Annotated in this window: 44 protein-coding genes (1 of these 44 running past the window's edge); 29 read left to right on the top strand and 15 right to left on the bottom strand. The window is 61.9% G+C overall.

Annotated elements, in window-relative coordinates:
- The first annotated feature begins 153 nt into the window (after positions 1 to 153).
- On the top strand, positions 154 to 2694 hold the full coding sequence (locus ACZ9HU_RS01235; RefSeq protein WP_476101383.1) for a TonB-dependent receptor plug domain-containing protein: 2541 nt from the start codon (positions 154 to 156) through the stop codon (positions 2692 to 2694).
- A 115-nt stretch (positions 2695 to 2809) separates the two neighbouring features.
- The gene (locus ACZ9HU_RS01230; protein ID WP_476101380.1) at positions 2810 to 4762 is read left to right on the top strand and encodes a tetratricopeptide repeat-containing sulfotransferase family protein; all 1953 of its coding nucleotides are present in this window, start codon (positions 2810 to 2812) and stop codon (positions 4760 to 4762) included.
- 255 nt (positions 4763 to 5017) lie between these two features.
- Here the strand turns inward: ACZ9HU_RS01230 and ACZ9HU_RS01225 are convergent, their stop codons facing one another.
- The 3 genes from ACZ9HU_RS01225 to ACZ9HU_RS01215 form a co-directional block, all read right to left on the bottom strand.
- The gene (locus ACZ9HU_RS01225) at positions 5018 to 6082 is read right to left on the bottom strand and encodes a ribonucleotide-diphosphate reductase subunit beta (RefSeq protein ID WP_476101378.1); all 1065 of its coding nucleotides are present in this window, start codon (positions 6080 to 6082) and stop codon (positions 5018 to 5020) included.
- Positions 6083 to 6543: 461 nt separating this feature from the next.
- Positions 6544 to 6933, bottom strand: coding sequence for a PepSY domain-containing protein (locus ACZ9HU_RS01220; RefSeq protein ID WP_476101376.1), 390 nt, complete (start codon positions 6931 to 6933; stop codon positions 6544 to 6546).
- 359 nt (positions 6934 to 7292) lie between these two features.
- A complete protein-coding gene (locus ACZ9HU_RS01215) occupies positions 7293 to 9290 on the bottom strand; it encodes a ribonucleoside-diphosphate reductase subunit alpha (protein ID WP_476101779.1) in 1998 nt (665 codons plus the stop codon).
- A gap of 419 nt (positions 9291 to 9709) precedes the next feature.
- Here ACZ9HU_RS01215 and ACZ9HU_RS01210 point away from each other — a divergent pair, with 419 nt between their 5' ends.
- From ACZ9HU_RS01210 to ACZ9HU_RS01200, 3 genes are all read left to right on the top strand, one after another.
- On the top strand, positions 9710 to 9958 hold the full coding sequence (locus ACZ9HU_RS01210) for a GlsB/YeaQ/YmgE family stress response membrane protein (protein ID WP_476101374.1): 249 nt from the start codon (positions 9710 to 9712) through the stop codon (positions 9956 to 9958).
- Between the two features lie 155 nt (positions 9959 to 10113).
- Positions 10114 to 12369 carry a TonB-dependent receptor gene (locus ACZ9HU_RS01205; RefSeq protein ID WP_476101371.1) on the top strand — a complete coding sequence of 752 codons (2256 nt, stop codon included), beginning with the start codon at positions 10114 to 10116 and terminating at the stop codon, positions 12367 to 12369.
- Complete coding sequence (locus tag ACZ9HU_RS01200) at positions 12369 to 13751, top strand: alkaline phosphatase family protein (RefSeq protein WP_476101369.1); 1383 nt, start codon at positions 12369 to 12371, stop codon at positions 13749 to 13751. Before ACZ9HU_RS01205 ends, ACZ9HU_RS01200 begins: the two co-directional genes overlap by 1 nt.
- On the opposite strand, the gene ACZ9HU_RS01195 is transcribed toward ACZ9HU_RS01200, so the two are convergent.
- Positions 13748 to 15091, bottom strand: a complete 1344-nt coding sequence (locus tag ACZ9HU_RS01195) for an aminotransferase class V-fold PLP-dependent enzyme (protein ID WP_476101367.1) — start codon at positions 15089 to 15091, stop codon at positions 13748 to 13750. The genes ACZ9HU_RS01200 and ACZ9HU_RS01195 overlap by 4 nt on opposite strands.
- Positions 15092 to 15405: 314 nt before the next feature.
- Here ACZ9HU_RS01195 and ACZ9HU_RS01190 point away from each other — a divergent pair, with 314 nt between their 5' ends.
- From ACZ9HU_RS01190 to ACZ9HU_RS01175, 4 genes are read left to right on the top strand one after another with little or no spacing between them, the layout of a single operon-like run.
- Entirely contained in the window at positions 15406 to 16584 is a 1179-nt protein-coding gene (locus tag ACZ9HU_RS01190) for a TolC family protein (protein ID WP_476101365.1), read from the top strand.
- Positions 16585 to 16588: 4 nt separating this feature from the next.
- Positions 16589 to 17737: an efflux RND transporter periplasmic adaptor subunit gene (locus ACZ9HU_RS01185; protein ID WP_476101363.1), complete on the top strand. Its 1149-nt coding sequence runs from the start codon at positions 16589 to 16591 to the stop codon at positions 17735 to 17737.
- Positions 17734 to 20868 (top strand): efflux RND transporter permease subunit, encoded by a 3135-nt coding sequence (locus ACZ9HU_RS01180; RefSeq protein WP_476101361.1) that lies wholly within the window; start codon positions 17734 to 17736, stop codon positions 20866 to 20868. Before ACZ9HU_RS01185 ends, ACZ9HU_RS01180 begins: the two co-directional genes overlap by 4 nt.
- Positions 20869 to 20881: 13 nt before the next feature.
- Positions 20882 to 21220, top strand: coding sequence for a P-II family nitrogen regulator (locus ACZ9HU_RS01175; RefSeq protein WP_476101359.1), 339 nt, complete (start codon positions 20882 to 20884; stop codon positions 21218 to 21220).
- A 52-nt stretch (positions 21221 to 21272) separates the two neighbouring features.
- Here the strand turns inward: ACZ9HU_RS01175 and ACZ9HU_RS01170 are convergent, their stop codons facing one another.
- Entirely contained in the window at positions 21273 to 22184 is a 912-nt protein-coding gene (locus ACZ9HU_RS01170) for an MlaA family lipoprotein (RefSeq protein ID WP_476101357.1), read from the bottom strand.
- Between the two features lie 209 nt (positions 22185 to 22393).
- A complete protein-coding gene (locus tag ACZ9HU_RS01165) occupies positions 22394 to 23278 on the bottom strand; it encodes a LysR family transcriptional regulator (RefSeq protein WP_476101355.1) in 885 nt (294 codons plus the stop codon).
- Positions 23279 to 23423: 145 nt separating this feature from the next.
- Here ACZ9HU_RS01165 and ACZ9HU_RS01160 point away from each other — a divergent pair, with 145 nt between their 5' ends.
- Genes ACZ9HU_RS01160 through ACZ9HU_RS01145 form a run of 4 tightly spaced genes read left to right on the top strand, consistent with a single transcriptional unit; the run spans position 23424 to position 27893 of the window.
- Entirely contained in the window at positions 23424 to 25319 is a 1896-nt protein-coding gene (locus ACZ9HU_RS01160) for an FUSC family protein (RefSeq protein WP_476101352.1), read from the top strand.
- Entirely contained in the window at positions 25316 to 25549 is a 234-nt protein-coding gene (locus ACZ9HU_RS01155) for a DUF1656 domain-containing protein (protein WP_476101350.1), read from the top strand. Before ACZ9HU_RS01160 ends, ACZ9HU_RS01155 begins: the two co-directional genes overlap by 4 nt.
- Positions 25546 to 26517 (top strand): HlyD family secretion protein, encoded by a 972-nt coding sequence (locus ACZ9HU_RS01150; RefSeq protein ID WP_476101348.1) that lies wholly within the window; start codon positions 25546 to 25548, stop codon positions 26515 to 26517. The genes ACZ9HU_RS01155 and ACZ9HU_RS01150 overlap by 4 nt, the downstream gene beginning before the upstream one ends.
- Positions 26514 to 27893, top strand: coding sequence for an efflux transporter outer membrane subunit (locus ACZ9HU_RS01145; RefSeq protein WP_476101346.1), 1380 nt, complete (start codon positions 26514 to 26516; stop codon positions 27891 to 27893). The genes ACZ9HU_RS01150 and ACZ9HU_RS01145 overlap by 4 nt, the downstream gene beginning before the upstream one ends.
- Positions 27894 to 28058: 165 nt before the next feature.
- On the opposite strand, the gene ACZ9HU_RS01140 is transcribed toward ACZ9HU_RS01145, so the two are convergent.
- Both ACZ9HU_RS01140 and ACZ9HU_RS01135 read right to left on the bottom strand, forming a co-directional pair.
- Positions 28059 to 28538, bottom strand: coding sequence for a hypothetical protein (locus ACZ9HU_RS01140; protein WP_476101344.1), 480 nt, complete (start codon positions 28536 to 28538; stop codon positions 28059 to 28061).
- Positions 28539 to 28693: 155 nt separating this feature from the next.
- Positions 28694 to 29221 carry a DNA-deoxyinosine glycosylase gene (locus ACZ9HU_RS01135; RefSeq protein ID WP_476101342.1) on the bottom strand — a complete coding sequence of 176 codons (528 nt, stop codon included), beginning with the start codon at positions 29219 to 29221 and terminating at the stop codon, positions 28694 to 28696.
- Positions 29222 to 29350: 129 nt separating this feature from the next.
- Between ACZ9HU_RS01135 and ACZ9HU_RS01130 the strand changes: the two genes are divergently transcribed.
- From ACZ9HU_RS01130 to ACZ9HU_RS01110, 5 genes are read left to right on the top strand one after another with little or no spacing between them, the layout of a single operon-like run.
- Entirely contained in the window at positions 29351 to 30556 is a 1206-nt protein-coding gene (locus tag ACZ9HU_RS01130; protein ID WP_476101340.1) for an efflux RND transporter periplasmic adaptor subunit, read from the top strand.
- Positions 30553 to 33687, top strand: a complete 3135-nt coding sequence (locus tag ACZ9HU_RS01125) for an efflux RND transporter permease subunit (protein WP_476101337.1) — start codon at positions 30553 to 30555, stop codon at positions 33685 to 33687. Before ACZ9HU_RS01130 ends, ACZ9HU_RS01125 begins: the two co-directional genes overlap by 4 nt.
- Positions 33684 to 36887: an efflux RND transporter permease subunit gene (locus ACZ9HU_RS01120; protein ID WP_476101334.1), complete on the top strand. Its 3204-nt coding sequence runs from the start codon at positions 33684 to 33686 to the stop codon at positions 36885 to 36887. Before ACZ9HU_RS01125 ends, ACZ9HU_RS01120 begins: the two co-directional genes overlap by 4 nt.
- A gap of 1 nt (position 36888) precedes the next feature.
- Positions 36889 to 38337 (top strand): efflux transporter outer membrane subunit, encoded by a 1449-nt coding sequence (locus tag ACZ9HU_RS01115; RefSeq protein WP_476101331.1) that lies wholly within the window; start codon positions 36889 to 36891, stop codon positions 38335 to 38337.
- Positions 38338 to 38357: 20 nt separating this feature from the next.
- A complete protein-coding gene (locus ACZ9HU_RS01110; RefSeq protein WP_476101329.1) occupies positions 38358 to 39344 on the top strand; it encodes a polysaccharide deacetylase family protein in 987 nt (328 codons plus the stop codon).
- Between the two features lie 52 nt (positions 39345 to 39396).
- On the opposite strand, the gene ACZ9HU_RS01105 is transcribed toward ACZ9HU_RS01110, so the two are convergent.
- The 4 genes from ACZ9HU_RS01105 to ACZ9HU_RS01090 are packed head-to-tail and all read right to left on the bottom strand — an operon-like array spanning position 39397 to position 44940.
- On the bottom strand, positions 39397 to 39696 hold the full coding sequence (locus tag ACZ9HU_RS01105) for a polyhydroxyalkanoic acid system family protein (protein WP_476101327.1): 300 nt from the start codon (positions 39694 to 39696) through the stop codon (positions 39397 to 39399).
- A 1-nt stretch (position 39697) separates the two neighbouring features.
- Positions 39698 to 41488, bottom strand: a complete 1791-nt coding sequence (locus tag ACZ9HU_RS01100) for an acyl-CoA dehydrogenase C-terminal domain-containing protein (protein ID WP_476101324.1) — start codon at positions 41486 to 41488, stop codon at positions 39698 to 39700.
- Positions 41489 to 41512: 24 nt separating this feature from the next.
- A complete protein-coding gene (locus ACZ9HU_RS01095) occupies positions 41513 to 43819 on the bottom strand; it encodes a 3-hydroxyacyl-CoA dehydrogenase/enoyl-CoA hydratase family protein (protein WP_476101322.1) in 2307 nt (768 codons plus the stop codon).
- Positions 43819 to 44940 carry a thiolase family protein gene (locus ACZ9HU_RS01090; RefSeq protein WP_476101319.1) on the bottom strand — a complete coding sequence of 374 codons (1122 nt, stop codon included), beginning with the start codon at positions 44938 to 44940 and terminating at the stop codon, positions 43819 to 43821. Before ACZ9HU_RS01090 ends, ACZ9HU_RS01095 begins: the two co-directional genes overlap by 1 nt.
- A 207-nt stretch (positions 44941 to 45147) precedes the next feature.
- Here ACZ9HU_RS01090 and ACZ9HU_RS01085 point away from each other — a divergent pair, with 207 nt between their 5' ends.
- From ACZ9HU_RS01085 to ACZ9HU_RS01060, 6 genes are all read left to right on the top strand, one after another.
- The gene (locus ACZ9HU_RS01085; protein ID WP_476101315.1) at positions 45148 to 45552 is read left to right on the top strand and encodes a DUF2147 domain-containing protein; all 405 of its coding nucleotides are present in this window, start codon (positions 45148 to 45150) and stop codon (positions 45550 to 45552) included.
- A gap of 92 nt (positions 45553 to 45644) precedes the next feature.
- Positions 45645 to 46901: an OmpP1/FadL family transporter gene (locus ACZ9HU_RS01080; protein WP_476101312.1), complete on the top strand. Its 1257-nt coding sequence runs from the start codon at positions 45645 to 45647 to the stop codon at positions 46899 to 46901.
- Between the two features lie 48 nt (positions 46902 to 46949).
- Positions 46950 to 48605: a long-chain-fatty-acid--CoA ligase gene (locus ACZ9HU_RS01075; protein ID WP_476101310.1), complete on the top strand. Its 1656-nt coding sequence runs from the start codon at positions 46950 to 46952 to the stop codon at positions 48603 to 48605.
- A gap of 66 nt (positions 48606 to 48671) precedes the next feature.
- Complete coding sequence (locus ACZ9HU_RS01070; protein ID WP_476101307.1) at positions 48672 to 49109, top strand: MerR family transcriptional regulator; 438 nt, start codon at positions 48672 to 48674, stop codon at positions 49107 to 49109.
- Positions 49110 to 49190: 81 nt separating this feature from the next.
- Positions 49191 to 49967, top strand: coding sequence for an SDR family NAD(P)-dependent oxidoreductase (locus ACZ9HU_RS01065; protein WP_476101304.1), 777 nt, complete (start codon positions 49191 to 49193; stop codon positions 49965 to 49967).
- Positions 49967 to 50173 carry a hypothetical protein gene (locus ACZ9HU_RS01060; RefSeq protein WP_476101300.1) on the top strand — a complete coding sequence of 69 codons (207 nt, stop codon included), beginning with the start codon at positions 49967 to 49969 and terminating at the stop codon, positions 50171 to 50173. Before ACZ9HU_RS01065 ends, ACZ9HU_RS01060 begins: the two co-directional genes overlap by 1 nt.
- Before the next feature lie 25 nt (positions 50174 to 50198).
- Here ACZ9HU_RS01060 and ACZ9HU_RS01055 read toward each other — a convergent pair whose 3' ends face one another.
- The gene (locus tag ACZ9HU_RS01055) at positions 50199 to 50858 is read right to left on the bottom strand and encodes a glutathione S-transferase family protein (protein WP_476101297.1); all 660 of its coding nucleotides are present in this window, start codon (positions 50856 to 50858) and stop codon (positions 50199 to 50201) included.
- A 234-nt stretch (positions 50859 to 51092) separates the two neighbouring features.
- On the opposite strand from ACZ9HU_RS01055, the gene ACZ9HU_RS01050 reads away from it, so the two are divergent.
- Genes ACZ9HU_RS01050 through ACZ9HU_RS01040 form a run of 3 tightly spaced genes read left to right on the top strand, consistent with a single transcriptional unit; the run spans position 51093 to position 54218 of the window.
- On the top strand, positions 51093 to 51947 hold the full coding sequence (locus ACZ9HU_RS01050) for a beta-etherase (protein WP_476101294.1): 855 nt from the start codon (positions 51093 to 51095) through the stop codon (positions 51945 to 51947).
- On the top strand, positions 51944 to 52774 hold the full coding sequence (locus tag ACZ9HU_RS01045; RefSeq protein WP_476101291.1) for a glutathione S-transferase family protein: 831 nt from the start codon (positions 51944 to 51946) through the stop codon (positions 52772 to 52774). The genes ACZ9HU_RS01050 and ACZ9HU_RS01045 overlap by 4 nt, the downstream gene beginning before the upstream one ends.
- Positions 52775 to 52790: 16 nt before the next feature.
- A complete protein-coding gene (locus ACZ9HU_RS01040) occupies positions 52791 to 54218 on the top strand; it encodes an aldehyde dehydrogenase family protein (protein WP_476101287.1) in 1428 nt (475 codons plus the stop codon).
- Positions 54219 to 54255: 37 nt separating this feature from the next.
- Here the strand turns inward: ACZ9HU_RS01040 and ACZ9HU_RS01035 are convergent, their stop codons facing one another.
- On the bottom strand, positions 54256 to 55077 hold the full coding sequence (locus tag ACZ9HU_RS01035; protein WP_476101284.1) for a helix-turn-helix transcriptional regulator: 822 nt from the start codon (positions 55075 to 55077) through the stop codon (positions 54256 to 54258).
- A 184-nt stretch (positions 55078 to 55261) separates the two neighbouring features.
- Between ACZ9HU_RS01035 and ACZ9HU_RS01030 the strand changes: the two genes are divergently transcribed.
- Together ACZ9HU_RS01030 and ACZ9HU_RS01025 are read left to right on the top strand one after the other, a co-directional pair.
- On the top strand, positions 55262 to 56140 hold the full coding sequence (locus tag ACZ9HU_RS01030; protein WP_476101282.1) for a beta-keto acid cleavage family enzyme: 879 nt from the start codon (positions 55262 to 55264) through the stop codon (positions 56138 to 56140).
- A gap of 26 nt (positions 56141 to 56166) precedes the next feature.
- Positions 56167 to 57120: an SDR family oxidoreductase gene (locus ACZ9HU_RS01025; protein ID WP_476101280.1), complete on the top strand. Its 954-nt coding sequence runs from the start codon at positions 56167 to 56169 to the stop codon at positions 57118 to 57120.
- A gap of 33 nt (positions 57121 to 57153) precedes the next feature.
- Here the strand turns inward: ACZ9HU_RS01025 and ACZ9HU_RS01020 are convergent, their stop codons facing one another.
- A protein-coding gene (locus ACZ9HU_RS01020) for a bile acid:sodium symporter family protein (RefSeq protein WP_476101278.1) crosses the window boundary here: on the bottom strand, positions 57154 to 57671 show its 3' portion. The gene runs 442 nt beyond the window's last position; only the last 518 of its 960 coding nucleotides appear in the window; its start codon lies beyond the right edge, outside the window; the stop codon is at positions 57154 to 57156.

Below are 57671 nucleotides of genomic sequence, written 5' to 3'. Positions count from 1 at the left end.
TATACGTCGGATGTAGTATATGCCCTGCGCCGCCCTCGGTCGTAGCCAAAGCTCAACGGGACGCCGCCCCCACGTCAATCAAAGGCCCCCGTGAACCCCAGAACAACAATTGTTCAGGGGCAGGGTACAGGTTAAACCATGAGGGATCTTTCCATGAAGAAACTGCTGTTCACCACTACGGCGCTTGCCCTCTTTGCGCCGATGGCTGTGCAAGCTGCTGAGGCCGATCAGGCCGAACCTTCGAGCGAAATTATCGTTACCGGCACGCGCCAAACCGGCATGCGCGCCGCCGACAGCGCCGCCCCCATCCAGTTGATCGGCACGCAGGCATTCCAGAGCGTTGGCCAGCAGGACCTGACGCAGGTTCTGGCCCAAACGCTTCCCTCGCTCAACTTTCAGGGCTTTGGTGGTGACACGGCCAACCTGACGCTGTCGGCGGCCCTGCGCGGGATCAACCCCAATGACACGCTGGTGCTGATCAACGGCAAGCGTCGTCACACCACGGCTAACCTCGCCGTTCTGGGCGGCAGCCCCTATTCGGGCAGCGCCACCACCGACCTTTCCTTCATCCCCACCAACGCCATCAGCCGCATTGAAGTCCTTCAGGACGGCGCCGCTGCTCAGTACGGTTCGGACGCGATCGCGGGCGTGGTCAACATCATGCTCAAGAACAACGATCATGGCGGCAGCTTCACCGCAACCGGTGGCAGCAACTATGAAAACGGTGGTTCGACGGCTGCAACGGCGCTCAACCTCGGCTTCAAGCTGGGTGAAAAGGGCTTCATCAACGTCACCGGTGAATACAAGTTCCACGACTATACGTCGCACGGCAAGTATGACCGCCGCTTCTACTATGCCAATGGCCAGCTCAAGCCCGGCCAGAGCAGCGTTGTCACCAACGGTCTTGCCGGTGCGCCCAACACGCCCAACGTCAACACGATCAATGGCGACGCGCGCTTCACGATCTATAACCTGTCGTTCAACGCCGGTTATGACGTGGGTTCGGATGCTCAGGTCTATGCCTTTGGTTCGTATGGCAACCGTAACGCCAAGGCTTACGAAAACTATCGTTCGCCCAGCCGCGTTTCGGGCGTGACCAGCACCGGCACGACCGTTTATCCGCTGCCTAACGGTTTCCAGCCGCAGGAAAATATCCGCGAGGAAGACTTCTCGCTGACCGCCGGGATCAAGGGCAAGGCGGCCGAGTGGAACTATGACCTCTCGCTGACCTATGGCAAGGACGCGGTTGCGCTCTACACCATCAATTCGGCCAACCCGACCCTGTTTGCGATGCAGCAGTCGGCCAGCGCCACGCCGCTCACCGGCCTTCAGCGCAACTTCTATGACGGCCAGCTGTCGAACAGCGAATGGGTCGGCAACATCGACATCAGCCGCGATTTCGATCTGGGCATGTCCAAGCCGTTGACGCTGGCCTTTGGTGGTGAATATCGCCAGGGCAACTATTCGATCGCGCAGGGCGAATATGCCTCTTACATCTATGGCGGCGGCCAGTCCTATCCGGGCTTTGCACCGACCGACGCCGGTTCGTGGGGCCGTCAGTCCTATGCTGGTTATGTTGACGTTGCCTTCGATCCGATCGAGCGTCTGCATGTCGATGTTGCCGGTCGTTACGAACACTATTCCGACTTTGGTTCGGCATGGTCGGGCAAGTTCAACGCCCGCTATGACTTCAACGACAAGATCGGTATCCGCGGCACGGTTTCGAACGGTTTCCGCGCTCCGACGCTGGCCGAAGCCTATTATTCGTCGGTCAACGTTGGCCCCGGCTCAACCTTTGGTCAGCTTCCGCCGAACTCGGCTGCGGCTCAGACCCTTGGCTTCTCGAAGCTGAAGGCTGAAAAGTCGACCAACTTCTCGCTCGGCTTTGTTGCTCACCCGCTGCCCAAGTTGCAGATCACGGTTGACGCCTATCAGATCAAGATCAAGGACCGCATCGTTCCCTCGGGCTCGATCTATGGTACGCTGGGCAGCACCACTGTCTCGCAAGCGGTTGTCGATGCGCTTATCTCGCGCGGCGTGTCGCTGGCCGAAGCGACCTCCTATTCGGGCATGAACATCTTCACCAACGGCGTTGACACCCGCACCCGCGGCGTCGAAGCCACCGCCAGCTATGCCAGCGATTTCGGTGAAATGGGCAAGGTCGACTGGTCGCTTGGCGTCAACTATAACAAGACCGACGTCACCCGCATCAGCAGCCTGCCCGCCTCGGTTTACAATGCCGGCGCCGGCCAGACCGACCTGCTGACCCCCAACGCCGTGGATGCGTTGACGACGGCCACGCCGCGCGTCAAGCTGATCGCTGGCGCTTTGTGGAACATCGGCAAGTTCTCGATCAACCTGCGTGAAACGATGTATGGCACCACCAGCCAGCACATCAGCACCGGCGGTTCGGGCCTGTGCACCGCGACCACCGGCGAATCGTGCCAGTTGATCAAGATCGGCACCACCTTCATCACCGACCTGAACGTTGGTTATAAGGTTACGCCCAAGATCCGCTTTGACGTGGGTGCGAACAACCTGTTCGACAAACAGGCTCCGACCATGCCGACGATCAACAAGGGTACGACCGGCGAGCGTCCGCTTTCGGGCAACGTGTACTACTCGCCGGTGTCCTTCACCCCGTGGGGCATCAATGGCGGCTATTACTACGCCCGCGCCACGTTCAACTTCTAATCTGATCTGATACCTGGCAACCCGGCCTGCCGCTCTCATCGAGCGCAGGTCGGGTTCTGCTTTTTTGGACCGCCCTTCCTTTGAAAAGTTGAGCAGGCGTCCTATGCTGCATACCATGAACGACCCTTTTGCTCAGGCCGCCGCTGCGCTGGCCGAAAATCCGGCTCTTGCAGAAAGATTGGCGCGTGGCCTGATGGCGCGAGCCCCCGGCGACCCCCGCCCCCGGCTTATTCTGGCCTCTGCCCTGCGCCGGTTGGGGCGCGCCGATCAGGCTTTGCCGATCCTGAAAGCTCTGGCACAAAATTTTCCCAAGGCCGCCCGTACCCGCTTTGAATTGGGCATGAGCCTTTGCGCGACGGGGCGCGGCCGCGATGGCGATCAGCAATTGGACGAAGCGGTGCGCCTTGATCCAGCCCTTGCCGAGGCATGGCGCGCCATCGAGGACCGCGCCTTTACCGCGGGCGATGATCTGCGCGAACGCCGTGCGAAAGCCGCACTGGCCCGGATCGAGGCTGGGCATCCCGACCTTGGCCGAGCCGCCGAACTGATCGTGCTGGAACGATTTGCCGAGGCGGAAAAGATCCTCCGCCCCTTCTGTCTGGCCTATCCCAATCATGTCGAAGGCCTGCGCCTGATGGCCAGTTGCAAGGTTGCCGCGCGCGCCTTTGCCGAGGCGGTCACGCTGCTGCGCCATGCGGTCGGGATTGATCCGGCATCGCCTCGCCTGCGCTTCGATCTGGCCCATGCGCTGTTCGCCGGGCGCGAGGCGGAACCGGCCATGGCCGAACTCTCGCCCCTGCTGGAAAAAGATCCGGCTAATCCGGCCTATCGCAATCTTCAGGCGGCCTGCCTTGGCCTGTTGGGCGATGATCAGGGCGCAGAGGCGATCAATGCCGAACTGGCCGCCGCATTTCCCGACAATCCGCGCGTGGCGGTCAACCATGGCCATGCCGCGCGCACGGCGGGCGGGCGCGACCGCGCCATTGCCGCCTATCGCCGCGCCATTGCATTAAGCCCCCAATCGGGCGAGGCATGGTGGGGTCTGGCCAATCTCAAGGTTGGCGTCTTGACCGAGGCGGATGAGGCCGAAATGCGGCGCCTGCTGGCTACGGACCTGCCCGATGACGGGCGGATGCGCATTGAATATGCCTTGGCGCGGCGGTTGGAGGATTCGGGCAATTTCGACGAATCTTTCGAACATTACGCCAAGGGGGCAGCTCTGGCCCGGCAACGCTTCATCTATGGCATGCGCGATTATCCAACGGAATTGGCGCAGGTGGAAAGCCTGTTCACGCAGGAATTTCTGAGCCAGCGCGCCGATTGGGGCGCCGACAGCGACGCGCCGATTTTCATCCTCGGCCTGCCGCGCTCGGGCTCCACACTGGTCGAACAGATTTTGGCCAGCCATCCCGAAATCGAAGGCACCATGGAATTGCCCTATATCGGGGCGCTGGCCGCACGGATCGCGACGCAGGGCGACGATGTCATCGCCAAGGCCGACGCGGCGCAGGTGCGCGCGTGGGGCGAGGAATATCTGGAGCGCGCCGCCGTCCACCGCCGGTTGGGCCGTGCGCATTTCATCGACAAGATGCCCAACAATTTCCGGCATATCGGCCTCATCCGCCTGATCCTGCCCCATGCGCGGATTGTCGATGTGCGCCGCGCGCCGATGGCCTCCTGCTTCTCCGGCTTCAAACAACTCTTTGCCGAGGGGCAGGAGTTTTCCTATGATTTAAACGAATTGGGGCGGTATTATCGCCACTATCTCGCGCTGATCCGTCATTTCGCGGTCGCGGCACCGGGGGCGGTCCATACGCTGATCTATGAAGATCTGGTCGAGGATACCGAGGGTCAGGTCCGCCGCCTGCTGGACGCCATAAAGGTGGATTTCGATCCGGCCTGCCTGCGCTTTTTTGAAAACAACCGTGCCGTGCGCACCGTATCGAGCGAGCAGGTCCGGCAGCCGATCTATCGCTCCGGCCTCGACCACTGGCGCGCGTTTGAACCGCATCTGGGGCCGTTGAAGGAAGCCTTGGGAGATGCGTTGGAGGGGTGGCGTTTGGTTTAAGGAATGCCTCCGGCGGGCCAAGGGCGGCGGCCCGTGACAATCCCGATAATGGGGTGTCGGGCGGTGCGCAGCCCTAATGGTAAATGCATAAATTAAAGCCTGCGGCGCTGTTAAATGGCGCCGCAGGCTTTAAAATTTCTAACGTCGCGCCCCTCAGCCAAGGCCGAAACGACACGCCACAAAAACAGTCACGGGAGCGCGAGGGGCTAGCCCCTCGCATTTTAAAAATCGCGAAGCGAATAAGCGCCCAAACGCTTACTCCGCCGCGATACCCGCAGCCTTGAACATGTCCTCGGTGCCTTCGCCTTCATCGAACACGGTCGAGGCGGCATCGACGCCCTTGGCCTTGCGGCGGGCGTCAAAGCTGGTCCAGACGGTGTTCCAGTCACCGCGCGTGGCGCCCTTGGAATATTCAGTGGCGCGGGTTTCAAAGAAATTGGCGTGTTCGACGCCGTTCAGCAGCGGCTGGAGCCAGGGCAGCGGGTGGTCTTCGATCATGTAGATCGGCTGGAAGCCCAGCTGGCCCAGACGCCAGTCGGCGATGTAGCGGATGTAGCGCTTGATGTCCTTGGCGCTCATGCCGGGCACGGGGCCCTGTTCAAAGGCCAGATCGATGAAGGCATCTTCGAGGCGCACCGTCTTTTGGCAGCAGTCGATGATGTCTTCCTTGACCGCCTTGGTCAGGCATCCGCGTTCCTTCACGAAGGTGTGGAACAGCTTGATGATGCCTTCGCAGTGGAGCGATTCATCGCGAATCGACCAGGTCACGATCTGGCCCATCCCCTTCATCTTGTTAAAGCGGGGGAAGTTCATCAGCATGGCAAAGGACGCGAAGAGCTGGAGCCCTTCGGTAAAGCCGCCGAACATGGCCAGCGTGCGGGCGATATCCTCGTCCGAATCGACGCCAAAGGTGGCCATGTAATCGTGCTTGGCCTTCATTTCCTCATATTCGAGGAACATGCCATATTCTGTTTCGGGCATGCCGATCGTGTCAAGCAGATGCGAATAGGCCGCGATATGGATCGTTTCCATGTTCGAAAACGCGGCCAGCATCATCTTGATCTCGGTCGGCTTGAACACGCGGCCGTATTTTTCGTGATAACAGTCCTGCACTTCGACGTCGGCCTGGGTGAAGAAGCGGAAGATTTGCGTCAGCAGGTTGCGCTCATGCTCGGAAATCTTCTGCGCCCAATCGCGGCAATCCTCGCCCAGCGGCACTTCTTCGGGCAGCCAGTGGACCTGCTGCTGACGCTTCCAGAAGTCGTAAGCCCACGGATATTCGAAGGGTTTGTAGGTCTTACTGGCTTCGAGAAGGGACATGCGACTACTCCAGAATCGGCTGTTTTCAGGGCCTGAGACGACCAGAAGCGCGCGAAGCTGCACAGGTCCGATCATCAACAGATAGATGGTATGTGACGCAACCAACCACAAGGTCTTGTATGCCGCCGTCGCGTCAATGACAACCGCTTGATAACAGTTTCATCGCCCGGATGCATCGGCCTTCGCTGCTTTCCCACAGATTCGAGGCGAAATTTTTTTGATGGGGAAGAAGGGAGGAAATGGCGCGAGGGACTCGTCCCTCGCGCTCCCGTTACTGTCTGCGTGGCGCGATCGGTTCGACGAATGAGTATCGACCGCATCGTCCAAATGAAAAAGCCTGCGGCGCCCATCCAAAGCGCCGCAGGCTTTCAATCCATCGCCCCATCCACATCGCTGCCGACAAGGCGCCCATTACCGGGATTGCAAAGGGACAAGTCCCTTTGCCCACCGGAGGCAAACCCTTATTTCCACAGCCAACGCGGCGACAGGCCACGCCCCTTGCGGAAGCTCCACATCTGGACATAAAGCCAGATGCCCGAGATCGAGAAAAAGATCAGCGCAAAGCCAGTGAGCGTCGAGATCACCACGCCGACCGGGCCAAATTCCTCACCCGAATGCAGGTGGTGGAGCAGGCCGACGATGCTCTGCCCGCCCTTTTGCTTGGGGCGGCACATGACATCGGGCGGGCAAACGAAATCGGGCTGCACCTTGGAAATCGAGGCCGGGGCGCCCTGTGCCTGCTGCGGCTTGCCTTGCGTCAGCGGAACGATCTGGCTGAGCACGCCGGTTACGGCCATCCACAACATGAAAACGCCGAAAAACAGACTGAGCCAGCGATGCCACTTACGCATGAAATTCCCTTCCTAGAATGCTGTCTTTACCGGGCGCGGTCCCATTGCCCGGTAAAGTTACGCGCAGATGAAAAGCAGGCAATGCGACAAATTGGCAAGTCGCGAAGGGTGAGAAAGTTTCGCAAACCGTGTCAGAAAGGCAGTTGATGCGAGGGTCCAGACCCTCGCACTCCCGTTACTGTCCGCGTGGCGCGATGGATATCGGATGAATGAACAAAGCCTGCGACGCCCATCCAAAGCGCCGCAGGCTTTCAATCCATCATGCAATCCACATCGCTACGGACCGCACGCTACCCCCAAATCGGGATTGCAAAAGGCCCCCGCCCTTTGCCCGCCGGAGGCATCAAAACCTACGAAAATCACTGACAGGCCAGACATTCCTCATAGTCGGTCTCGCCCTTGGCCTCCAATTCGATCCGGGGGGCCGCCGAGGTGTTGTCCGCCTCAACCCCGCCGGCGAAACCAGCGCGCTGCACCGACTTGGAGCGCAGATAATAGAGCGACTTGATGCCCTTTTCCCACGCCTGATAGTGCAGCATCATCAGGTCCCACTTGTCCACGTCCGCCGGGATATAGAGGTTCAGCGACTGGGCCTGATCGATATAGGGTGTGCGATCGGCGGCAAATTCGAGCAGCCAGCGCTGATCGATTTCGAACGACGTCTTGTAGGTCGCCTTCTCGTCCGCCGAGAGGAAGTCGAGATGCTGAACCGAGCCGCCATGTTCAAGGATCGAGTTCCACACATTGGTGGAATCCTTGCTCTTTTCGGCCAGCAGCTTTTGCAGATAGGGGTTCTTGACCACGAACGAACCCGACAGCGTCTTGTGGGTATAGATGTTCGCCGGGATCGGTTCGATACAAGCGCTGGTGCCGCCGCAGATGATCGAGATCGAAGCGGTCGGCGCGATCGCCATCTTGCACGAGAAACGCTGCATCACGCCCATGTCGGCGGCATCGGGGCATGCGCCGCGTTCCTGCGCCAACAGGATGCTCGCCTCGTCCGCCTTGGCCGAGATGTGCTTAAACATCTTCAGGTTCCACGCCTTGGCCATCGCGCTTTCAAAGGCGATACCCTTCTTTTGCAGGAAGGAGTGGTAGCCCATCACACCCATGCCGACGCTGCGTTCGCGGCTTGCCGAGTACTTGGCGCGGGCCATTTCGGAAGGCGCGCGGTCAATATAGTCCTGAAGCACATTGTCGAGGAAACGCAGCACGTCCTCGATGAAACGCTTGTCGCCGTTCCACTCGTCCCAGGTTTCCAGGTTGAGCGAGGACAGGCAGCACACCGCCGTGCGGTCATTGCCAAGGTGGTCCTTACCCGTGGGCAGGGTGATTTCGCTGCACAGGTTCGAAGTATAGACCTTGAGGCCCAGATCGCGGTGATGCTTGGGCATCATGCGGTTCACCGTGTCGGAGAACACGAGGTAAGGCTCACCCGTGGCCAGACGCACTTCGACCAGCTTCTGGAACAGGCTGCGCGCATCGACCTTGCCGCGAACACTGCCGTCCTTGGGCGATTTCAGTTCGAATTCGCGCCCGTCGCGCACTGCCTGCATGAAATCATCGGTCAGCAGCACGCCGTGGTGCAGGTTCAGCGCCTTGCGGTTGAAGTCGCCCGACGTCTTGCGGATTTCAAGGAATTCCTCGATTTCCGGGTGGCTGACATCGAGATAGGCCGCCGCCGAACCACGGCGCAGCGACCCTTGCGAAATCGCCAGAGTCAGCGAATCCATCACGCGAACGAAGGGTATGATCCCGCTGGTCTTGCCGTTCAGGCCCACCTGTTCGCCAATCCCGCGGACCTTTCCCCAATAGGTGCCGATGCCGCCCCCGCGCGAGGCGAGCCAGACGTTTTCGGTCCAGGTCGAGACGATGCCGTCAAGGCTGTCCTCAACCGTGTTCAGATAGCACGAGATCGGCAGACCGCGCCCCGTTCCGCCGTTCGACAGCACCGGCGTTGCGGGCATGAACCACAGCTTGGAAATATAGTCATAGATCCGCTGGGCATGTTCGGCATCATCGGCATAGGCCGCCGCGACGCGCGCAAACAGATCCTGATAGGTTTCGTTGGGCAGCAGGTAACGGTCGTCGAGCGTTTCCTTGCCGAAATCGGTCAGCAGCGCATCGCGCGAAGGATCGGTCTTGATTTCAAAGCGGCGCACATCGACGCGCTTGGTGTCTTCGGGCTGCTTGGGCGAAGAAGCCGCCGCCGCCGCCACGCTGAGCAGATCGCCCATCGCACGCTCGGCCGTCAGCAAATCAGCGGTTGCCATATCGGTCTTGTCATTCATGGGCATAGCCGGGCTTTTGCCCGCCTCCTTGTTATCGGTCAGAACGGCGGCGTCATCTGCGCCCATCAGTGGCGATTGCGAAAGATCGGCTCGCTCATCCCCGCTTCTGAAATCCACGTTCTGCCCCTTCATGGTGTTGAAACTGGTCATGGCGGCGCATGGGGCGCTGCTCTTTTCCACAGAATCGGCCCACACCAAGGCTTTTCCGCCTCAGGTGGCCAATAACTAGGGATAGAGGTCGGCGCCCTTGTACGGCCACCACAGGTTGTGCCTCAAAGGCGGAAACATACGCAAGAGGAAAGGTGCAATTTGCCGCGATTGGCGATTGCCCCGGTCATGGCCAGCGACGCGCCGGAAACCGGGCACTGCGCTGTCATGCAAGCGTCAAATTACCATTTTTGGAAAAAAGTTCTCCACATCTGCTTTCAGGATTCGCCCGGGTGTACTAATCTCGCACCACACCCGGCATCTATGGGAGAAAACCGATGTTCCGCATGATTGGCGCGCTATTTTCCGGGCTCTTTGTGGGTCTGGTGGCCCGGTTCTTCTACCTGGGTTCGGTGCCGATGGGGTGGTGGATGACGATTCTGCTGGGAATCGGGGGTTCGCTGCTGGCCGATCTGGTGGTCAATCGCGGCGATGTGGGGCGCCCTGCCCGCCCTGCCGGATTTATCGCATCGGTGGTCGGCGCGATGGCTTTGATCTTCATCGGCCGCCACCTTGGCTGGCATTGAACAGCCCGGCACGCGCGCCAAACTGACACTGATGCAAATAAGCAACGTCTTGAAACCTTAACCTAAACGTCACGCAACCGCCTCCATTCCGCCACCACACAGTAACAGGCCGCCCCTAGGCCGCCCCCGTTCATGCTCATGCATCGGGGGTCAAAATGTCCAAATTCCTGCCTATCCTGCTTGCCGCCAGCGCGCTTTGCCCGGCCGGTTTTGCCCATGCCGCCGAAGCGCCCGCCACCGATGCCGGTGAAGCCGACGCCATCGTCGTTGTCGGCCAGGGCACCGTCCGTCAGGCCCAGACCCTGACCATCAAGGATCTGGCCGTGCTGGCCCCCGGCACCAGCCCCTTGAAAGCCATCGAAAACCTGCCCAGCGTCAATTTCCAGAGCGCCGATCCGTTTGGCGCCTATGAATGGGCCACGCGCGTCTCGATCCGCGGGTTTAACCAGAACCAGTTGGGCTTCACCCTCGACGGCGTGCCGCTGGGCGATGCGTCCTATGGCAATCTCAACGGGTTGCACATCAGCCGCGCCATCATCACCGACAATATCGGCGCCACCCGCGTGACGCAGGGCGCAGGCGCTCTGGGCACACAGGCGACCAACAATCTTGGCGGCACGATCGAATTTGCCAGCCTTGATCCGCTCGACCATTTTGCCCTCGACGCCGCCGCCTCCTATGGCAGCTTCAACATGTGGCGCACCTATGGCCGGGTGAATGCGGCCAGCGCCAATGGCGATCTGCGCGGCTATATCGCGGTTGACCACCACGAAACGTCCAAGTGGAAAGGCTATGGCCAGCAGCGCCAGACGCTGGTCAACGCCAAGATCGTGGGCAAGGTGGGCGCCACCGAACTGTCGGCCTATGGCTCCTACTCCGACCGCGCCGAGGTCGATTATCAGGATCTCAGCCTCGAAATGCTGGGCCGCCTTGGCTATAACTGGGACAATATCTCGAACAATTACGCGCTGGCGGTCAAGGTCGCCGATGTGGCGGCCAACAATGGCTATTCGGGCGCGGTGGCCACCAACCCCTCGGCGGGCACGGCATGGCCTGCGCCCTTCGCCAACGCTGACGACGCCTATTATTCGGGTGGCGGCCTGCGCAAGGACTTCCTCGGCTGGATCGGCGCCAAGACACAGTTCAGCGAAAAGTTCAGCGGCGAGATCAAGGCCTATTATCACGATAACAAGGGCCGCGGCCTTTGGTGGACGCCCTATGTCAACAGCCCCAACGGCATCCCGCTTTCGCTGCGCACCACCGAATATGCGATCAAGCGCGGCGGTATTTTCGGCCATATCGATGGCGAAGTGGGCGCGCATAAGCTGACGCTCGGCGGTTGGTGGGAACACAATGCCTTTAACCAGGCCCGCCGCTATTATGCGGTCGCCAGCCGCACCAATCCTGGTCAGGGCCTGCTCGATTGGCCGACCAACCCGTTTGCCACGCAATGGGAATTGAATTTCGCCACCGACACGCTGCAATATCATGTGGCCGACACGGTGAAATATGGCGATCTGACGATCAACCTTGGCTGGAAGGGTTTTGCCACCATCAACAAGGCCAGCCCCGTGGTGGCCGGTGGCCGCGCATCGGGCCGCATCTCGGCCATCGACTGGTTCCAGCCCACGGTCGGCGCGTCCTATAAGCTGGGCGGCAATGGCGAACTCTATGCCGGTTTCGCCCAGTCCACCCGCGCCTATCAATCCGCCACCACCAGCGGGCCTTTCTCCGCCTCACAGGCCGGGTTCGATGCGGTCAAGGGCAGCCTGAAGCCCGAAAGCTCGGACACGTATGAGGTTGGCTATCGTTACGCCGACGCACGCATCAACGCCACGTTGGGCGCGTATCTGACCAATTTCCACAACCGCCTGCTGGTGATCCCCACCGCCGCCGGGATCGTGGGTTCGGCCAATCTGCTCTCCAACGTGGGCGGCGTGCGTTCCGCGGGGATCGAGGCGCTGATCAATGCGCGCCTTGGCCATGGTTTTTCAACCACCGTGTCCTATGCCTATAATGACAGCACCTATCGCAACGACATCGGCACCTATCGCATCGCGGGCAAGACGACTGTCGATGCGCCAAAGCACCTAGCCCGCGCCGAACTGGCCTATGATAACAAGGTGATCTTCGGGCGTGTGGCGGTCAATTACATGTCGAAACGTTATTTCACCTATACCAACGATCAATATATCGGCGGGCGCACTCTGGTCGATGCCAGCCTTGGTTATCGCGTCAAGACGCCCTTCTCGGATCGTCCGATCGAATTGCAGGTCAATGCGACCAACCTGTTCGATGTGAAATATGTTTCGACCATGGGCACCAATGGCTTCGGCTTCTCTGGCGATGCCCAGACGCTGATGGTTGGCGCGCCGCGCGCGGTGTTCGGCACGATCAAGGCGGGGTTCTGATGGGCATGAAATCACTCATATTGGGTCTGTTGCTGGCGGCGGGGTCGATCCCTGCCGCCACGGTGGCGGCAAAACCCGTCGCCAAGGCCCCGCCGCATCATCCGGTGCTGCTGATCTCGATCGACGGGTTGCGCCCCGGCGACGTGCTGGAGGCAGAGAAGCGCGGGCTTAAAGTGCCCGCCCTGCGCGCTCTGGTGGCCGATGGCGCCCATGCCAGCGGGGTGGTGGGCGTGTTGCCCACGCTGACCTTTCCCAGCCATACGACGTTGATTACCGGCGTTGATCCGGCGCGCCACGGCGTGTTCAACAATGTCACCTTTGACCCCACCGCCATCAACCAGGACGGCTGGTACTGGTACGCCAGCGACATCAAGGTGCCCACCCTTTGGGATGCGGCCAAGGCGCGCGGCCTTTCCACCGGCAATGTCCATTGGCCGGTCAGCGTGGGCGCGGATATCCGCTGGAACCTGCCCCAGATCTGGCGCACGGGTCATGCCGATGATGCCAAACTGCTGGCGGCGCTCTCCACGCCAGGCCTGTTGCCGGAACTTGAGGCCAAGGAAGGCCCCTATGCCGCGGGCAAGGCCGAAGACCTGCCCGCCGATCAGATCCGTGGGCGTTTTGCCGCGCGGATGATCGCGGCCCATCACCCCGATTTCATGACGGTCTATCTGACCGCTCTGGACCATACCCAGCACGAAACCGCGCCGGGCAGCGCGGCCAGCCATGCCGTTCTGGAAAGCATTGACGCCATTGTCGCCAATCTGGTGGCGGCCGAGCACAAGGCGCATCCCGATGCCGTCATTGCCTTGGTGTCCGACCATGGCTTTGCCGAGGTGGACAATGCCTTCAACCTCAGCCGCGCTTTGATCGATGCGGGCCTGATCCGCCTTTCCGCGCCCGATCCGCTGGGACGGCAAAAGATTGAAAGCTGGGACGCGGTGGCATGGGCCTCGGGCGGATCGGTGGCGGTCATTCTGGCGCGGCCCGACGATGCCGCGCTCAAAGCCAAGGTTCGCGACATCCTAATCGGGTTGAAGGCCGATCCGGCCAATCGTATCACCGACTTGCTCGAAGGCGACGCCATTGCCAAGGCGGGCGGCAATACGCAGGCCAGCTTCTATCTCAACCTTGCCCCGCCGATGTTGGCGACGGGCTATATCGCGGCGGCGGCGCCCTTGCGCTTTGTCCCGCCCACCAAGGGGATGCACGGGTTCTTCCCCGGCGATCCGCGCATGCGTTCGACCTTCATCATCACCGGCCCCGGAATTCCGAAGGGCCGCGATCTGGGCGAGATCGACATGCGCGCGATTGCACCCACTTTGGCCAAAGTGATGGGGGCAAGGCTGGACAAGGCGCAGGCCCCAGCAATCACGTTCTAAACCAACATGGCATGTTCGGCGCGCAGGGCCTTGGCCAGCGCGTCGACATCCTGCGCGGTGGTGTAAAGGCCGGGCGTTACGCGGATCACCGGCGCCTTGGCCACGCCGCTGCGCCAAACGGTGTGGACGCGGTATTTTTCGAAAAGGCGCGCCTGCACCGCTTGGGCTTTGGCGGCGGTGTCCATGCCTTTCAGGCGGAAACTGGTGATGGTGCAGTATCGCGCCGGATCGTCGGGAACGCAGATTTCGACATTGGGCAAATCCGCCACCGCGTGAACCCAGCGGTTGCGAAGGCTGCGTAAATGCGCCTCCTTGGCGGCCGCACCGACGGCAAAATGGAACTCCACCGCCTTTGGGATCGACAGGACGGCGGCGAAATTGACCGTGCCTGCCGGAACGCGGGTGCTGATCTGGGACGGGTCGGGGTCGCGCACGTCGTCGGCCATGGCAATGTCGCCAAGGCGTTCCTTACGAATATACATCGCGCCAAGGCCCAGCGGCGCGCTGGTCCATTTATGCACGCTCCACCCCACGAAATCAGCGCCCAGATCCGGCAGAAACGAATTAAGGCAGGCGATGGCATGGGCCGCATCCACCACCGTATCCACGCCCCGCGCCCGCGCCATCGCGACGATTTCGCGTGCCGGTGTGACCAATCCGGTACGATTGGAAATCTGCGTCACCAGCATGAGTTTCGCATGGGGCGTGCGTTTGAGCACATCGTCATAGGCGGCCAGAATATTGGCCGTTGTCGCCGGTTCGGGCATGGCGAATTTGACCACCTCGACACCCCGGTTTTTGCCCAGCCATTCCATCGAGGCAATCATCGCGTCATAATCCAGATCGCAACAGATAACCGCATCGCCCGCCTTCAACGGCTTGTAATTGACGATCAGCGTTTCGAGCGCATGGGCCCCCGACGCGGTGATGGCAATTTCCTCGGGCAGACAACCGACCTGACGCGCGATGGCCTCACGTGCCTCACGCCCGCCGGCGGCAAGACAGGCCCCGCCGGGCAGAACATTGCGCGCCCAGATCGCATTCATCCTGTTCACATATAGCGTCTGGTTGACATATTCCTGCGCCACGACGCGGGGCATGATGCCCCAATATCCGTTTTCCAGATTATGCACGCCCGGTTCGACATCATAGTGGCGCGGCAAATCGGCAATCGCGATCGATCCGGGCGCCAATGGCTTGTCGCCAAGCGCCGCCGCAGCCCCGATCATCGGCAGGCCCGTTGAGGCCAGCGGCGCCCCATGCGCCTGTGCGGCCAGAAGAGCAGGCGCCCCCATTGCGGCCCCCATCAGGAATTGGCGGCGATCAGCAGGCAGGTCCATGATACATTGTCTCCCAAGATAGGCGCTTGAACCCCGACCGGCCCGTGCGATCCATACGCCAATTGACGCAGCAATATGACGATTGCCCGACACAAACCCGTCACAAAGGGCAGAATCAGGCGCATTTATTGGATTTTTATTTGCCGCCCCCCACGCTTTCCCATACGCCCCGGCACGGCTACGATATAACATAAGAATAGTCCGTCGTTCGTCGGGAGGGTTCAAACGATACGGGAATAAGCCCTCGCGGAGTTCCATTACTGATGCGATTACACCATATTCTGGTGCCTTTTTTGCTGAGCAGCAGCAATGTTATGGCACAGGAAAGCTATACTCTGGAAAGTCTTGAGCGACTGGCTCAGGACACCAATCCTGCATTGCAAGCAGCGCAGCGTGATGTTGCCATTGCCCGCAGCGAGGTGAGTACAGCGCGCGCCCTGCCCAACCCCACGGTTGAATTCATGACCGGCCCCATGCGTTATAAGCCTGTGGCCAGCGGGATTTCCGGCAATGCGACCAGCTATAGTTTGACCCAGCCGCTCGACCTGCCCTTTTCGCGCACGCCGCGTATCGAGGCCGCACGCGCTGGCCTTGCCGCCAGCGAGGCGGGCTTTGCAGGCCAGGTGACCAACTGGCTCGCCAATCTGCGCATGGCCTATTACGATGTGCTGCGCCGCACCGCCGAACAGGTGGTGGCCGAAGAAGATGTCGGCATTGTCCGTTCGGTTCAGCAAAAGGTGGCGTTTAGCGTCAAGCAGGGCGAAACCGCCAAGTTCGAAGCGATCCGTACCGAGGCCGAATTGCTGAACGTGCAAAAGACGGCGGCGGCGGCAGCCTTGCGGGTGCAGCAGGCGCGGTCGCAATTGCGCATGTTGGTCGGCCCCGCCCTGCCGGAAAATTTCAAGGTGTCGGGGCGTTTGCAGGCCCTGCCCAAATTGCCCGCCTTTGACGAGCTGGTCGAGCAGGTCGCGTTGACCAACCCGGAACTGGTTCAGGCCCGCGCGCAAAAGGAACAGGCCCGCTATCGCCTGCGCACCGAGGAGGCCCAGCGTTTGCCGCAGGTCTCGCTGCGCGCCGAACGCAGCGGGGATGCCGAACAGGACCAGACCCGCTTTGGCGTCAGCGTCACCGTGCCGATCTGGGACCGCCGCAAGGGGCCGGTCGCGGCGGCCGAGGCGCAATTGTCGAAATCAACCTATGGTCTTGAGGCACGCGAATATGCGGTGCGTCAGGAATTGGTGATCGCCTATAAGCAGTACGAGATTGCCCAGAACACCGTGGCCGCGCTGGAAGGCGGCGTGGTGTCACAGGCGCAATCCGCGCTCAAGATCGCCGAGGCCGCCTATCGCTTTGGCGAGCGCGGGTTGATCGACGTTCTGGACGCCCAGCGCGTTTTCCGCGCGGCCCGCGCCGATCTTATCAACAGCCGTTACGACCTGGCCGTCGCGCTGGTCGAGATCCAGCGGCTCAGCTCCAATCTTGCGCAGAGATAAACCCATGAAAAAAATCCCCCTTTCGGCGCTGGTTCTCTCTCTGGCGCTTCCTTTGGCTCTTTCGGCATGCGGCGATGATGAAAAAGCCGCCAAGCCCAAGATCGATCCCGAAACCGTTGTCGCCGGCGCCAATATGCAGGGCCGCGTCAAAGTCGCCCCCGTTGGCGTAGAGCCGGTTTCCGACACATTGCGCGTCGCGGGCCAGATCACCTTTGACGAAAACCGCGTGGCGCGCATCGGCGCGACCGTGACGGGCCGCGTCACCGACATTGTCGCCAATATCGGCCAGAATGTCGGGCGCGGCACGGTTCTGGGCCGGATCAACAGTTCGGACCTTTCAACGCAGCAGCTCGCCTATCTGCGGGCGCGGTCGCAATATGAGCTGAACCGCCGCGCGGCCGAGCGTGCGCAGCAGCTTTACGCCGCCGATGTCATCGCCGCCGCCGAACTTCAGCGCCGCCAGAGCGAGGCCAATATTTCGCACGCGGAAATGCGCGCCGCCGCCGACCAACTCCGCCTTCTGGGCGTATCGGCATCGGCCTTGGGGCAATTGGGCGGTCAGGGGGTGATTTCTTCCTCCACCCCGATCCTCTCGACGATGAACGGCGTGGTGGTCGAACGCAATCTGGCGCTGGGCCAAGTGGTGCAGCCCGCCGACGCTTTGTTTGTCGTGGCCGATCTGGGCAAGCTGTGGGCCACCGCGCTGGTGCCCGAACAGCAGGTGCGTTTTGTCAAGCAAGGCCAGACCGTGGCGCTGGAAATCCCGGCGCTGGGCGGGGCCAAGCGTGAGAGCAAGCTGGTCTATGTCGGCCAGGTGGTCGACCCCAAGACCCGCACGGTCGTCCTGCGCACCGAACTGGACAATCGCGACGGACAGCTCAAGCCGCAAATGCTGGCCACCATGCTGGTGACCGCCGCGCCGGAAAGCCGCCCCGTGGTGCCCAATGCCGCCATCGTGCGTGAAAACAACAAGGACCACATCTTTGTCGAAACCGCGCCCAACAAATTCCGCATCCGCCCGGTCACGCTGGGCGATGACATGGGGGGCAAGCGGGTGGTGATTTCCGGCGTAAAGCCGGGTGAACGCATCGTCATTGACGGCGCATTCCACCTCAACAATGAACGCAACCGACAGGCGCTGGAAGGCCAATGATCCAGTCTCTGATACGCGCGGCGCTGCAACAGCGCCTGATCGTGATTGTGGTGGCCGCGGTGCTTTTGGGCTTTGGCCTGAACGCGGCCAACAATCTGTCGATTGACGCCTTTCCCGATGTGACCAACGTTCAGGTGCAGATCGCCACCGAAGCGCAGGGTCGCAGCCCGGAAGAGGTCGAACGCATGGCCACCGTCCCCATCGAGGTGGCGATGACGGGCCTGCCCGGACTTGAGGAAATGCGTTCGCTCAATAAGCCGAACCTTTCGCTCATCACTTTGGTGTTCACGGACAAGACCAACGTCTATTTCGCGCGCCAATTGGTGATGGAACGCCTGATCGAGGTCAGTTCCAAGATGCAGCCGGGGATTGCCCCGGTTCTTGGCCCGGTATCGACGGGTCTGGGCGAGGTGTATCAATATACGCTGGACAAGCCGGGCGACGGCAATGCGGTGTTGAGCCAGGAGGAATTGACCAAGCGTCGGACCATTCAGGACTGGGTGGTGCGCCCGCTGTTGCGCTCGATTCCGGGCGTGGCGGAAATCAATTCGCAGGGCGGCTTTGCCAAGCAATATCAGGTCTTGGTCAACCCCGATCAACTGCGCCACTATAATGTCAGCGTGGCCGAGGTCTATCAGGCCGTGGCGCGCAACAATGCCAATGCGGGCGGCGGCGTTTTGCCGCAATATGCCGAACAATTCCTGATCCGCGGCGTCGGCCTTGTCAAAAGCGAGGATGACCTGCGCAGCATCGTCATCCGTGAAAGCGCGGCAACGCCGGTTTACCTGCGCGATGTGGCCGAGGTGAAGATCGGTCCGGGCGTGCGCGACGGGGCGTTGATCAAGAATGGCGTAACCGAAAGCGTGGGCGGCATCGCCTTGATGATGGCGGGCGGCAATGCCAAGGCCATCGTCACCAAGATCAAGGCACGCGTCGAACAGATCAACAGCAAGGGCATGTTGCCCGATGATCTGCGGATCGTACCCTATTACGACCGTTCCGAACTGGTCGATGCGGCCATCCACACCGTGGTCAAGGTGTTGATGGAAGGCATCGTACTGGTGGTGATCGTGCTCTTCGTCTTCCTTGGCGACGTGCGGTCCTCGGTCATTGTGGTGTCCACATTGGTGCTGACGCCGCTGTTGACGTTCATCTGCATGAACTATCTGGGCATTTCGGCCAATCTCATGTCGCTGGGCGGGCTGGCCATTGCCATCGGCCTGATGGTCGACGGTTCGGTGGTGGTGGTGGAAAACGCCTTCCTCCTGCTGGGCCGCGCGCGCAATACAGGCGAGAGCAAGGTCCGCATCATCCTGCGCGCCGTGGTCGAGGTGGCGACACCTGTGATCTTTGGCGTGGGGATCATCATCCTCGTCTTCCTGCCGCTGATGACGTTGCAGGGGATGGAGGGCAAGATGTTTGCGCCTCTGGCCTATACGATCGCGATTGCGCTGGCAATTTCGCTGGTGCTGTCGCTGACCGTGACGCCGGTGCTGTCTTCCTATCTGCTCAAGGCGCCCAAGGCCCATGGCGATGGCCATGGTGGCGACGAAGAGGACCACGACACCCGCGTCATCAAGGTGATGAAGAAATATTACCTGCGGATGCTGCATTGGGCGCTGGGTCATGAAAAGCGCACGATCACGCTGGCCGTGGGAGGGTTTCTGGCGACGCTGGCAATCCTGCCCTTCCTTGGCACGGCCTTCATTCCCGAAATGAAGGAAGGGTCGGTCGTGCCCGGCATCAACCGCGTGCCCAACATCTCGCTCGATGAATCGATCAAGATTGAAATGGAGGGCATGCGCCTTGTCATGCAGGTGCCCGGCGTCAAATCCGCCGTTTCGGGCGTGGGTCGCGGCGAAAGCCCGGCCGACCCGCAGGGGCCGAACGAATCCACCCCCATCGTCAGCCTGAAACCGCGCGATGAATGGCCCAAGGGATGGAATCAGGACGACATTGCCGATGCGATGCGTGAAAAGCTGAAACAGCTTCCCGGTGTACAGATCGTTATGGCCCAGCCCATTTCCGACCGTGTGGACGAAATGGTGACCGGCGTGCGTTCGGACATCGCGGTCAAGGTGTTCGGCGATGACATGGACGAATTGAAGCGCGTGGCCGAAGACATCGCCCGCGTGGGTCAATCGCTTCAGGGCGCCGAGGATCTTCGCATCGAAAAGGTCAGCGGCCAGCAATATCTTTCGATCGAAATCGACCGTGCGGCGCTGGCCCGCTTTGGCCTGAACGTGGCCGATGTCAACGACCTGCTCGAAACGGCGGTGGGCGGCAAGGTGGCGACCGAAGTGTTCGAAGGCGAGCGCCGTTTCCCCGGCATCGTCCGCCTGCCCGAAGCCTATCGCAACAATATTGATGCGATCTCGAACCTGCTGATTACCTCGCCGGGCGGGGCGCAGGCGCGGCTTGCCGACGTTGCCAATGTCATCGTGTCGGACGGCCCGGCCCAGATCAGCCGCGAAATGGGCAAGCGCCGCATCGTCATCGGCATGAACGTCAAGGGCCGCGACCTTGGCGGTTTCGTGGCCGAGTTGCAGCAGAAGGTCGATGCGCAGATCAAGCTGCCCGAAGGCTATTACCTCGAATGGGGCGGCCAGTTCCAGAACATGGAACGCGCGCTGGGCCATTTGATGATCATCGTGCCGATCACGGTGGCGGCGATCTTCTTCCTGTTGTTTGTCCTGTTCAACTCACTGCGTCTGGCCTCGCTCATCATTCTGGTGCTGCCCTTTGCATCGATCGGCGGGATCGTGGGGCTGGCGGTGACGGGGGAATATCTGTCGGTGCCAGCCTCGGTAGGCTTTATCGCGCTCTGGGGCATTGCGGTGCTCAATGGCGTGGTGCTGGTCTCCTATATCCGCAACCTGCGTGACGAGGGCAAATCAGTGCGCGAGGCGGTGGTTCAGGGGGCAACCCTGCGTTTTCGCCCGGTGATGATGACGGCAACGGTGGCGCTTTTGGGCCTTATCCCCTTCCTGTTCGCCACCGGGCCGGGGTCGGAAGTGCAAAAGCCGCTGGCCATTGTGGTGATCGGGGGGCTGATCACCTCGACCGTGCTGACGCTGGTGGTGCTGCCCACCATCTATCGCTTCTTTGACGTTGAACGCGTGGAAGCCTGAGGGAGAATTCGCGATGGCCATGATTGAAATCCGCGCCGTGGTGCGCCCCAGCAGGGTCGAGATGCTGCGCGCGGCCCTGCGCCTTTTGCCCGAATTTCCCGGCATGACCGTGGCCAAGGTCGAAGGGTGCAGCGGCAGCGGAAAATTGGGCAACAACCCATGGACGATCAAACAGGATCTGGTCGATTTCTCGCCCAAATCCATGGTCTATATCGTCGTGGATGAAGCCAACGCCAAGCCGATCTACGACACGATCCGCCAGACCACCCGCACCGCGCGTCAGGGCGACGGGTTGATCTGGACCACGCGGGTTGAACAATGCCTGTTCATCGCCGCGGCGGACGAAAGCTGATCCCGCAGCGGATGGTCAAAATGAAAAGGGGGCGCAAATGCAGCCCCCTTTTTTATTCTTCCGGCGGCGTTTCCGTCCCATTGGGGTGGCGCAATTCCTCGATACGCTTGGCCCGGCGGCGCAGATAATTGTCACGCGTGGTCGTATAGGGGTCTGCCGCCTCGCGTTCCTGCTTGATCCGATCCTTGTTGACCAACCGGCGGTCAACGATGCCAAGCACAATCATCGGCACCAGAGCCGCTGCGGGGATCACATTGCCGCCAATCGCGGTGGGCAATGCCGCGCGGTCCACAATCCGCCCCGCAAGGTCGCGCAAGGTCGTTGAACCGAACAAGGGCATAAAGATATACGGCCCGTTACCCACGCCATAAAAACCCAGCGTGTCGGCAAAGCCATTCTCATGATAGCCAAGCTTGAACGGCTTGCGCTTGGCCATATCAAAGATACCGGCCAAACCAATGGTCGAATTGATAACAAAGCGGGCGATGGTTTCGCCCGTCTTGCCGATCTTGTGCTGCATCAGATAATTGGCGGCAATCACCGGTTCGCGCAGGTTATAAAGCACATTGTGAATGCCATCGCGCACAGGCGAAGGCACGACCGCCTCATACCCTTTGGAAAAAGGTTCAAGCACCGCACTGTCGAGCGCCTGCGTCACGGCAAAGGAGGCCATGTTGATCGCCCTGGCCGGGTCGGGCGCCAGGGGACGCGAGGACACCACGATCCCCGGCTCTTCCTCATGGTGCGCGCCATTGCGCGACGGTGCATTGGATGCGGCATGGTCCTGGGGCGCAAGCGCGCTATCATCCGCGCCATTCATCGCGCCATTCATCGCACTCGCAACGCCGGTCGTGTCGATGATCGGCCCATCCGCCACCGCCGCGCCGACCATCGACGCGCCCTGATCCACCGTAACAGCTTGATCAGGCGAGAAGGAAGAGGCCTGCTCCACACTTTGCGCCATAGCCGGTGTTGCCGCCAAAGCGCAAACCAGCGCCAGCCCTCCGGTCAGCCCCTTATTCCCAGCCCTGCGACCGAATCCGGTCTTTCCCCACATTCAAAAAACCCCCAGCTCAGGCCCCCGCCATTGCCCAACCCCTTTTAAGCACAGGAGACGGGCTGCCTAGTGGAAATTACGACATTTTGCGACAAAGCGGTTGGTAAATGTGCCGTTTAGGGAAATCCGCCGGCCATTAACGCATTTCTGGCAAAGGCCACACGCGGATGCCGCAAAGCAGCAGGCGACCACACCAGCGAATAGGCGTGAACCGGCCGTTCCACAGGCGCGGTGATTTCGGCCAATTCACCCCGCGCAATCAAATCCGCACAAAGATAGCCGGGCAAAGCGGACCAGCCAAAATCCTGCATCAACAAGCTGCGCAGACACCGCAAGTCCTGTCCCACTACGGCGGGGCTGACCGGGGGACCGGGCAGGCGGTTGTCGGTCAACCAATCTTCGACCAGCGGGCGTTCGAGATGATAGGCCAGAACAGGCTCTGCCATTAACGCCCGGCGCAGATCGGGCGCGGCCATGATCCGCGCCGCCACGCGCGGGGCGGCCACGGCGTAAACGCGTTCCTCATGGATGCGCGCGCTGCGCAAACGGCGATCCTGAAGATTATAGGCCGAAAGACCCAGATCATAATTGCCCTCGACCAGACCTTTACGAATGGCCTCGCGATCCCCGGTATGCAGGCTGATGCGCAGCCCTGAATGGAGCAGCGGCAACAGGCGCGGCGCCACCACCTCGGCAAGGAAATCGCCATGCCCGATCAACCGCACCGATCCGGTCATATCCGAGGATCGCGCCCGCGCCGCGGCCAGCGCCGCCTCGGCAATATCCAAGCGATCCCCCAGACTTGCGGCCAATTCCTCACCGGCCAAGGTCGGGATCACACCCTTGGGTTGCCGCTCGAACAGGTCGCGCTCGATCGCGGCCTCAAGGGCTGCGATATGTTGCGAAACCGCCGGTTGCGTCAGACCAAGGCTGCGCGCGGCCCCGCTGATCGAACGCTGGCGATAGACTTCGACAAAGGTGCGGAGATGTTGGAGCGACATAAGCCATTCCATAAATAATTTTATGGCTAAACGCCAGACTGCTGTATGGTATGCAACTGAGAGGGGGCCTAAGGCACAGGTGTCCCCCCCTCTGAGTCGCCCCAGTGATCAAACTGTTGCCCCCTTCTGCTCGCGGCGTTCGGCCATGACCTTTCCCAACTGGTCGGCTTGGTCCTATTCCGCAAAGACTGCTTTTGCCGCGCTTCTGGCGCTGTGGATCAGCCTGTTCGTCGGGCTGCCCATGCCGTTCTGGGCGATGAGCACAGCCTATATCGTATCGAGCCCGCTGTCGGGCGCAACCCGGTCCAAGGCGATCTATCGCGTGATCGGCACAGGCGGCGGCGCCACGATGGCGGTGGCGCTGGTGCCGATGCTGGTGGAATGGCCCGAACTGCTCAGCCTGGCCCTCGCGCTGTGGGTTGGGGGCACGCTGGCGATCTCGCTGCTCGACCGTTCGCCGCGGGCCTATATGCTGATGCTGGCGGGCTATACCGCTGCGATCATTGGTTTTCCAGCCGTGTCCCGTCCCGAGGCCGTGTTTGACATTGCCGTCGCGCGCGTCACCGAAATCGTGCTGGGCATCACCTGCGCCACACTGGCGCACAGCCTGTTATGGCCCAAATCGGTGGCCACCGCATTGGAGCCGCGCCTCAAGCGCTGGCTGGCCGATGCGCGGGCGTGGTATGACGATATTCTGGCCGGGGCAGAATTGACCACATCGCTGCGCGATCGTCAGCAATTGGCGGTGGATGCGGTGGATTGCACCTTGCTGGCCACACATATCCCCTTTGACACGTCGCATTGGCGCGAGGCAACGTCCAGCGTTCAGGCGCTTTTGCGCCGCATCCTGCTGTTGCTGCCGGTGCTGTCGGGCATGGCGGACCGGCGACGCGCCATCGGCGACGGGGATGATGCGTGGAACGGCCTGCTGCGCGAAAGCTATGAATTGCGGCGGCGCCAGGCGGGCGTGCTGCTCGACGAATGCGACTCGCTGCTCGCCCATCTGGCCCATCCGCAAAGCCCCTCGCCCCTGACGGCAAACGAGCAGAAGGGCACGATCGAACTGCATGCAGATCCGCTTTCGGCGCTGATCGCGGGCGTGGCGGCGACGCTGACCATTGTGGTGGTCTGCGCGATCTGGATCCTGTCGGGGTGGAATGATGGCGCGTCGGCGGCGGCGCTGGCGGGCGTGTTCTGCTGTCTGTTTGCGGCCATGGACAATCCGGTGCCCGCGATCCTCAATTTCGGCGCGGCTACCATGGCGGCCATGCCGCTGGCCGGCTTTTATCTCTTCTATGTCCTGCCCCAGATCGACGGGTTCTTTCAACTTGCGCTGGTGCTCTCCCCCTGTCTGCTGATTTTTGGCAGCCTGTTGCCCAACCCGCGCTATGGTCTGTTCTCGCTGGCGCTGATGATGGGTTTTTGCAGCACGCTGGCGCTTCAGGAAACCTATACCGCCGATTTCGCGCATTTCCTCAACACCAACCTTGCCCAATTCGTTGCAATGATTGTCGCGGCGGGCATGACGGCGGGTCTGACCACGATCAGCAAGGATGTGGCCATCGCCCGGTTGGGGCGGCGGATGCGGCGCAATCTGGTCTCGCTGGCGCGTGCGACCACCCCGCCCGATCCGCTGGCGGCGCTGGGTCGCAGCACGGACCAACTGGCGTTGATCACCCAGCGGTTGAGCGCGGAAACCGACACGGCGACAGCGGGCCTGCGCGACATTCGCATCGCGATGAACATTGTCCAGATCCAGCACCTGCGCGCCGCCGCGCCGCCGGCCCTGTCGGCCGCGCTCGACAATCTGCTGCGCCTTGGCGTGCAACTCTGGTCCAGCAAGGCGGAGGTCAAGGCGCCGCCCGAAATGCTGGACGCCATCGATGTCGCGCTGCGTTTGACGCAAAGCCAGCCCTTGCCGCAACTGGCAAGCTCGGCCACATTGATCACCGAACCGGAACAGGGGCGCGCCGCGCTGGTGGCGCTGCGCCGCAATCTGTTTCCGGGTGCCCCCGCCTTTCGCGCCGGAGGTTCCGCATGAGCGCTGAATATATCCTTGGCGGCATCTATATCGATGCGGCTCCTGTGCATGGCTGTATCGCTTTGCTGATTGCGCTGTTGTTGCATCGCTTTCTGATCGCCATCCGTTTTTATCGTTTTGTGTGGCATCCGGTGTTGTTTGATACCGCGATGTTCATCCTCGTCTGGGCGCTGGTCACGCTGTGGCTGCCCCCGCTTGTGCCTTCTCTGTTGCACGGACCTTTGTCATGACTCCCTCGCTTTCACCCACCGGCCAAAAGATCCTCCGCTATGCTGTCACTGGCGCGCTGGTGGCCGCGGCATTTGTGGCGGGGCGGGCGCTGATCACCTATTATCAGGCCGATCCATGGACCCGCGATGGCCGCATCCGCGCCGATGTGGTTCAGGTCGCGCCCGACGTGGCCGGATTGGTGACACAGGTGTTTGTGACCCACGATCAGGCCGTGCATAAGGGCGACGTCCTGTTCCAGATCGACCCGGCGCGCTTCGATCTGGCCATCCGTCAGGCCGACAGCCAGTTGCAGAGCGCGCAAGCCGATGTCACCCGCGCTCGCGCCGCGATCCAGAGCGCCAATGTCGTTCTGACACAGGCCCGCCGCGACGCGACCCGCAACCAGAAGCTGGGCGAATTGGTCGCCGCCGAATCCACCGAACAGAGCCAGTCCAAGGCCGCCGAAGCACAGGCCAAGGCCGCCGAGGCCAGTGCGATGCTGGCCGAAGCCGAGGCCCGCGTCACCGCCGCGCGCGATGCACGCGATCTGGCGCTGCTCAACCGGGCGCGCACGCGGGTTCTGGCCCCGACCGATGGCCATATGTCGGACCTCAACCTGCGCGTGGGCAATTATGTCAGCGCGGGCGCCCCGGTCATGGCGCTGATCGACACGGCATCCCTGCGCGTTGAGGGCTATTTTGAGGAAACCAAATTGCCCCATGTCCATGTGGGCCAAGCCGCCACGATCCGCATGATGGGCGAGAGCAAGGCGATGAAGGGCCATGTCGTCTCGCTGGCCGCGGCGATCGAGGATCACGATCGTCTGGCCAGTTCCAAGATGCTGCCCGCGATCAACCCTTCGTTCAGCTGGGTCCGTCTGGCCCAGCGCGTGCCGGTGCGGATCAAGCTGGACAATCCGCCCGCCGATATCGCCCTGATTGCCGGGCGGACGGCCTCGGTCACGCTGGCGCGGGATGGTGCAAAGTGAAGCGCGGTCTTCTGACGGCCTGCACCGCGCTGGCGCTTTCCGGCTGCGTGATGGGCCCCAATTATCAGGCGCCCAAACCCGTTTCGGCCAAGCTGTCCCAAGCCGACGGCATGACACAGCTTGCCCCCCTGCCCCCGCGCTGGTGGCATCTGTATGATGATCCGGTGCTGGATCGGCTGGAAGAACAGGCTTTGGCCGCCAACACCGAATTGCGCGTCGCGGCGGCATCGCTGGGCCGTGCCCGCGCGATGACCGAGGCGGCAGAGGGCGCCAATGAGCCGGAATTCTCCGTCGATGCCGCCGCCCAGCGCGCGCGCCTTTCGGGCGAATCCTATCTGCTGACCGAACCGCTGCCGGTGATGAACCTTGGCGCGATGGGCGGCGGGGTCAGCTATCAGTTCGACCTGTTCGGTCGCCTGAAACGCGGGGCCGAAGCCGCCCGCGCCGATGAAGCCGCCGTGGGCGCTCTGGCCGATGCGGTCAAGGTGACATTGGCCGCCGAGGTTGCGCGGTCCTATGTCGAGGTCTGCGGCGCGCAGGAAATGGAAGCCATCGTCGAACATTCGGTCGAAGTGCAGGAAAAACTGGTCGAATTTGCCGAACGGTTGCAGGCCGAAGGACGGGGCAGCGCGATCGAGGTTTCCGCCGCCAAGGCCCGTCTGGCCGACGCACGGGCGGCCCTGCCGCTCGACAAGATCAAGTCGCGCGCGGCGCTCTATCGCCTTGCCTTTCTGATGGGCCGCACGCCCGATGAATACCCGCGTGAGGCCGAAGCGTGTCACCACCTGCCCAAATTGTCGCAGCCGCTGCCCACCGGCGATGGCGCGGCCCTGATCGCGCGGCGCCCCGACATCCGCGCCGCCGAACGCCAGTTGGCCGCCGCAACGGCGCGCATCGGCGTCGCCACCGCCGAACTCTATCCACAGATCGGCATCGGCCTGACCGGCGGCACGACCGGCCTTCTGGCCGATCTGGGACAGGCCGCCGCCAACCGCTGGAGCATCGCGGGCCTGATCCGCTGGAATTTCCCCAGCGCCGGCCCCCGCGCCAAGGTCCGCGCCGCCAAGGCCGATACCGCCCGCGCTCTGGCCGTGTTCGACGGCAAGGTGCTGAACGCCCTGCGCGAAGTCCAGACCGCGATCAGCACCTATGGCGAAAACCACAACCGCCTCGTTTCATTGACCGAGGCCCGCGTCGCCGCCGATGAAACCGCCGACCAGCTCCGCCGATTGCGCGAGGGCGGCAAGGCAGCAGCCCAAGTCGACATCGGCGGGCGCAACACCGCGCTTCTGGCCGCGCAACGTGAGCAGGCTGCCAAGGAAACGCTGGTGCTGGATCAGATCAACCTGTTCCTCGCGCTTGGGGGCGGGTGGTGAGAATTTAAAGTTGCCTCCGGCGGGCAAAGGGCGGGGGCCCTTTGCAATCCCGATACTGTCCACGTTGCGCGAAAAGCGGAGCTGAAATGTCTGGGCGCTGAGCGTCTGATTTTGAAGGCCGCTGCGCGGCGGGGTTACATTCGAAAATTTAGGGGGAAACGGACGTCATCTAGCGCCTTTGTCGCGCAGGACCACACTGATACTGTCGCATGAACCGGAATGGAAAGGGGCTCCGCCTGTCCACCAAAAGCGGCGTTCATCGGTATGAGTAACGGTTAGGGCATCATTCGAAGACCAGACAACCGAAGCGCTTGCATCGCGGTAATGCGAGATTACCGCGCAACCCGCTAAATACCAATCGGGCAGCCATGATGATCTTACCATTACAACGATGTTTGGCACCCCACCGACGATCAGGCGCTCGACCTGTGCGGTGCGCTTTCCATCTGGCGAGCTGGCGCGTGAAAGCACTGTTCTCTTCGAATCAAGAAAGTATGCGGGCTCCGTGCCCCAGAACGGGAGGGTAATTTGCAATAGCAACCCACCAATTAAAATCATCAAGATGATATGATTGCGACGTTTCATCCAGTCATGATGCTCATCAAAAGCAACATCGACAATACCACTGGCTAGGGAATGTCTCATCTCCTTCCCGCGAAGCGGCTTAACGCCCCTCCTCTCCACCAACCCCAACGCCGCCGCCAAAACGCCACGCCGACATTATCGGGATTGCAAAGGGCCCCCGCCCTTTGCCCGCCGGAGGCACACTAAAACTCTAAACCGCCAACCCCCAAAACCCATCACAACCACACCCCCAACGCCTCCCACGCCGGTTGCTTCACGCCCAACCCCACCGCATGGGCCGGGCTGCTGGATGGCAGGGCGATCAGCGGCACAGGCGGATCGTCCCCCAATTGCGCCCGCCCGATGGCATAGGCCTTGGCCCCGTTGAACGCCATCGCGCGCAGGGCAGGCAAACCAGCCGCCGCGCGGCGCAAATCCCGCGGCTCCACCTCGCGCAGGTCGGCGTCCAGACTGCCGCGCCGCCGCGCGCTTTCCACCACATCCCACAATCCGATGCCCGCGCCCAACAACGCCGAGAGCCGCGCATCATAATCCATCGCCACCAGATCCGCCCCGACAACGGGTGACAGCAGCCGCCAGAACTGGTTGCGCGGGTGGGCATAATAGCGCCCCGCCGCCAGCGATTGCCGTCCGGGCAAACTGCCCAGCAACAAAAGCCGGGTTCGCGCATTAGCCACCATGCCGAAGGCCGTATCGCGGCCCTGATCGGGCGCGCCTGTCTGTTTTGATACGTTCTGTTGCAATTGACGATACTTTCTTCGTTGTCAGCCCGCCGCATTCTGCCCAATGTCATGGCCCGGCAAGTCTGGATCGCTTGCCGGGCCCTGATACCTTTTTGAAACACCGGCCTCGCCGCCGATGGAGTGTCCTTCATGTCCGATGTCCAGACCTATCCTTCGCCCGAAGAACAGCCCGCCCGCAAGCGTTGGCTGGCCTATGTCATGGTGGTGCTGGGGCTGGTGGCCGTGGCGCTGATCGGCAAATGGTTTGCAGGCGCGGGTGCGCAAAAGAACGCGCGATCGGGCCGTCCGGCGGCGGCGGTGTCGGCGGTGCCGGTGGGATTGGGCGACATGCCGGTACAGATCAACGCCATCGGCACGGTCACCCCCATCGATTCGGCCGCCGTGCGCAGCCAATTGTCGGGCACAGTTTTCTCGATCCAGTTCACCGAAGGCCAGATGGTGCGCGAAGGACAGGTGATCGCCCAGATCGACCCGCGCCCCTATCGCCTCAGCCTCGCGCAGGCCGAAGGGACGCTGGCCAAGGACATGGCGCAGCTCAATTCGGCGAAACTTGACCTCAAGCGCTATGAAACGCTGGCCTCGCAGGATTCGGTGGCGCGCCAGACACTCGACACCCAGCGCGCCACGGTGGGCCAGTTGGAAGGCACCGTCGCCGCCGACCGCGCCGCCGTCGGCACGGCCAAGCTGAATTTGCAATATACCGCGGTCAAGGCGCCATTTTCGGGCCGCATCGGTCTGCGTCAGGTTTCGGTGGGCGCCTATGTCACCCCGTCCGACACGGCGGGCATTGCCACGATCACGCGCACCGATCCCATCGATGTCGCCTTTACCGTGCCGCAGGGTGATCTCAACGCCATTGCCGCCAAGGGCAGCGGATTGCCCGTCATCGCCTATGATCAGGATGGCAAGACGCAGTTGGCGCAGGGCACTTTCTCGACCTTTGACAATCAGATCGACACGACCACCGGCACGATCAAGGCCAAGGCGCGTTTCAGCAACCCCGCCTCGGCCAAGGCTTTGTTCCCCAATCAGTTCGTCAATGTAAAGATGCTGGTTGATACATTGCGTCAGGTGCCGGTGGTGCCGGTTTCGGCGCTGCGTCACGGCGCGCCGGGCGATTTCGTTTTCGTGGTGCAATCGGACAAGAAGGTCAAACTGACCGTGGTCAAGGTCGGGCCCAGCGATGGCAAGAACACCGCGATCCTTGGCGGATTGGCCAAGGGTCAGATGGTGGTGGCCGAAGGCGCGGATGGGCTGGATGACGGTTCAACCGTGCGTCTGGCCGGCGCCGGAGGACCGCAAGGGGCAAAGGGCAAGCGCAAGGCAGCCCAATGAGCGCGCACGTCGAACCTGTGACCGCACAGCCCGCAAGCGGCGGCCCTTCGCGGCCCTTCATCCTGCGCCCTGTGGCCACCACGTTGATGATGATCGCGCTCTTGCTGGCCGGTTTCATCGCGTGGAAGCAATTGCCGCTCTCGGCCCTGCCGCAGGTGGATTATCCCACGATACAGGTGCGCACGCTCTATCCCGGCGCCAGCCCGGATGTGATGGCATTAACCGTCACCAGTCCGCTGGAGAGGCAATTCGGCCAGATGCCGGGGCTGACCCGCATGACGTCGAATTCATCGGGCGGGGCCTCGGTCATCACGCTGCAATTCGATCTTAACATGGCGCTGGATGTGGCCGAGCAACAGGTGCAGGCCGCGATCAATGCGGCCAACAGCCTGCTGCCATCGGACCTTCCCGCGCCGCCGGTCTATGCCAAGGTGAACCCCGCCGATGCGCCGGTCATTACCCTTGGCGTATCATCCAAAACCCGCCCGCTGGGCGAGGTGCAGGGGATTGTCGAGCGGCAGTTTTCAAACAAGATCGCGCAGGTTTCCGGCGTGGGTCTGGTCAGCCTGTCGGGCGGACAGCGCCCCGCCGTGCGGATCATCGCCAATGTCGGCGCGCTGGCGACGCGGGGCCTCAGCCTCGAAAGCATCCGCAGCGCGATTTCCAACGCCAATGTCAACATGGCGAAGGGCAGCTTTGACGGGGCCACCAAAAGCTGGACCATCGACGCCAATGATCAATTGGGCAGCGCGAAGGATTACGCCGATCTGGTCGTCTCCTATGCCAATGGCGCGCCAATCCGCCTGTCCGATGTGGCCAGCGTGGAATCGGGCGTGGAAAACACCCGCACCGCCAGTTGGATGAACAAACAAAGCGCCGTCATCATCGACGTGCAGCGCCAGCCCGGCGCCAATGTCATCGCCACGGTTGACGCGATCAAGGCGGCCCTGCCGGACCTGACCGCGCAATTGCCCGCCGATGTGAAGGTCAAGGTTCTGACCGACCGTACCGAGGGCATCCGCGCCAGCGTCGAGGATGTGCAGTTTGAACTGGTTCTGGCCGTGCTGCTGGTCGTGCTGGTGATCTTCCTGTTTCTAGGCAGCATGCGCGCAACAATGGTGGCGGCGATTTCGGTGCCTCTGTCGCTGGTCGGAGCCTTTGCGGCGATGTGGGCGCTGGGCTTTTCGATCAACAATCTGACGCTGATGGCGCTGACCATCGCCAGCGGGTTTGTGGTCGATGACGCCATCGTCGTGATCGAAAACATCGCCCGCTATGTCGAGGAAGGGATGAAGCCTTTTGACGCGGCGCTCAAAGGCGCCAGCGAGATCGGCTTTACCATCATCAGCCTGACCGTCAGCCTGATTGCCGTGCTGATCCCGCTGCTGTTCATGGGCGATGTGGTGGGGCGGTTGTTCCGTGAATTTGCTATTTCGCTGGCCGTCACCATTGCGCTTTCCGCTCTTGTGGCCCTGACCGCCGTGCCGATGCTGGCCGCGCGCTGGTTGAAACCGGAGCATGAAGAGCGCCGCTTTGCGATCGTGGACAAGGCGATGCATCAATTCGACCGCCTTGCCGCCGCCTATGCCCGCGCGCTGGGCTGGGTGATGGCGCGTTCGGGGCTGACCATGCTGGTCTTTGCCGGGTCGGTGGCGTTTACGGCCCTGTTGTTCTGGGGCATTCCCAAGAACCTGTTCCCGACGCAGGACACCGGCCAAATCCGCGTCACACTCGTCGCGGCGCAAGACATCAGCTTTACCCATATGGCCCAGTTGCAACAGCAGGTGGCGGCCAAGATGCTCGAAGATCCCGGCGTGGAATCCTTGTCCTCCAGCGTGGGCGTCGATGGCACCAACACGACCGTTAATCAGGGGCGGATGGTCATTAACCTGAAACCCATCAGCGAGCGCGAAGGTCAGGAGGCGATCATGGCCTCGCTGCGTGATCGCGCATCGGGCGTGGCGGGGGTTCAACTCTATTTCCAGCCGGTGCAGGATCTGACCATCGACACCGAAACGGGCCTGACGCCCTATCGCTTTGCCCTGCATGGCGCGGATCAGGCGACGGTCAACACCTGGGGCCTGAAACTGGCCAAGGCGCTGAATTCGGAAGCCTCGCTGCGCGATGTCAACGCGCCGGCGCTGGGCGAAGGGCGCAGCGTGATCGTGGACGTCAACCGCGACGCCGCCGCGCGTCTGGGCCTTTCGGTGCTGAGCGTCGATAATGCCCTGTACGATGCCTTTGGCCAGCGCATCATCTCGACCATCTATACCCAATCCAGCCAGAACCGCGTGATCCTGTCGGCCAATCAGCAAATGTTGTCCGATCCGCAAAGCCTGCAACAGCTCTATATCCCGCTGTCCTCGGGCACGCAGGTGCCGCTGGGCACGATCGCCACAATTCGCGAAGGGACCAGCCCGCTGGTTCTGGCGCGTGAAGGGCAATTCCCCTCGGCCACGATCGGCTTTGACGTGACGCCGGGCGTGTCGCTGGGCCATGCGGTGGACCGGATCGAGCAGGTGGCCAAGGATCTGGGCATGCCTTCGTCGCTGACGATGGATTTTTCGGGGTCGGCTTCGGCGTTTCGTTCGGCGCTGGCCAATGAATTGGTGCTGGTGCTGGCCGCGATCATCACGGTCTATATCGTGCTGGGCGTGCTGTATGAGAGTTTCATCCATCCCGTCACGATCCTCTCCACCCTGCCCTCGGCGGGCGTGGGGGCGCTGATCGCGCTGGCGCTGACCTCTTATGGGTTAGGGGTGATCGGCATTATCGGCATCGTGCTGCTGATCGGCATTGTGAAAAAGAACGCGATCATGATGATCGACTTTGCCATCGCGGCCATGCGCGAAGAAGGCATGGCCGCCGAAGAAGCGATCAAGCGCGCCGCGCATCTGCGTTTCCGCCCGATCATGATGACCACCTTTGCCGCACTCTTTGCCGCAGTACCTATGATTTTCGGGTCGGGCATGGGTCATGAATTGCGCCAACCTTTGGGCCTGTCCATCGCGGGGGGCCTGATCCTGTCGCAAGTCCTGACCCTGTTCACCACGCCGGTGATCTTCCTTGCCTTTGAAAACTGGCGTGAACGCCGCGCCGCGCGCAAGGGCCATGGGGAGTTGCCTGCGTGAACATCTCCGGCCCCTTTATCCGGCGGCCCGTCGGCACGATCCTGCTGACCATCGGCCTGGCGCTGGCGGGGATTGCGGCGTTTTTTCAACTGCCCGTCGCGCCCTTGCCCCGCGTGGACATCCCCACCGTCATGGTGCAGGCCAACATGCCCGGCGCGAGTCCGTCAACCATGGCCAGCACCGTGGCCAGCCCGCTGGAACGGCGATTGGGCACGATTGCGGGCGTGACGGAAATGACCTCGCGATCGTCGCTGGGTTCATCGCAAGTCGTGCTGCAATTTGACCTCAACCGCAACATTGACGGGGCCGCCCGCGATGTTCAGGCCGCCATTGCCGCCGCGCGCGCCGATTTGCCCAGCACGCTCAAAACCAATCCCACCTATCGCAAGATGAACCCGGCCGATGCGCCGATCCTGATCCTTGCCCTGACCAGCCCGACCCGCACACCCGATCAGATCTATGATGCGGTGTCCAATATCGTTCAGCAAAAGCTGTTGCAGGTAAAGGGCGTGGGCAATGTCGAACTGGGCGGCGCGGCCTTACCGGGGGTGCGGATCGAGATCAACCCGATGCAGTTGGCGCAGGCCGGGATCGGGCTGGAGGATGTGCGCACCGCCCTGCAATCGGCCAGCGCCAACCGGCCCAGAGGCGTGCTGGAGGGGATCGACATTTCCAAGGGCGGTTTGTCCTGGCAGATCTATTCCAACGCCGCCGCGTTAAAGGCTGCTGACTTTGCCCCGATGATCATCGCATGGCGCAACGGTGCCCCGGTGCGCCTGTCCGACATTGCCCGCGTGGTCGATGGGCCGGAAGAATTGCACACGATGGGCCTGTTCAACGGCAAAAAGTCGGTGCCGATCATCGTCACGCGCCAACCCGACGCCAATATCGTCGAAACGGTCGATGCTTTGCGCGCGCAGGTGCCGGCGCTTCAGGCGCTGCTGCCCGCTGATATCAAATTGTCTATCGCCACCGACCGCACGATCACGATCCGCTCATCCCTGCATGAAGTGGAAATCGCGCTGCTCGTCTCCACGCTGCTGGTGGTGATCGTGGTCAGCGTGTTTCTGCAAAGCTGGCGCGCGACGCTGATCCCGGCCGCCGCCGTGATCGTCTCGCTGCTGGGCACGCTGGGGGTGATGTATCTGTCGGGTTTCCTGCTCGACAATCTCTCGCTCATGGCGCTGACCGTGGCGACGGGGTTTGTGGTGGACGATGCCATCGTCGTGGTCGAAAACATTGCCCGCCATGTCGAAGAAGGGATGGCGCCCCTGCCCGCCGCCCTGCGCGGCGCGCGTGAGGTGGGCTTTACCGTGCTGTCCATCTCGCTGTCGCTGGTCGCGGTGTTTGTGCCGTTGATCTTCATGGGCGGGGTGATGGGGCGATTGATGCGCGAATTTGCGCTGACCATGACGGCGGCGGTGGGCATCAGCCTGATCGCCAGCCTGACCGTAACCCCGATGCTGGCCAGCCGCGTTCTGGCCGCGCCGGGGACGGAAAAGGACAATGCGGTTTTCCGGGCCTCGCGCCGGTTCTTTGACGGGCTTCATGCCCGTTATGCGCGGCGGCTGGACTGGGCCTTGAACCATCGCGGACCGGTGCTGCTACTGTTGCTGGGCGCGGTGATTTTGAACGTGTTCCTGATCGTGGTCGCGCCCAAGGGATTGTTGCCGCAACAGGATACGGGCGCGATGACCGGCGGCCTGCGCGTCGATCAATCCATGTCCTTTACCGCCACCTCGGAAAAGCTGACGCAGGCGGCCAATATCATCCGGGCCGATCCGGCGGTCGCGACGCTGGTGGCGTTCACGGGCGGCGGGCGCGCGGGTTCGGGCTTTATGTTCGTGAACCTCAAACCGCGCGGCGAACGCCCGCCGATCACCGATGTCATCGCCCGCCTGCGCCCCAAACTGGCGCGGGTGCGGGGGGTCAGCGTGTTTTTAAACCCGGTGCAGGATTTGCAGGCGGGCGGGCGCCAGACCAGCGCGTCCTATCAATATGTCCTGCACGCCGAAAGCGCCCAGATGCTGCGCGAGGCGGGGGAAAAGCTGGTCAAGGCCCTCAAGGCGCAACCCCAAGCGATCACCGACGTCGATATTGACCAGCAGGACGCAGGCGCCAGCACCTATGTCACCGTCGACCGCAACCGCGCGGCCAGCCTTGGCATTGCGATGAACACCATCGACCAGACGCTCTATGACGCCTTTGGCCAGCGGCAGGTCGCCTCGATCTATCAAGGGCTGAACCAATATCACGTGGTGATGGAGGCCGACCCCATCTATTCCGGGCGGCCAGAGGCGCTGAACAACCTGTACCTGCCTGTGGGGGGCAAATTGTCCTCGTCCACCACGGCCACCAACGCCAACGCCGCGCTGGGCAACAATGCGGCCAAGGGCAGCGCGGTGAGTTCGAGCGCCACGTCGCAGGTGCCGCTCTCCACCGTGGCGACATGGGCCAACGCATCGACCGCGGCCAGCGTCAGCCATACCGACGGCGAACCCTCGGCGACGATCTCGTTCAACCTGCCGCCGGGCCTGTCGCTGGGCCAGGCGGCGCAGACCATTGCCACAACGCAGGCCAGCCTTGCCCTGCCCGCCAGTGTCCATGGCGATTTCGGCGGCACGGCCAAGGTGTTCCAGCAATCGACCGGATCGATGCCGTTGCTGATCGTGGCGGCGATCGTCACGATCTATATCGTGCTGGGCATTTTGTATGAAAGCGCGATCCACCCGCTGACGGTGCTTTCCACCCTGCCCTCGGCGGGCGTGGGGGCGATTTTTGCCCTGATCGTCACCGGGGGGCAATTCGACATTATCGCGCTGATCGGGGTCGTGCTGCTGATCGGTATTGTGAAGAAGAACGCGATCCTGATCATCGATTTCGCCATCGAATCCGAACGGTCGCGGGGCATGTCCTCGTTTGACGCCATTCGTGAGGCCAGCCTGCTGCGTTTCCGCCCGATCCTGATGACCACGCTGGCCGCCGCTTTGGGCGCGCTGCCTCTGGCCATCGGGTTTGGTGACGGGGCGGAATTGCGCCGTCCGCTGGGCATTGCCATCGTGGGCGGCTTGATCGTCAGCCAGATGTTGACGCTGTTGACCACGCCGGTGGTTTATCTGGCGCTGGACAAATGGCGTCGCCGTTCGCCCCATGAACATCTGTTGGCTCGCCATGGCGATGCTGAACCTTTGGAAGCCTGATATGATGAAGCGCTCACTCCTCATTCTGACCACGGCGCTGGCCCTGTCGGGTTGCAGCATGGCCCCCAAATATCATGTGCCGCAAAGCGCCGCGCCCGCCGCCGCATTCAAAGGCGATCCGGGTTGGAACCCCGCCATGCCCGCCGATGATGTGGCCAAGGGGCAATGGTGGCGCCTGTTTGACGACCCGGTGCTGACGTCTCTGGAAGAAAAGGTAGAGGTGACGAACCAGAACGTCGCCTATTACCGCGCCGCCTATGCGCAGGCCGAAGCGGTGGTACGGGCCAACCGCGCCAGCCTGTTCCCCACGATCAGCGCCAGCGCCAGCGACACACGCAGCGGCACCTTTGCCGCCAACAGCACCGGTACCACCACCAGTTCCAGCGGCAGCGTGACCCGCACCGGAACCACCATTTCAACCACCGGCAGCGCCAGCTGGTCGCCCGACATCTGGGGCAAATTGGCCGATACGATGCGCCAGTCCAAGGCGCAGGCACTGGCATCGGCGGCCACACTGGCCAATGCAACATTGTCGGCGCGCGGCACATTGGCGACCAATTATTTCCAGCTGCGCGGCATTGATGCGCAAAAGGCGATGTTGACCGACACGGTCGCGGCCTATCGCAAATCGCTGGAGGTGACGCGCAACAAGTTGAAGGTCGGCACGATCAGCGAGGCCGATGTGCAAAGCGCGCAATCGACCCTATCCAATGCCGAAGCCTCGCTGCGTGATCTGGACCGGCTGCGCGCGTCCTATGAAAATGCGATTGCGGTGCTGGTGGGCGAAAATCCCTCGACATTTCATCTGGCCCCGGCTGCGTGGAGTGATGTGGTCCCTGCCGTTCCCGGCGTGGTGCAGGGCGACATCCTGCAACGCCGCCCCGATATTGCCAATGCCGAAAGGTTGGTGGCCGCCGCCAATTCGGCCATCGGCATCCAGCGTTCGGCCTTTTTCCCGACGATCACCCTGTCGGGATCCATCGGGTCCAATTCCACCACGATGAGCAATCTGTTCAGCGCGGCCACCTCGCTCTGGTCGCTGGGGGCCAGCGCGGCGCAGACGCTGATCGATTTTGGCGCGCGTTCGGCCAAGGTGGCGCAAGCCCGCGCTGCCTATGACGCGGCCGTCGCCACCTATCGCCAGAGCGTGTTGAACGCGTTTCAGGAGGTGGAAACCAACCTGTCGGCGGTCTCGGCCTATCGCGCCGAAGCGCCGCATTACATGGCCGCCAACGCATCGGCGGCCAAAGCCGAAACCATCATCCGCAACCAGTATCAGGCCGGCACCGTGGATTTCACCAGCGTTTCCTCGGCGCAGGCCACCGCCTATTCGGCCCGCGTTAACCTGATCCAGAATACCGTCAACCAACAGACCGCCGCCGTGGCGCTAATTCAGGCGATCGGGGGCGAATGGCAGGGCGGCGTGGATCTGCATCCTCCTGTCAAATGATCGGACGGGGAACGTAAAGCATGCGCGGATTTTGGGGTGCGGCCTTGGCGCTGGCATTAATGGCCGGTGGGATTTCGGGCGGGGCAAAGGCGCAGCCGGTGTCGCCCCCTCCGGCACAGATGGGCAAGGTCGCGCTGACCTTTGACGATTTGCCGGGGCTCAGCCTGTTCAACGATCAGGCGTGGCTGGATTTCATCAACCGCGAATTGCTGCGCGGGCTGAAACGCCATCACATTCCCGCCATCGGTTTTGTCAATGAATCCAAACTGGACGAGGCGGTGCGCGCGCGCCAGATCACCAATCTGAAACTGTGGCTGAACGGCGGAATGGATCTGGGCAACCATACGTTCAGCCATGAATCGCCCAATGATCTGGGCGCGCAAGGCTATATTGACGATATTGCCAAGGGCGAGCCGGTGACGCGTGAATTGCTGGCCGCGCGGGGCAAGAAGCTGGGCTGGTTCCGCCATCCCTATCTGGAAACCGGCACGCCTTTGGCCACCAAACAGGCGATCACCCATTGGCTGGGCCAGCATGGCTATCGCATCGCGCCGGTGACGATCGATGCCGATGACTGGATGTTTGCCGAACCCTATGAGGATGCGCTGTCACGTCACGAGGAAGCGCGGCGGCTGCGTATCCGCAACCAATATCTCGATTACACCGAACGCGCGATCAGTTGGTATCAAAAGGCGTCAGAGGCCCTGTTCGGGCGCCAGATCGCCTTTGTCATGCTGCTGCACGATACGCGGCTCAATGCCGACAGTCTGGATGAATTGTCCACGATTTTGAAACGGCGGCGGCTGAAACCTGTCACTCTGGAAAATGCGATGCGCGACCCGGCCTATCAAACCCACGATCCCTATGTCGGCAAGGACGGGATCGAATGGATGGAGCGTTGGTCCTATCAGCTCAAGAAGGGTCTGCCGTGGGACAGCTGGCAGGATCCGCCCAAGCAGATCGAAGAAGAATATGAGCGCAACAACAAGGATATGCACAAGAATTGAGAGGCGTAAAAATTGAGAGGCGGCGGGGGATGGCCGCCGCCTCTCAAAGGGCTTAACCCTTGCCCAGCATTTTGGCCGCGCTCGTTTTCACGAATTCGGCCACCTGCCCCTGCATCATCTTCATCAACATCGGCACCTCAAGGCTGCCGATCAGACAATCCTCCTCGATGGTCAGCGACACCGGAATGCGCGAGCCCAGCGCCGTGATGGTCATGTCCAGCACATAATCCCCGCTCCATTCCGAGGCGAGGTTGCCCCCGCCCGGAATATGCGCGGCAAGCTTTGGCAGGCCCACCTCGATGCGGCGCTTGGCCTCGTCCCGGCCAAGGCTGTGGGGGATATTGATATCCATATCAGAACTCGTCCTCGGCAAAGGCCATCAGCGAACCCTTGCCCGCCTTGATGGCCAGGAAATGGGTGGTCGCCTGCGGCAGGATCTTTTCAAAGAAGAAAGTCGCGGTCTTGATCTTGGTTTCGTAGAACGCCTTGTCTTCGGTGCCAAAGAAAAGCTGCAACCCTGCGATCTTGGTCGATTTGGCAAAGCAATAGGCCATGGCGACAAGGCCCATCAGGCGCAGGTAATCCGTGGCCGCCGCACCTGCTTCCTCGGCGTCCTTCATGCCCTTTTCGGCAATGGTCGCGGTGGAAAGCTGAAGCGCCCCAAAGGCCTTTTCCAAGCCTTCGATCATCTTCTGCATCGGCCCTTCGCCCTTGTTCTCCTCTATAAAGGCCGAAACAGGGTGGAAGAAGCTGCGCAGATAGCGGCCCATATGCGCGCCCAGTTTACGCCCGACCAGATCGAGCGCCTGAATGCCATTGGTGCCTTCATAGATCATGGCGATACGCGCATCGCGCTGATACTGTTCGACCCCGCTTTCGTGGATATAGCCGTGGCCGCCATAGACCTGCACCGCCAAACTGGCGCTGTCATGGCCCAGATCGGTGAACAAGGCTTTCACCACCGGCGTCATCAGCGCGACAAAATCCTCGGCCCGCTGGCGCACTTCCGGATCGGTCGCGTGGCGTTCCGCGTCCAGCCCGCGCGCCACCCAAGCGCCCAGCGCCCGGCAACCTTCGTTATAGGCCCGCATGGTCAGCAGGTTCTTGCGCACATCGGGATGGACGATGATCGGATCGGCGGCCTTATCGGGATATTTCGCACCCGAGAGCGAACGCCCCTGTAAGCGGTCCTTGGCATACCACACCGCCGACTGATAGGCCGCCTCGCCAATGCCCAGACCTTGGATACCCACGCCCACGCGTTCGGCATTCATCATCGTGAACATCGCCTCAAGGCCCCGGTGCGGCTGCCCCACCAGCCAGCCGATGGCATCATCAAACTGCATCTGGCACGTCGCCGACGCCTTGATGCCCATCTTATGCTCGATCCCGCTGGCGCGGACGCCATTGCGCGCGCCGGGATTGCCGTCGGCATCGGGGATGAACTTGGGCACGAGGAACAGGCTGATCCCCTTCACCCCCTTGGGTGCATCAGGCAAGCGCGCCAGCACCAGATGGATGATATTGCTGGTCAGATCCTGCTCGCCCGCCGAGATGAAGATCTTGGAGCCCGTCACCTTGTAGCTGCCATCGCCCACTGGCTCGGCCTTGGTGCGCAACAGGCCCAGATCGGTCCCGCAATGCGGCTCGGTCAGGTTCATCGTGCCCGACCATTCGCCGCTGATCATCTTGGGCAGATAGGCCGCCTTCAATTCCTCGCTGGCATAGGCGTTCAATGCCGTCACCGCGCCCGCCGTCAGACCGGGATAGAGGCTGAAAGATACATTGGTCGCACAGATCATTTCCTCGACCAGCTTGCCCACGGCCTCGGGCAGGCCCTGCCCGCCATATTCGACCGGCATGACGAGGCCGCCCCAGCCGCTCTGGACGAATTGGTCATAGGCTTCCTTGAAACCCTTGGGGGTGGTGACCACGCCATTTTCATAGCGACACCCCTCGGCATCGCCCGAAAGGTTGATAGGCAACAACACATCCTGACAAAGCTTGGCGGCTTCCTCCAGCACGGCGTCGGTCAAGTCTTGGGTAAATTCCTCATGCACCGGCAGGCCGCCAAAGCCATCATCCTGATGCAATTCGTTGAGCACAAAGCGCATATCGCGCAAGGGGGCGGTATAGACCTGCATAAAACCTCTCCTGTTATCCCGGCGTCAATTGCGCAGCGGTTTGCCGGTGGTCAGCATATGCTCCACCCGCGCCTGCGTGCGGCTATCGCGCACCAGCGACATGAATTCGCGCAATTCCAGCGCGAGTAACTGCTCCTCGGTCACGATGTCCACCACATCAGCCTCGCCTCCGGTCAAAACTGTGGCCAATTTGTCGGCCACCACCTCGTCATAAGGCGTGGCGATGCCGCGCGCACGGAAACCTTTCACCGCCAGTTCCAGCGCGGTCTTGCCGCTGGCGCCGGGCAGGCGGAATACCGGCGGCGCGGGCGGCGTATAGCCTTCGGCCATGGCCAAAGCACGTGCCTTCGCATCGGCCAGCAAACGGTCGCGGTTCATGGTGATGCCGTCGCCGGGGCGCAGATAGCCGATCTCCTTGGCATTGGCCGCCGATTTGGCGACCGTTGCGGTCGAGATCGTTTCAAAGGCCTTGGCCACCGGCGGCATCGGCCCCTTGGGCGCCTTGGGGCTTTCGGCCGCGCGGACCATCAATTCCCCGCATCCGCCCCAACCGGGGATCAGCCCCACGCCGCATTCGACAAGGCCGATATAGGTTTCAGCATGCGCCTGCACCGCGTCGGCATTAAGACAGATTTCGCAGCCACCGCCCAGCGCCATGCCAAAGGGCGCGGCCACCACCGGGAAGGGCGCATATTTCAGCGCCTTATACGCCTTCTGCCCGCCCGCGACCAGCTTTTCCACCTCGCCCCATGCGGCGATGTTGATAGCAAAGATGGCAAGACCAAGATTGGCGCCCGCCGAGAAGTTCGAGCCTTCATTATAAACCACCAGCGCCTTGTACTGCTCGGCAACCAGCAGAATCGCCTTCTCGATCAGCTTCATCACCTCCCCGTCAAGCGCGTTCATCTTGCCAGTGAATTCCAGCGCGACCACGCCGTCGCCAATATCCCACAGCGCCGCCGAGGCGGTCTTGAGCAAGGGCTTGGATGCCGCCTTGATGTCCTCCAGTAGCAACACGCCCTCGGGCCGGGCAATCGCGTGATACTCGCCATCCGCGCCCAGATATTGGCGCACGCCTTCCTCGACGCGATAGAACGGACGGCCCGCCGCCACGCCCAAGATCGCCGGAACATCGCGCCCCTCGGCCTGCAAACGCGCGACGAAATCGGCCACGCCAATCCGGTCGATCAATTCAAACGGGCCATATTTCCAATTATAGCCCAGCTTCATCGCCGTATCGATGGCAAGGATATCATCCGATGCCTCGCCGATCAGCCCCGCCGCATAGGCCAGCGTCGGCCCCAGCACGGCCCATGCATAGGCCCCCACCATGCCCGGCGCGGAAATCAGCGCGCGCAGATCCTTTTGCGCGGCCTGTGGGATGGAAACGGGCTTCTTCGCCTTGGCGTATTCCCCGGTGGCCAGATCGATCGCTTCCTTGACCTTGCCCGCCTCGCGGTTGATCCGGTAAAAGCCGCCCTTGCCCTTGCGCCCGGTATAGCCGTCAACGATCATTTTCAGGATCAGTGGATGGTCATGGGCAATCGCCTGATACGGATCATTGGCGGGCAGCGTGCTGGTCAGGCTGGCCTTCAAATAAGGCATCAGGTCAATGCCGACCAGATCGACCAGACCGAAGATCCCGGTCTTGGGCACGCCCATCGGTTTGCCGCCGATGGCATCGGCATCCTCAACACTGACGCCCAGTTCAAAGGCCGCATTGATCGCCGCTTGCAACCAGTACGTCCCGACGCGATTGGCGAGGAAGCCGGGCGTATCCTTGGCGCGCACCACGGTCTTGCCCATGGCGCGATCGGCGAAATCAGACACGCGGGCGACCAGTTCTGGATCGCTCTTTGGCCCGGACACCACCTCCAGCAGGCGCATATAGCGCGGCGGGTTGAAGAAATGGGTGATGAGGAAATCACGGGCAAAAGCCTCGCTGCGCCCCTCGATCAGGCGGTCGAGCGGGATGGTGGACGTGTTCGACGACACCGCCGTTCCGGGCCGACGCACACCTTCCAGCTTTTCATAGAGAGCGTGCTTGAGTTCAATCTTTTCGACAATCGCCTCGATCACCCAGTCGCATTCCGCAACCCGACCCAGATCGTCATCGATATTGCCGACCTCAACCAGCTTGGCCGCAGCCTTGCTCATAAAGGCGGCCGGTTCGGCCTTCTTCAACCGTTCCACCGCGCCCGCGGCCACGGCATTGCGGTCCGCCGGATCGCGCACAATGTCCAAGAGCAGCACCGGCACGCCCGCATTGGCCGCCTGCGCCGCGATGCCTGCGCCCATGGTTCCGGCGCCGATCACACAGAGCTTTTTCATCAGATGGCCTCCAGAACCGTGGCGATACCTTGCCCGCCGCCGATACATTGCGTGGCCAGCGCGTATTTGCCGCCCGTCCGCTTCAACAGGCTGGCGGCCTTGCCCACGATGCGCGCGCCGGTCGCGCCCAGCGGGTGGCCGATGGCAATCGCGCCGCCGTCGATGTTGACCTTGGCCACGTCCAGACCCAGTTCGCCGATGCAGGCAAGGCTCTGGCTGGCAAAGGCTTCGTTGAGTTCGACAACATCGAGATCGGAAACCGAAATCCCCGCGCGGGCCAGCGCCTTGCGGCTCGATTCGACCGGACCCATGCCCATGATTTCGGGCTGACACCCGCTGATCGCCACCGATTTGATCCGCGCCAGAATGGGCAGGCCGTTGGCCACAGCATAATCCTCGCTGCACACCAGAACGGCGGCGGCGCCATCGGTCAGGGGGCTGGCCGTACCGGCGGTCACCGTGCCGGTAGCGGAAAAGGCAGGCTTGAGGCCCGCCAGGGTTTCAGCCGTTGTGCCCGGACGCGGGGTGCCATCGGCGTCAACACCGCCCACGGGCACGATTTCATCGTTCAGCAGGCCCGCCGCAATCGCCGCGCCCGCCTTGCGCTGGCTTTCCACGGCAAAACCTTCCTGCGCCTCGCGGGTGATGCCGAATTTGGCGGCGACGTTTTCGGCCGTATCGCCCATGCCCAGATAGGCCGCGCTCTTTTTGGCCAGCGCCGGATTGGGCATCGGGTTAAAGCCCATCATGGGCACGCGGCTCATCGATTCAACGCCGGCCGAAATGAACACTTCGCCCGCGCCCAGTTGGATCTGGCCCGCCGCATAATGGATCGCGCTCATCGACGAACCGCAAAAACGGTTGACCGTCATGCCTCCCACCGACAACGGCAGATCGGCAATCAGACCAATCAGGCGGGCCACGTTAAAGCCCTGTTCGCCTTCGGGAAAGGCGCAGCCAACGATCAGATCTTCGATCGCGGCGGCATCGACACCAGTGCGCGCGATCAAACCCTGAACCACCGCGGCGGCCAGATCGTCAGGCCGCACACGGGCCAGAGCGCCCTTGCCCGCCAGATGGAAAGGAGAACGGGCATAGCCCGCAATGACCACGTTACGCATCGCAAATCCTCTTCCGATTTGTGGCGCAAGGAATCATGCCCTGCACCCTTCTGCTCTATTGGTGCCCAACTTTCCCTATACGTCAACCAATTTTTGATGCATACACTGATTCGCCGACACGAGCAGAGTGCCAAAACGCACCTAATGCCATCGGCCCCAAGCACCGGGGATGACACCGATGCCGGGTATGGAGAAGGAGCTGAAAGGATGATTGCCCTCTTGGGGATATTGGCGGCGGCTGCCGCGCCTGCGGCATCGGATGCGATGGGCCGCTGGCAGACCGAAACGCGCCACGGTGTGGTGGAAATCACCACATGCGGCACCTCCATCTGTGGACGGTTGGTGGAATCCGACGCGCTGCGCACCAACCCGCGATTGCGCGATGTGAAGAACAAGGATGCCTCTCAGCGCGAGAGGTTGCTCAAGGGCCTGACCATCCTTCAAGGTTTTCACCAGAAGGGTTCGGATTGGGCGGGCGGCACGATCTATAACGCCGATGACGGCGGCAACTATCAGGCCACCGTGACCCCAATCGATCGCGATACGTTGAAGGTAAAAGGTTGCATTGTTTGGCCTTTATGCAAGAGCCAGACCTGGAAGCGCCTGCGCTGACACAACCGGCCCGATAAGGGCAATCCCGTTTGAGGGGAGGCAAAAAAATGACTTCGGTTCGCACATATTCACGAGTTGCCAAATTTTCTGCCGTGCTGCTGGGCTTGATCCCGGCCCATGCCATGGCCAGCGGTTTTTACATCGTTGAACAAAGCCCCAAGGCCACCGGGCGCGCCTATTCGGGCGAAGTGGCCGACACCGGCCCTGAATCGCTTTGGTGGAACCCGGCGGCCATCGCCGGGCAAAAGGGTCTGGCCATCAACGTCGGGGCCAGCGCCATCCTGCCCACGGCCAAGATGAACAATATCAACACGATCATCGTGCGCCCCGGCCAAAGCTCGGCCCCCGTCGGCGGTGATCAGGTCAGCAGCAACCCCATCCACAATGGCGTCGTGCCCACCGGCGCGATCTCTTATGGGTTGAATGACAAGGTGGCGCTGGGTCTTGCCGTGACGGCGCCCTATAATTTCACCACCGAATATTCGACCAACAGCTGGGCGCGCTATTCGGCGCTGCGTTCGACGCTGATGACCATCGATATTCAACCCGGCATTGCCATCGAGGCGATCCCCGGCCTGCGTCTGGGTGTTGCGGCCAATATCGAATATTCCAAGGCGGAATTGAGCAATGCCCTGCCCAACCTGTCGCCGCTTCTGGCCGATGGTTCGCAAAATCTGAAGGGCAATGGATGGGACATCGGCTGGTCCGCCGGTTTCCAGTTCCAGCGCGGCCCGGTCAGCATCGCCGCCAGCTATAAGTCCTCGATCAAGCACACGCTCAAAGGCACGGTGACGGTGGCGGGCCTGCTCGGCCCTCTGGCACCCAGCAATGGTGTGACCAACACGTCGGCCAGCTTCAGCACGCCTTGGCAGGCGATTTTTGGCGTGCGTTACGCCATCACCCCCGCCATCACATGGAACGCACAGGTGACCGCGGCGGGATGGTCCAAATTTGACGCGATCCGTCTGGCCGCGCCCTATAACAGCGCAATCCCCGAAAACTATCGCGACAGCTGGACCTATGCCACGGGCGTCGATGTGGTGGTTTCGCCGCGCTGGACGCTGCGGGCGGGCGTGGCGCGCGATTTGACGCCGGTGCGTAATAACGAACGCGACGCGCGCGTGCCCGACACCAACCGCTGGGTCTTTGCCATGGGCGCCACGCATCAGATGTCGAAGCGTTTCTCGGTCGATGTCGGCGTCAATTACCTGACCGTGGACAGCGGCCCGATCAACCGCAACACCGCCGCCTATGTCGGCACGGCGGCGCAAACGCCGATCCTGATGAATGGTTCGGTCAATTCGGGCCATGTGTTCATTTTTGCACTGGGTGGCCGCTTCACGCTCTGAGGCGCAACCCGACGATAAAAACAAAAGAAAGGGCGAGCGATGATTACCATGGATGATGTCAAAGCCATGCAGCAGAAGGGATGGTGCCCCAAGGAACGGCTCCTGACCGACCTGCTGGACAAGGCGGTCGAGCATCATGCCGACAGGGTCGCGCTCGACTTTCTGGGCCGGACATGGACCTATGGCGAGGTGGGCGCATTGGCCGACCGCGCCGCGCGGGGTCTATATGCGATGGGCCTGCGCAAAGGGGATCGCTTTGCGCTGTGCCTGCCCAACACGCCCTATTTCGTGGTGATGTATTTTGCGGCGTTGAAGATTGGCGCGGTCATCGTCAATCTCAACCCGCTTTATACCCCGCGGGAAATGGACCATCTGATCCGCGATTCCGGGGCGCGCATGATTGCCGTGCCCGATGTGGCCAGCATTTATAACAAGGTGCGCGAAGTCGGGCCGGGTGCCGGGATCGAAAAGATCGTGATGTGCCCGCTGGCCCCGATCCTGCCCACGTTGCAATCGCTGGGCTGGCGCGTGCTGAAACGGCGCGAACATGCGCGTTATCATGAGGATGACCTGCATATCGGCTTCTTCCGCCTGATTGAGCGCAAGCCCGAATTGCCGCCCATAGAGCGCCACCCCCATGATCTGGCCGTGTTGCAATATACCGGCGGCACCACCGGCACGCCCAAGGGCGCGATGCTCAGCCATGCCAATCTGACCGCCAATTCGGCCCAGATGCTGGCCCATCTTGGGCATAATATGGATGAGCAGGAACGGGTGCTGGGCGTCTTGCCCATGTTCCATGTCTTTGCGCTGACCACGGTGCTGAATTTTTCAATCGAGGTTGCCGCGCAAATCGTGCTGCTGGCCCGCTTTGACCTTAAACAGATGTTGGCGACGATCAAACGCACGCGGCCCACGATCATCTTTGGCGTGCCCACCATCTGGGTCGCGATGAACAATCAGGTGTCGGCTGCCGAAGCACCCGACCTGTCGCATCTGTCGGCCTGTGTATCGGGGGGGGCGCCTTTGCCATTGGACGTGCGACAGGCGTTTGAAAAGCTGACCGGGGCGATCATCACCGAAGGATACGGCCTGTCCGAGGCCAGCCCCATCATCACCTGCAACCCGATTAACGGGCGGATCAAGGACAACAGCTGCGGCCCGGCTTTCCCGGCCACGGTGATCGAAATCCGCAACCCGGAAACCGGCGAACTTCTGCCCACGGGTGAACGGGGCGAGGTTTGCGCGCGCGGGCCGCAGGTGATGCAGGGATATTGGCACCGCCCCGAAGACACCGCCAAAACCTTTGTCGATGGCGCGCTGCGCACCGGCGACATCGGCTATCTGGATGATGAAGGCTATCTCTTCCTTGTCGACCGGATGAAGGATGTGATCCTGTGCGGGGGCTTCAACGTCTATCCCCGCGTGATCGAGGATGCCGCCTATCACCACCCCGCCGTCGAGGAAGCCATCGCCATCGGCATTCCCGACACCTATCGCGGACAGGCGCCCAAACTTTTCGTCAAGCTGCACGATGGCACCAGCACGACGCCAGAGGAATTGAAGGCCTTTCTGGCCGATTATCTCAACAAGATCGAGATCCCCAAGGAGATCGAGATCCGCGCCTCTCTGCCCCGGACATTGGTGGGCAAATTGTCGAAAAAGGAATTGGTCGAGGAAGAACGCCGCAAGCGCGAAGCATAGGGCAAGAGGCCAATGGCCGAAATGCGGGCACTTGCGAAAGAGCCTGCATTTTGGTCGAATAGGGTGATGGGGGATCGTGTGATGGACGCCAATGCAGTGGAAATGACTGTACCGCCGAATGCGGATCGCGACCTGATGGGGATTCAGGATGTAGCGGCCATGTTGGGCGTCACCCATCGCACCTTGCGCTTTTATGAGGACAAAGGGCTGATCGAGCCGCAGCGCGTGGGCAACACCCGCATCTATGCCCGGCGCGAGGTGGCCCGGATGCAATTGATCCTGCGCGGCAAAAGGCTGGGTTTCACCATCCGCGAGATCAAGGAATTCCTTGATCTTTATGATGCCGACCCCGAACATGTCGAACAATCGCGCCTTTTGCTGCGCCGCATCCGTGAAAGGCTGAAACTGCTGTCCAAACAGCGCGCGGCAATTGAGGAAACCGTGGCCGAATTGAAAAAGCTGGAGGCCGAAACGCTGGCCGAAATCAGCGCGGCGGGCGGTTGACGGCTTTGGCCTAAAGGCTTGCCTGCGTCGCCAAGGCTCCCTATCTCCTGCGCCCATATTGCAACGCAGCAGGAGCCGGTCATGAGTGATAATGCCAATTGGGCGCAGGGACGCATTGCACTGGTGACGGGCGCCACATCGGGCTTTGGCGCGGCGGTGGCACTGCGGCTGCTGTCGGGTGGGGCCAGGGTCATTGCCACGGGCCGCCGTCAGGAACGTCTGGATGAACTGGCCGCAGAGGCCGAGACGGATCACCTGTTCACGCTGGCGCTGGATGTGACGGAAAAGGACTGCGGGAAAAAGCTGCTCACCGCCCTGCCCGCTGATTTTGCCGGGATCGACATCCTGTTCAACAATGCAGGCCTGGCGCTGGGCCTTGGTCCGGCGCATCAGGCGGAATTGTCGGATTGGGAAACCATGATCGAAACCAATGTGTCGGGCGTGGTGCGCATCGCCCGCGCAGTCCTGCCCGGCATGGTCGAGCGCGGGCGCGGTCATATCATCAACGTGTCCAGCGTCGCGGCCACCTATCCCTATCCGGGCGGCAATGTTTATGGCGGCACAAAGGCCTTTGTGCGCCAGTTCTCGCTGGGCCTGCGCGCGGATCTGCTGGGCACGCCGGTCAAGGTGACCTCGCTGGAACCGGGCGCGTGCGAAACGGAATTCTCCGAGGTCCGCTTCTCCGGCGACAAGGACAAGGCCGCCGCAGTCTATGCCGGCATGAAGCCATTGTCGGCCGATGATGTCGCGCAAACGGTCGAGGCGGTGCTGCGCCTGCCCGAGCATCTGAACGTCAACACGATCGAGATCATGCCCGTGGCGCAGGCTTTCAGCCCCTTTGCCATGGCGCGCAAATAATGCGCACCACGTTTCAGGATGCCTCGGTCCGCCTCTATCATCTGGATGGCGGACCGGAAGGCGGGGCGGCCACCACCCTGTTCTATGGCCCGCTGAGCGAAGCCATGCGCATTGCAGAACAGCAACCCGCCGAGGTGCAGGAAGGCCTGTTCATCGCCACCGACAATGACGTGGTGGCCTTCCTGGACCTGTTCGAAGGCTATTAGGCCAGAATGGATTTGCCCTGCGTGGTTAGGCCAGAATGGCCTTGCCCTGCGTAGTGGTCTTGGCCGCCATCTCCTCCGCCGTCGGGGGCGTGGGGATCAGCAAGCCGCGCTGAACCGCAGGCCGTACGCCAATATCGGCCATCCAGCGCGCAACATTGGGCAGGCCGTCCAGCGTCACCCCCGCCCATTCATGCCCCCGCACCCACGGAAAACAGGCGATGTCGGCAATCGAATAGTCGCCCGCCAGATAATCCTTCCCCTCCAGCGCCGCATCCAGAACGCCCAGCAGGCGACGGCTTTCACGCGTATAGCGGTCGATCACCGAGGGCAATTTTTCCGGGAAATAGCGGTTGAACACCGTCGCCTGCCCCATCATCGGGCCAAGACCGGCCACCTGCCACATCACCCATTGGATCGCGCGGCTGCGGCCCTGAACATCGGCGGGGATGAATCGCCCGAATTTTTCCGCAAGGTAAAGCAGGATCGCCCCCGATTCAAACACCGCAAACCCATCATCGACCAATGCCGGGATCTTGCCATTGGGGTTGATAGCCAGAAATTCCGGCGTCTTCTGCTCCTGATTGGTCAGGGAAATCGGGGTAACCTTATAGGGCACGCCCAGTTCTTCGAGCAGAATGGTGATCTTCCACCCATTGGGCGTTTCGGACGTGAAGAGTTCGAGCATCGCGGCATCCTTGTGATGTGATCGTCCCAGCAAACACGCCCCGCGCCCCGCAACAAGGCCATCACCCCCGCTATCATTGGCAGTGACAGGAACGTCGATCAGGACGGGCGCCCCATCCTGTTACTTGCACTGATAGTATTCATTTCCCCCTTGGCAGCGCGCAAACCTTGCCCCAAATTGACAGTAAGACATACAAACGAACCCATAATACAAGCAAACCAGCGGGAGCGGTTCATGGCCAAGGATAATAAGATCACCTTCTTCGACCTCAATCACGAGAGCGGCTGCACCACCAGCCCCTTCGTCTGGGCGACGAAATATGCGGTTCGGCACAAGGGCTTTGATCTGGATGTGGTGCCCGGCGGGTTCACCGGCATTCTGGAACGCACGGGCGGACGTTCGGAACGGCTGCCGGTCATTTGTGATGATGGCGAATATGTGCTCGATAGCTGGCTGATCGCCGAATATCTGGATGCCAAATATCCCGACCGCCCCACGCTGATCGGCGATCCCTCGGTCAAGGTGCTGGCGCAATTCCTCGAAACATGGCTGTGGAAGACCGCGATCGGGCCGTGGATGACCTGCTATATCCTGCAATATCGCAGCCGCGCGATGGAATGCGACCACGCCTATATCACCGAATCGCGTGAACGCATGTTTGGCAACCGCAAGCTGGAAGACATTGCCGCCGGCCGCGAAGACCGCTTGCCCAAGGTGCTGCCCGAACTCGAATTGCTGCGCGGCATTTTGGGCCAGCACAAGTGGCTGGGCGGGGAAACGCCCAATTATGCCGACTATCGCGCCTTGGCCGTGTTCCTGTGGTGCGCCAGCGTGGCCGACATTCCGCCGATGACCGAGGATGACCCGCTGCGCGATTGGATCGACCGTGGTTTCGACCTTTACGGCGGTCTGGGCCGTATTCCGGGCATGAGCCCGCTGTTCGGCCTGAAACTGCGCGAGGGCGATCCTGAACCCTTTGCCAAGGGGCCGTCGCTGGTGGCCGGTCTGGTCAAGCGCAATACGGGTCCGGCCAGCACCCGCGCCGAAACCAACCACATCACGGGTAAGGGTGAGAAGGCCGACGCATGACGCACACCTCTGGCGAACAGGAACCGCCCGGCGGGGTCTTGCGCATGTATCACATTCCGGGCTGCCCCTTTTCTGAAAGGGTGGAAATTTTGCTGTCGTTGAAAGGGCTGGCCGACAGGCTGGCCCATCACGACATCGACATTTCAAAGCCGCGCCCGGAATGGTTGCTGCGCAAAACGCGCGGGACCACCGCCCTGCCCGCGCTGGAGCTGGAAAATGGCGAGACGTTGAAAGAGAGCATGGTCATCATGCGCTATTTCGATGATCGCTTTCCGGACATCCGCATTGCCCGCGCCGACCCGTACGAACATGCGGTGGAACAGATGCTCTGCGCCACGGATGGGGCGTTTACCGGGGCGGGATACCGGATGATCCTGAACCGTGATCCGGCGCAGCGCGATGCGTTGAAGGCCGAGGTCGATGCGCAATATGCCCGGCTGGATGCTTTCCTGCGCGATTATGCGCCCGATGGGGATTTCCTTTTCGACCGTTTCGGTTGGGCCGAGGTTGCCTTTGCGCCCATGTTCAAGCGCCTGTGGTTCCTTGAATATTACGAGGATTATGCGGTGCCGCAGCACCTTACCCGCCTGCTACGCTGGCGCGAAGCATGTCTGGATCATCCTGCGGTCAAGGCGATCCACACCCACCGCGAACTGATGACGCTCTATTATGATTATGCCCAAGGCGGCGGCAATGGCCGCATCCCGCAAGGCCGCAAAATCTCCAGCTTCACCCTCGATCCGCCATGGGACACCCGCCCCATGCCCCCCCGCGACAAATGGGGCCACGCCGCCGGCGATGCCGAGCTTGGCCTGATTCCTGCCTGATAAAAGGACCCTCCCCATGAAGAACTATCCGCAGAATTTCATCGACGGCCAATGGGTCGACAGCATCGGCGGCACCGCCCACACCGTCATCAACCCGGCCACCGAAGGCGCGGCCAGCCAGATCACGCTGGGCACGGCCGCCGACGTGGACGCCGCCGTTGCCGCCGCGCGCCGCGCCTTTGAAACCTTCAGCCAGACCACCAAGGAAGAACGCATTGCGCTGCTGGGCGCGATCATCGAAGCGTACAAGGCGCGCATCGGCGACATTGCCGAAGCGATCAGCACCGAAATGGGCTGCCCGATCAGTACCTCCTCGACCGCACAGGCCGGATCGGGTCTGGGCCATCTGGCCAATGCGCTGGCCGCGTTGCAGGGCTATGAGTTCGAGGAAAAGATCGGCGACAACAAGGTCGTGCGCGAACCGATCGGCGTGGTGGGCCTGATCACCCCGTGGAACTGGCCGATGAACCAGATCGTCGCCAAGGTCGCCCCGGCGCTGGCGGCGGGCTGCACGATTGTCCTGAAGCCTTCGGAAGAAGCCCCCACCTGCGCCGCCGTCTTTGCCGAGGTTTTGGCCGCGGCGGGCGTTCCGGCGGGCGTGTTCAATCTGGTGCAGGGCGACGGGCCGGGCGTGGGCGCGGCCATCGCGGCCCACCCCGACATCGACATGGTCAGCTTTACCGGATCGACCCGCGCCGGGATCATGGTGGCCAAGGCCGCCGCCGACACGGTCAAGCGCGTGACGCAGGAATTGGGCGGCAAATCGCCCAACATCATCCTGCCCGGCACGCCGCTGGACAAGGCGCTGCCCGGCGGTTGCGGCGGCGTGCTGCTCAATTCGGGGCAGAGCTGTGTCGCGCCCACGCGCATGCTGGTCCATGTGTCGCAGCATGACGAGGCGGCAAAACTGGCGGGCGAAATCTTTGGCAGCAAGGAAGTCGGCGATCCGCTGACCGAGGGCGGCCATATCGGCCCGGTGGTCAACAAGGCGCAGTTCGACAAGATCCAGGCCCTGATCACCAAAGGCATTGAGGAAGGCGCCACGCTGGTCACCGGCGGGCTGGGCCGCCCCGAAGGCGTGGAAAAGGGCTATTTCGTCAAGCCCACCGTCTTTGCCAATGTCACCAATGATATGGCCATTGCGCGCGAGGAAATCTTCGGCCCCGTGCTGGTCATCCTGCCGTATCAGGATCTGAACGAGGCGGTCGCCATTGCCAATGACACGCCCTATGGCCTTGGCGCCTATATCGCGGGCGATCCGGCCGTGGCAAAAACCATCGTGGGCAAGATCCGCGCAGGCTCGGTCTATGTCAACGCGGGCGGATTGGCGATGGACATGCCCTTTGGCGGATACAAGCAATCGGGCAATGGCCGCGAATTCGGCAAATTCGGCCTTGAGGAATATCTGGAGGTCAAATCCGTGATCGGCGCGCTTCCGGCGTAATCAGGCGAGGGGCGCGGCACAAACCGCGCCCTTTTTTTCATACCATTTCGGCGCTCAAACGACGCAATTTCGCCGCGCTGGCCGGATCGGCGGGGGCGAACAGGATCAAGCGCTGGCCCGGCACTTCCTCGATCGCATAGGATGTATGGTGGAACGCGATCTCGCCCACATCGGGCAGGGTGGCGCTGTTGACATCCTCGAAATGGCTGCGGATTTCGGCGGCTTCCCAATATTCGCGGAACAGGTCGGAGGATGCCTGCATCTCCTCGATCAGCGTCTCAAACACCTGCGGCTGGGCGGTGCGGCTGTAATCCCACTTGAAGCGAGCAACCAGACGGCGCGCCATTTCACGATAGCGCTCCGGGTCGGCGCGATAGCGTTCGTTCAGCATCAGGATGCGGAACAGGTTGCGCTCTTCACGCGGCAAGGGCGCATAGTCGCGGAAAAGCTGGGTCACCAGCGCGTTCCAGCCTACCACGGTCCAATCCTCGACAATCACCAGCGCGGGGATAGACAGACTGTCCATCAATTGCTGGGTCGATGGGCGCACGGCCTCGTCGGCGCGGCCCGTCAGCGGCGGCGGGCGATGCTGGGCCAGCGCAAAGAGGAATTCGCGCTCCTGCGGCTCAAGACGCAGCGCCTTGCCCAAACGCTCGATCATGGCGGCGGATAGCTGGACCTCGCGCCCCTGTTCGAACCATGTGTACCATGTGACGCTCATCCCCGCCAACGTGGCGACTTCCTCGCGGCGCAGGCCCCGTGTGCGGCGGCGCTCACCCGCGGGCAGGCCCACGTCCGTTGGCGCCAATCGCGCCCGCGCGGCCTTTAGAAAGCGGGTAAGTTCCTCTCTTTGCGCCATGATTTATGCCTCTTGCCCATTTTGTTTTCATCCGCCCCTTACACCATATGGCGAGGCAGGAAAGTGCTGTCTGCCTGTTACTCCTAATAATGGCACAGACACAGGCCTGTTCAACACCTGTCAGACGGGCATACGTCATGAATCAGAACATTTTGCGTGAATTCCCCAATGGAGAGGACATAGAATGGCCGACAAGGTCTTTATCACTTGCGCCGTTACCGGGTCGCCATGGCCGTTGCCCAAGCATCCCAATTTCCCGTTCCGCCCCGAACATGTGGCGCAGGAGGCATTGGATGCGGCCGCTGCGGGGGCCTCGATCATCCACCTGCACGTGCGCGACCGTGAAACTGGCCATCCCAGCACCGAGCTGGAGGATTACCGCGAGGTGGTTGGCCTGATCCGGGCGAAGAACACCGAGGTGATCCTGAACGTCACCACGGGTCCGGGCTGCACATGGATGCAGAGCGAGGAAGACCCCAGCCTGCCCGGCCCCGGCACGTTGATGTTCACGGCGGAAAAGCGGCTTGAGCATATCCTCGACCTGAAGCCCGACATGTGCACGCTCGACATTTGCACGATGAACCTGTGGGGCGGGGCGGCGATCAACCTGAAACCGATGGTCACGCGCCTGGGTCATATGATTCAGGACGCGGGCGTGTTGCCGGAAATCGAGTGCTTTGAAGCGGGCGATTTCGTCTATGCCGAGGATCTGATTGCCGAGGGCGCCCTGCCCGCGAATGCGCCCTACACCTTTGTGCTGGGCACCAAATATGGTCTGCCCGCCACGCCCGAGGCAATGCAATATTCCAAGAACCAATTGCCGCGCGGCGCCACCTTCACCGGTTTCGGCATCCAGCGCCATTCCTTCCCCATGGCGGCGCAATCGGTGCTGCTGGGCGGCCATGTGCGCACCGGGTTCGAGGACAGCACCTATCTGCGGCGCGGCAAGCAGGCGGCAGGCAATGCCGATATGGTCAACTGGGCGGTCGAATTGATCGACCATCTGGGCGCGGATCTGGCCACGCCGGGCGAGGCGCGCAAGATGCTGGGTCTGAAGAACTAAATCACACGAAATTGAAGGAGAGGATCATGGCTTACACTCCCCCCGCATCCGCCCCGAATGCAACGCCGATGGCCGATGTGCGCGGCAAAACGGCGTTCATCACCGGCGGCGCCAATGGCATCGGCCTTGGCATTGCACGCGCGCTGGTGAACGCAGGCGCCAATGTGGTGATCGCCGATATCCGTGAAAGTGCGTTGGCCGAGGCCAAGGCTTCGCTGGGTGCCGACGATCAGGTGGAAACGGTCCAGTTGGACGTCACCGACCGCGCCGCCTATGCCGCCGCCGCCGACAAGGCGGAAGGCCGCTTTGGCAAGATCCACATCCTTGTCGGCAATGCCGGGATCGGCGTGATGGGGCCGATCATGGATGCGCGCTATGACGATTGGGACTGGGGCATGGGGGTAAACCTTGGCGGGGTCATCAATGGTCTCGTCACCATCCTGCCGCGTATCAAGGCGCATGGCGAGGGCGGTCAGGTCGTCACCACATCATCGCAAAGCGGGCTGATCCCGATCTCCTATTCGGCGATCTACTCGGCGGCCAAGGCGGCGATCATCGGCATCACCGAGGCGGCACGCGGCGAGTTGGCGGCCATCAACATCGGCATTTCGGCCTTCTGTCCCGGCCCGGTGCAATCGAACATCGCCCATTCGGGCGAACTCCGCCCCGAGGACAAGAAGCAGGACACCGGATATTTGAAGCGCGAGGAAGAGCTGGAAGCCCGCCCCGTCTCGCCGCTTTGGATGAGCCAGGATGAAGTGGGCGAGCGCGTGTTGGCGGGCATTCGTCGCAACGATCTCTATATCCTGACCCACCCGGAATTCGGGCCGGGCATGCAGCGCCGCTTTGACGCGATCATGGCCAGCGTGCCGGACGAAGAAATCAACGAGGCCCGCGCCAAGGAGATCTTCTTCCTTCTGGACAATCCGGTTTTCGCCGAACAAAGCGCCCGCTGCGCCAAGCAGCCTGCTGAGGCGTAAGGACGCAAGGCCCCCTGCGGCAACGTGGGGGGCTTATTCCTCGCTTTGCGCCAGCCCCCGCGCAATCACGGCGCAGGCCATCAACTGGATCTGGTGAAACAGCATCAGCGGCAGGATGACCACGCCCACCTGCGCCGCCGGGAACAGCACGCCCGCAATCGGCACCCCGCTGGCCAGTGACTTCTTTGATCCGCAAAAGAGCAGCACGATCCGGTCGGCCCGATCAAAACCCAACGCCGCGCCAAGACCCCACGTCGCGGCCAGCACCACCGCCAGCAACACAATGCTGAGGCCCGCAATCAACCCCAGTTCCCACAGCGGCAGATGGCTCCACAACCCCTCGACCACGGCGGCGGAAAAGGCGGTGTAGACCACCAGCAGGATCGAGCCGCGATCGACATAGCCGATCATCGCCTTGTGCTTGCTCACAAATTTTCCGATCACAGGACGCAACCCATGGCCCAGCGCAAAGGGCAGCAGCAGTTGCAGCACGATCTTTTCAATCGATTCGAGCGACATGCTGGCCCCGCTGCCGCCCATCAACAGGCTGG

It is taken from the genome of Novosphingobium sp. Sphag1I (assembly GCF_056279125.1).
The sequence above is the reverse complement of the archived record's forward strand: the minus strand, read 5'-3'. Positions and strand labels throughout refer to the sequence as shown.

Coding starts and splice junctions, on each gene's coding strand:
- ACZ9HU_RS01235 (WP_476101383.1), top strand. CDS start 154: ATGAAGAAACTGCTGTTCACCACTACGGCGCTTGCCCTCTTTGCGCCG.
- ACZ9HU_RS01230 (WP_476101380.1), top strand. CDS start 2,810: ATGAACGACCCTTTTGCTCAGGCCGCCGCTGCGCTGGCCGAAAATCCG.
- ACZ9HU_RS01225 (WP_476101378.1), bottom strand. CDS start 6,082: ATGTCCCTTCTCGAAGCCAGTAAGACCTACAAACCCTTCGAATATCCG.
- ACZ9HU_RS01220 (WP_476101376.1), bottom strand. CDS start 6,933: ATGCGTAAGTGGCATCGCTGGCTCAGTCTGTTTTTCGGCGTTTTCATG.
- ACZ9HU_RS01215 (WP_476101779.1), bottom strand. CDS start 9,290: ATGGGCGCAGATGACGCCGCCGTTCTGACCGATAACAAGGAGGCGGGC.
- ACZ9HU_RS01210 (WP_476101374.1), top strand. CDS start 9,710: ATGTTCCGCATGATTGGCGCGCTATTTTCCGGGCTCTTTGTGGGTCTG.
- ACZ9HU_RS01205 (WP_476101371.1), top strand. CDS start 10,114: ATGTCCAAATTCCTGCCTATCCTGCTTGCCGCCAGCGCGCTTTGCCCG.
- ACZ9HU_RS01200 (WP_476101369.1), top strand. CDS start 12,369: ATGGGCATGAAATCACTCATATTGGGTCTGTTGCTGGCGGCGGGGTCG.
- ACZ9HU_RS01195 (WP_476101367.1), bottom strand. CDS start 15,091: ATGGACCTGCCTGCTGATCGCCGCCAATTCCTGATGGGGGCCGCAATG.
- ACZ9HU_RS01190 (WP_476101365.1), top strand. CDS start 15,406: ATGGCACAGGAAAGCTATACTCTGGAAAGTCTTGAGCGACTGGCTCAG.
- ACZ9HU_RS01185 (WP_476101363.1), top strand. CDS start 16,589: ATGAAAAAAATCCCCCTTTCGGCGCTGGTTCTCTCTCTGGCGCTTCCT.
- ACZ9HU_RS01180 (WP_476101361.1), top strand. CDS start 17,734: ATGATCCAGTCTCTGATACGCGCGGCGCTGCAACAGCGCCTGATCGTG.
- ACZ9HU_RS01175 (WP_476101359.1), top strand. CDS start 20,882: ATGGCCATGATTGAAATCCGCGCCGTGGTGCGCCCCAGCAGGGTCGAG.
- ACZ9HU_RS01170 (WP_476101357.1), bottom strand. CDS start 22,184: ATGGCGCAAAGTGTGGAGCAGGCCTCTTCCTTCTCGCCTGATCAAGCT.
- ACZ9HU_RS01165 (WP_476101355.1), bottom strand. CDS start 23,278: ATGTCGCTCCAACATCTCCGCACCTTTGTCGAAGTCTATCGCCAGCGT.
- ACZ9HU_RS01160 (WP_476101352.1), top strand. CDS start 23,424: ATGACCTTTCCCAACTGGTCGGCTTGGTCCTATTCCGCAAAGACTGCT.
- ACZ9HU_RS01155 (WP_476101350.1), top strand. CDS start 25,316: ATGAGCGCTGAATATATCCTTGGCGGCATCTATATCGATGCGGCTCCT.
- ACZ9HU_RS01150 (WP_476101348.1), top strand. CDS start 25,546: ATGACTCCCTCGCTTTCACCCACCGGCCAAAAGATCCTCCGCTATGCT.
- ACZ9HU_RS01140 (WP_476101344.1), bottom strand. CDS start 28,538: ATGAGACATTCCCTAGCCAGTGGTATTGTCGATGTTGCTTTTGATGAG.
- ACZ9HU_RS01130 (WP_476101340.1), top strand. CDS start 29,351: ATGTCCGATGTCCAGACCTATCCTTCGCCCGAAGAACAGCCCGCCCGC.
- ACZ9HU_RS01125 (WP_476101337.1), top strand. CDS start 30,553: ATGAGCGCGCACGTCGAACCTGTGACCGCACAGCCCGCAAGCGGCGGC.
- ACZ9HU_RS01115 (WP_476101331.1), top strand. CDS start 36,889: ATGATGAAGCGCTCACTCCTCATTCTGACCACGGCGCTGGCCCTGTCG.
- ACZ9HU_RS01110 (WP_476101329.1), top strand. CDS start 38,358: ATGCGCGGATTTTGGGGTGCGGCCTTGGCGCTGGCATTAATGGCCGGT.
- ACZ9HU_RS01105 (WP_476101327.1), bottom strand. CDS start 39,696: ATGGATATCAATATCCCCCACAGCCTTGGCCGGGACGAGGCCAAGCGC.
- ACZ9HU_RS01100 (WP_476101324.1), bottom strand. CDS start 41,488: ATGCAGGTCTATACCGCCCCCTTGCGCGATATGCGCTTTGTGCTCAAC.
- ACZ9HU_RS01095 (WP_476101322.1), bottom strand. CDS start 43,819: ATGAAAAAGCTCTGTGTGATCGGCGCCGGAACCATGGGCGCAGGCATC.
- ACZ9HU_RS01090 (WP_476101319.1), bottom strand. CDS start 44,940: ATGCGTAACGTGGTCATTGCGGGCTATGCCCGTTCTCCTTTCCATCTG.
- ACZ9HU_RS01085 (WP_476101315.1), top strand. CDS start 45,148: ATGATTGCCCTCTTGGGGATATTGGCGGCGGCTGCCGCGCCTGCGGCA.
- ACZ9HU_RS01075 (WP_476101310.1), top strand. CDS start 46,950: ATGGATGATGTCAAAGCCATGCAGCAGAAGGGATGGTGCCCCAAGGAA.
- ACZ9HU_RS01070 (WP_476101307.1), top strand. CDS start 48,672: ATGGGGGATCGTGTGATGGACGCCAATGCAGTGGAAATGACTGTACCG.
- ACZ9HU_RS01065 (WP_476101304.1), top strand. CDS start 49,191: ATGAGTGATAATGCCAATTGGGCGCAGGGACGCATTGCACTGGTGACG.
- ACZ9HU_RS01060 (WP_476101300.1), top strand. CDS start 49,967: ATGCGCACCACGTTTCAGGATGCCTCGGTCCGCCTCTATCATCTGGAT.
- ACZ9HU_RS01055 (WP_476101297.1), bottom strand. CDS start 50,858: ATGCTCGAACTCTTCACGTCCGAAACGCCCAATGGGTGGAAGATCACC.
- ACZ9HU_RS01050 (WP_476101294.1), top strand. CDS start 51,093: ATGGCCAAGGATAATAAGATCACCTTCTTCGACCTCAATCACGAGAGC.
- ACZ9HU_RS01045 (WP_476101291.1), top strand. CDS start 51,944: ATGACGCACACCTCTGGCGAACAGGAACCGCCCGGCGGGGTCTTGCGC.
- ACZ9HU_RS01040 (WP_476101287.1), top strand. CDS start 52,791: ATGAAGAACTATCCGCAGAATTTCATCGACGGCCAATGGGTCGACAGC.
- ACZ9HU_RS01035 (WP_476101284.1), bottom strand. CDS start 55,077: ATGGCGCAAAGAGAGGAACTTACCCGCTTTCTAAAGGCCGCGCGGGCG.
- ACZ9HU_RS01030 (WP_476101282.1), top strand. CDS start 55,262: ATGGCCGACAAGGTCTTTATCACTTGCGCCGTTACCGGGTCGCCATGG.
- ACZ9HU_RS01025 (WP_476101280.1), top strand. CDS start 56,167: ATGGCTTACACTCCCCCCGCATCCGCCCCGAATGCAACGCCGATGGCC.